Source organism: Ignavibacteriales bacterium, assembly GCA_026390575.1.
Classification (GTDB): Bacteria; Bacteroidota; Ignavibacteria; order UBA10030; family UBA10030; genus Fen-1298.
Genome location: JAPLFR010000008.1, coordinates 288,357 through 346,027 on the forward strand (window position 1 = coordinate 288,357; position 57,671 = coordinate 346,027).

Annotated in this window: 50 protein-coding genes and 3 tRNA genes (1 of these 53 only partly in view); 6 read left to right on the plus strand and 47 right to left on the minus strand. The window is 42.3% G+C overall.

The features are described from left to right. From NTX44_07405 to NTX44_07435, 7 genes are all read right to left on the minus strand, one after another. Positions 1-1,079, minus strand: partial view of a tryptophanase gene (locus NTX44_07405; GenBank protein ID MCX6121433.1) — the 5' portion only. The gene continues 298 nt to the left of window position 1, outside the view; 1,079 of the gene's 1,377 nt are visible here — the first part of the coding sequence; its start codon is at positions 1,077-1,079; its stop codon lies beyond the left edge, outside the window. An 85-nt stretch (positions 1,080-1,164) separates the two neighbouring features. Continuing rightward, positions 1,165-1,689 (minus strand): adenine phosphoribosyltransferase, encoded by a 525-nt coding sequence (locus NTX44_07410; protein MCX6121434.1) that lies wholly within the window; start codon positions 1,687-1,689, stop codon positions 1,165-1,167. Positions 1,690-1,706: 17 nt separating this feature from the next. Beyond that, complete coding sequence (locus NTX44_07415) at positions 1,707-2,450, minus strand: enoyl-CoA hydratase-related protein (GenBank protein MCX6121435.1); 744 nt, start codon at positions 2,448-2,450, stop codon at positions 1,707-1,709. A 152-nt stretch (positions 2,451-2,602) separates the two neighbouring features. Next, entirely contained in the window at positions 2,603-3,064 is a 462-nt protein-coding gene (locus tag NTX44_07420; GenBank protein MCX6121436.1) for an Lrp/AsnC family transcriptional regulator, read from the minus strand. A 410-nt stretch (positions 3,065-3,474) separates the two neighbouring features. Further along, positions 3,475-4,626 carry a hypothetical protein gene (locus tag NTX44_07425; GenBank protein MCX6121437.1) on the minus strand — a complete coding sequence of 384 codons (1,152 nt, stop codon included), beginning with the start codon at positions 4,624-4,626 and terminating at the stop codon, positions 3,475-3,477. 123 nt (positions 4,627-4,749) lie between these two features. Next, positions 4,750-5,394 carry a ribulose-phosphate 3-epimerase gene (gene rpe / locus NTX44_07430; GenBank protein MCX6121438.1) on the minus strand — a complete coding sequence of 215 codons (645 nt, stop codon included), beginning with the start codon at positions 5,392-5,394 and terminating at the stop codon, positions 4,750-4,752. Between the two features lie 4 nt (positions 5,395-5,398). Then, a complete protein-coding gene (locus tag NTX44_07435; GenBank protein ID MCX6121439.1) occupies positions 5,399-6,157 on the minus strand; it encodes a PASTA domain-containing protein in 759 nt (252 codons plus the stop codon). Between the two features lie 668 nt (positions 6,158-6,825). Here NTX44_07435 and cdd point away from each other — a divergent pair. Genes cdd through bshC form a run of 4 tightly spaced genes read left to right on the plus strand, consistent with a single transcriptional unit; the run spans position 6,826 to position 10,376 of the window. After that, a complete protein-coding gene (gene cdd / locus NTX44_07440) occupies positions 6,826-7,245 on the plus strand; it encodes a cytidine deaminase (protein MCX6121440.1) in 420 nt (139 codons plus the stop codon). Between the two features lie 2 nt (positions 7,246-7,247). Further along, the gene (locus NTX44_07445; GenBank protein MCX6121441.1) at positions 7,248-7,823 is read left to right on the plus strand and encodes a thymidine kinase; all 576 of its coding nucleotides are present in this window, start codon (positions 7,248-7,250) and stop codon (positions 7,821-7,823) included. After that, positions 7,780-8,697, plus strand: a complete 918-nt coding sequence (locus tag NTX44_07450; protein MCX6121442.1) for a purine-nucleoside phosphorylase — start codon at positions 7,780-7,782, stop codon at positions 8,695-8,697. The genes NTX44_07445 and NTX44_07450 overlap by 44 nt, the downstream gene beginning before the upstream one ends. A 35-nt stretch (positions 8,698-8,732) precedes the next feature. Beyond that, complete coding sequence (bshC, locus tag NTX44_07455; protein ID MCX6121443.1) at positions 8,733-10,376, plus strand: bacillithiol biosynthesis cysteine-adding enzyme BshC; 1,644 nt, start codon at positions 8,733-8,735, stop codon at positions 10,374-10,376. Between the two features lie 54 nt (positions 10,377-10,430). On the opposite strand, the gene aroA is transcribed toward bshC, so the two are convergent. The 30 genes from aroA to NTX44_07605 form a co-directional block, all read right to left on the minus strand. Then, a complete protein-coding gene (gene aroA / locus NTX44_07460) occupies positions 10,431-11,714 on the minus strand; it encodes a 3-phosphoshikimate 1-carboxyvinyltransferase (protein ID MCX6121444.1) in 1,284 nt (427 codons plus the stop codon). A 71-nt stretch (positions 11,715-11,785) separates the two neighbouring features. Next, positions 11,786-13,960, minus strand: coding sequence for a polyribonucleotide nucleotidyltransferase (gene pnp / locus NTX44_07465; protein MCX6121445.1), 2,175 nt, complete (start codon positions 13,958-13,960; stop codon positions 11,786-11,788). Between the two features lie 67 nt (positions 13,961-14,027). Then, positions 14,028-14,297, minus strand: coding sequence for a 30S ribosomal protein S15 (gene rpsO, locus NTX44_07470; protein ID MCX6121446.1), 270 nt, complete (start codon positions 14,295-14,297; stop codon positions 14,028-14,030). Between the two features lie 37 nt (positions 14,298-14,334). Then, complete coding sequence (locus NTX44_07475; protein ID MCX6121447.1) at positions 14,335-15,282, minus strand: bifunctional riboflavin kinase/FAD synthetase; 948 nt, start codon at positions 15,280-15,282, stop codon at positions 14,335-14,337. Further along, on the minus strand, positions 15,260-15,994 hold the full coding sequence (truB, locus tag NTX44_07480; protein MCX6121448.1) for a tRNA pseudouridine(55) synthase TruB: 735 nt from the start codon (positions 15,992-15,994) through the stop codon (positions 15,260-15,262). The genes NTX44_07475 and truB overlap by 23 nt, the downstream gene beginning before the upstream one ends. Then, positions 15,991-16,371 carry a 30S ribosome-binding factor RbfA gene (gene rbfA, locus NTX44_07485; protein ID MCX6121449.1) on the minus strand — a complete coding sequence of 127 codons (381 nt, stop codon included), beginning with the start codon at positions 16,369-16,371 and terminating at the stop codon, positions 15,991-15,993. Before rbfA ends, truB begins: the two co-directional genes overlap by 4 nt. A gap of 10 nt (positions 16,372-16,381) precedes the next feature. Beyond that, positions 16,382-19,072 (minus strand): translation initiation factor IF-2, encoded by a 2,691-nt coding sequence (infB, locus tag NTX44_07490; protein ID MCX6121450.1) that lies wholly within the window; start codon positions 19,070-19,072, stop codon positions 16,382-16,384. A 37-nt stretch (positions 19,073-19,109) separates the two neighbouring features. Then, positions 19,110-20,507, minus strand: coding sequence for a transcription termination factor NusA (gene nusA / locus NTX44_07495; GenBank protein ID MCX6121451.1), 1,398 nt, complete (start codon positions 20,505-20,507; stop codon positions 19,110-19,112). A 34-nt stretch (positions 20,508-20,541) separates the two neighbouring features. Continuing rightward, positions 20,542-20,994 (minus strand): hypothetical protein, encoded by a 453-nt coding sequence (locus NTX44_07500; protein ID MCX6121452.1) that lies wholly within the window; start codon positions 20,992-20,994, stop codon positions 20,542-20,544. Positions 20,995-21,115: 121 nt separating this feature from the next. Continuing rightward, positions 21,116-21,844, minus strand: a complete 729-nt coding sequence (locus tag NTX44_07505; protein MCX6121453.1) for a TIGR00730 family Rossman fold protein — start codon at positions 21,842-21,844, stop codon at positions 21,116-21,118. An 11-nt stretch (positions 21,845-21,855) separates the two neighbouring features. Then, positions 21,856-22,884 (minus strand): low-specificity L-threonine aldolase, encoded by a 1,029-nt coding sequence (gene ltaE, locus NTX44_07510; protein MCX6121454.1) that lies wholly within the window; start codon positions 22,882-22,884, stop codon positions 21,856-21,858. Between the two features lie 7 nt (positions 22,885-22,891). Continuing rightward, the gene (gene lnt / locus NTX44_07515) at positions 22,892-24,556 is read right to left on the minus strand and encodes an apolipoprotein N-acyltransferase (GenBank protein MCX6121455.1); all 1,665 of its coding nucleotides are present in this window, start codon (positions 24,554-24,556) and stop codon (positions 22,892-22,894) included. Next, positions 24,556-25,146: a phosphatase PAP2 family protein gene (locus NTX44_07520; protein ID MCX6121456.1), complete on the minus strand. Its 591-nt coding sequence runs from the start codon at positions 25,144-25,146 to the stop codon at positions 24,556-24,558. Before NTX44_07520 ends, lnt begins: the two co-directional genes overlap by 1 nt. Positions 25,147-25,160: 14 nt before the next feature. Then, entirely contained in the window at positions 25,161-25,808 is a 648-nt protein-coding gene (locus tag NTX44_07525) for a DedA family protein (protein MCX6121457.1), read from the minus strand. 3 nt (positions 25,809-25,811) lie between these two features. Continuing rightward, complete coding sequence (ispF, locus tag NTX44_07530; GenBank protein MCX6121458.1) at positions 25,812-26,318, minus strand: 2-C-methyl-D-erythritol 2,4-cyclodiphosphate synthase; 507 nt, start codon at positions 26,316-26,318, stop codon at positions 25,812-25,814. A 24-nt stretch (positions 26,319-26,342) separates the two neighbouring features. Next, complete coding sequence (locus NTX44_07535; protein ID MCX6121459.1) at positions 26,343-26,615, minus strand: acylphosphatase; 273 nt, start codon at positions 26,613-26,615, stop codon at positions 26,343-26,345. Between the two features lie 90 nt (positions 26,616-26,705). After that, positions 26,706-26,789 (minus strand) — tRNA-Leu (locus NTX44_07540). 9 nt (positions 26,790-26,798) lie between these two features. Continuing rightward, positions 26,799-26,870, minus strand: a tRNA-Lys gene (locus NTX44_07545). 89 nt (positions 26,871-26,959) lie between these two features. After that, positions 26,960-27,244 carry a hypothetical protein gene (locus NTX44_07550; GenBank protein ID MCX6121460.1) on the minus strand — a complete coding sequence of 95 codons (285 nt, stop codon included), beginning with the start codon at positions 27,242-27,244 and terminating at the stop codon, positions 26,960-26,962. Positions 27,245-27,391: 147 nt separating this feature from the next. Further along, positions 27,392-28,096 (minus strand): ABC transporter ATP-binding protein, encoded by a 705-nt coding sequence (locus NTX44_07555; protein ID MCX6121461.1) that lies wholly within the window; start codon positions 28,094-28,096, stop codon positions 27,392-27,394. Further along, entirely contained in the window at positions 28,087-29,262 is a 1,176-nt protein-coding gene (locus NTX44_07560; GenBank protein MCX6121462.1) for an ABC transporter permease, read from the minus strand. Before NTX44_07560 ends, NTX44_07555 begins: the two co-directional genes overlap by 10 nt. A gap of 50 nt (positions 29,263-29,312) precedes the next feature. Next, positions 29,313-30,554: an ABC transporter permease gene (locus tag NTX44_07565; GenBank protein MCX6121463.1), complete on the minus strand. Its 1,242-nt coding sequence runs from the start codon at positions 30,552-30,554 to the stop codon at positions 29,313-29,315. A gap of 14 nt (positions 30,555-30,568) precedes the next feature. After that, positions 30,569-31,666: a peptide chain release factor 2 gene (prfB, locus tag NTX44_07570; protein MCX6121464.1), complete on the minus strand. Its 1,098-nt coding sequence runs from the start codon at positions 31,664-31,666 to the stop codon at positions 30,569-30,571. An 81-nt stretch (positions 31,667-31,747) separates the two neighbouring features. Further along, a complete protein-coding gene (gene aspS / locus NTX44_07575) occupies positions 31,748-33,514 on the minus strand; it encodes an aspartate--tRNA ligase (protein MCX6121465.1) in 1,767 nt (588 codons plus the stop codon). 92 nt (positions 33,515-33,606) lie between these two features. Beyond that, the gene (gene trxA, locus NTX44_07580) at positions 33,607-33,930 is read right to left on the minus strand and encodes a thioredoxin (GenBank protein ID MCX6121466.1); all 324 of its coding nucleotides are present in this window, start codon (positions 33,928-33,930) and stop codon (positions 33,607-33,609) included. Between the two features lie 18 nt (positions 33,931-33,948). After that, complete coding sequence (gene dnaE / locus NTX44_07585; GenBank protein ID MCX6121467.1) at positions 33,949-37,410, minus strand: DNA polymerase III subunit alpha; 3,462 nt, start codon at positions 37,408-37,410, stop codon at positions 33,949-33,951. 144 nt (positions 37,411-37,554) lie between these two features. Further along, positions 37,555-39,249, minus strand: a complete 1,695-nt coding sequence (locus NTX44_07590) for a proline--tRNA ligase (protein ID MCX6121468.1) — start codon at positions 39,247-39,249, stop codon at positions 37,555-37,557. Between the two features lie 136 nt (positions 39,250-39,385). Next, a tRNA-Arg gene (locus NTX44_07595) sits at positions 39,386-39,459 on the minus strand. Between the two features lie 212 nt (positions 39,460-39,671). Further along, positions 39,672-40,556, minus strand: a complete 885-nt coding sequence (locus NTX44_07600) for an MBL fold metallo-hydrolase (protein ID MCX6121469.1) — start codon at positions 40,554-40,556, stop codon at positions 39,672-39,674. Positions 40,557-40,810: 254 nt separating this feature from the next. Then, positions 40,811-41,107, minus strand: a complete 297-nt coding sequence (locus NTX44_07605; GenBank protein ID MCX6121470.1) for a hypothetical protein — start codon at positions 41,105-41,107, stop codon at positions 40,811-40,813. A 21-nt stretch (positions 41,108-41,128) separates the two neighbouring features. On the opposite strand from NTX44_07605, the gene NTX44_07610 reads away from it, so the two are divergent. After that, the gene (locus NTX44_07610) at positions 41,129-41,344 is read left to right on the plus strand and encodes a hypothetical protein (GenBank protein ID MCX6121471.1); all 216 of its coding nucleotides are present in this window, start codon (positions 41,129-41,131) and stop codon (positions 41,342-41,344) included. Positions 41,345-41,465: 121 nt separating this feature from the next. On the opposite strand, the gene NTX44_07615 is transcribed toward NTX44_07610, so the two are convergent. From NTX44_07615 to NTX44_07655, 9 genes are all read right to left on the minus strand, one after another. Continuing rightward, positions 41,466-42,299 (minus strand): hypothetical protein, encoded by an 834-nt coding sequence (locus NTX44_07615; protein ID MCX6121472.1) that lies wholly within the window; start codon positions 42,297-42,299, stop codon positions 41,466-41,468. A 761-nt stretch (positions 42,300-43,060) separates the two neighbouring features. After that, positions 43,061-43,435, minus strand: coding sequence for a hypothetical protein (locus tag NTX44_07620; protein ID MCX6121473.1), 375 nt, complete (start codon positions 43,433-43,435; stop codon positions 43,061-43,063). A gap of 286 nt (positions 43,436-43,721) precedes the next feature. Next, entirely contained in the window at positions 43,722-44,036 is a 315-nt protein-coding gene (locus NTX44_07625) for a DpnD/PcfM family protein (protein MCX6121474.1), read from the minus strand. Beyond that, positions 44,023-44,805, minus strand: a complete 783-nt coding sequence (locus NTX44_07630) for a hypothetical protein (protein MCX6121475.1) — start codon at positions 44,803-44,805, stop codon at positions 44,023-44,025. Before NTX44_07630 ends, NTX44_07625 begins: the two co-directional genes overlap by 14 nt. A 439-nt stretch (positions 44,806-45,244) precedes the next feature. Further along, positions 45,245-45,670 (minus strand): hypothetical protein, encoded by a 426-nt coding sequence (locus NTX44_07635; protein MCX6121476.1) that lies wholly within the window; start codon positions 45,668-45,670, stop codon positions 45,245-45,247. Between the two features lie 1,201 nt (positions 45,671-46,871). Beyond that, on the minus strand, positions 46,872-48,332 hold the full coding sequence (locus NTX44_07640; GenBank protein ID MCX6121477.1) for a glycoside hydrolase family 30 protein: 1,461 nt from the start codon (positions 48,330-48,332) through the stop codon (positions 46,872-46,874). Between the two features lie 468 nt (positions 48,333-48,800). Continuing rightward, on the minus strand, positions 48,801-50,039 hold the full coding sequence (locus tag NTX44_07645; protein MCX6121478.1) for an MFS transporter: 1,239 nt from the start codon (positions 50,037-50,039) through the stop codon (positions 48,801-48,803). A 374-nt stretch (positions 50,040-50,413) separates the two neighbouring features. Then, positions 50,414-51,277, minus strand: a complete 864-nt coding sequence (locus tag NTX44_07650; protein MCX6121479.1) for an aminotransferase class IV — start codon at positions 51,275-51,277, stop codon at positions 50,414-50,416. Continuing rightward, positions 51,274-54,042: a PAS domain S-box protein gene (locus NTX44_07655; protein ID MCX6121480.1), complete on the minus strand. Its 2,769-nt coding sequence runs from the start codon at positions 54,040-54,042 to the stop codon at positions 51,274-51,276. The genes NTX44_07650 and NTX44_07655 overlap by 4 nt, the downstream gene beginning before the upstream one ends. A gap of 614 nt (positions 54,043-54,656) precedes the next feature. Between NTX44_07655 and NTX44_07660 the strand changes: the two genes are divergently transcribed. Continuing rightward, positions 54,657-57,449, plus strand: coding sequence for a DUF2339 domain-containing protein (locus tag NTX44_07660; GenBank protein ID MCX6121481.1), 2,793 nt, complete (start codon positions 54,657-54,659; stop codon positions 57,447-57,449). Positions 57,450-57,481: 32 nt separating this feature from the next. Here the strand turns inward: NTX44_07660 and NTX44_07665 are convergent, their stop codons facing one another. Beyond that, positions 57,482-57,670, minus strand: coding sequence for a SpoIIE family protein phosphatase (locus tag NTX44_07665; GenBank protein ID MCX6121482.1), 189 nt, complete (start codon positions 57,668-57,670; stop codon positions 57,482-57,484). Position 57,671 lies beyond the last annotated feature (1 nt).

Consider the following 57,671-nt stretch of genomic DNA (forward strand, 5'->3'; position numbering starts at 1 on the left):
TGATGAGGTGGGATGTGCGGTAAGAATTGCTTTGCATCGATATAGATTGCATGTCCGCCCGGCGGTTGAACAATGGGAATTCCAATTGCGGTGAATTTATCGCCAAGGTATTCCACAGAACGGATTCGATAACGAAGGTAATCTTCATCAAGAATTTCATCCAGGCCTTGAGCAATAGCTTCTAGATCCCGTCCGGCCAAGCCGCCGTACGTGGGAAATCCTTCAGTAACAATCAGAAGGTTTCTCGATTTCACAGCGAGCTCATTGTCATTCATTGCCAGAAAACCGCCGATGTTTGCGAGTGCGTCTTTTTTTGCACTCATCGTGCAGCCGTCGGCATAGGAAAACATTTCGCGCGCAATCTCACGAACAGATTTTTTTGAATATCCTTTCTCGCGTAATTTAATGAAGTAGGCATTTTCTGCAAATCGGCAGGCGTCAAGAAACAATGGAATTCCATGTTTCCGAAGTATTTTTTTTGTTTGCCGGATATTTTCCATGGAGACCGGCTGCCCGCCGCCGGAATTATTTGTTACTGTTATCATACAGAGCGGTATGTTCGCCGCTCCCTTTTCCTCAATAAAGTTCTTCAACGCTGCAATGTCCATGTTCCCTTTGAAGTCGGCAATGAGATTTGGATGTTTTCCTGTCTCATTCAGCATATCCACAGCTTCAGCGCCTGAGTATTCCACATTTGCACGAGTCGTATCAAAATGCGTATTGTTCGGGATCCATTTGCCTTGAGCGCCGACAATGGAAAAAAGAATCTTTTCTGCAGCGCGTCCTTGATGTGTTGGAATAATATATGTAAATCCTGTCAGCGCGCGGACAGTTTTCTCAAAGCGGTAAAAACTTTTTGAACCCGCATACGACTCATCGCCATCCATCATACCGGACCATTGCTTTGCACTCATAGCAGAAGTCCCGCTGTCCGTGAGTAAATCGATAAGAACATCTTCCGCCGGAATCAGGAATGGATTATAGTACGCGGTACGTAAAATGTTTTCTCGCTGATGTTCGCTCGTGAACTTGATGGGTTCGATGGATTTGATCTTAAATGGTTCAATAATTGTTTTCATTGTAAGATCCTCTGAAACGTTGTATCAGAAGTGATCAGAAATATAACGCTGGGAATTCCATAGTAGAGAAATGAAAGAGTAAGAATTATTCTTTGTCATATTGGACAAGTGAATAAATATCGTACTCCTTCAGGTTTTTTCGTCCTTGAAGAAAAGAGAGCTCAATCAGAAAAGATATGCCGACAATATTTGCGTGAAGTTTTTCAACAAGTTTAACGGCTGCACACATCGTTCCACCCGTTGCCAGCAAATCATCATGCAATAAAATACGCTCTCCGGGCTGGATTGCATCCACGTGCATTTCGATAACATCGGTACCGTATTCCAATGCATACTGCTCTCTCATTACTTCAGCAGGAAGCTTTCCCTTTTTCCGGATAGGAACAAAGCCCGCACCTAAACTCACTGCTAACGCTGATCCGAGGATAAATCCGCGAGATTCGATGCAGACAACCTTATCGATCTTTGAATGTTCATAGTGTTTCATTAAAAGAGCAACAGCACTCTGCAAGGCATCTGCATCCTTGAGCAGCGTCGTGATATCGCGAAAGACTATACCTTTCTTTGGAAAATCAGGAATGCTGCGGATGGCATCAGAAAGCTGTTTCATGGTTCACCCATAATTAATTACCACTTAATTGGTTTGGAATTGAGAAATGCGTCAATCCCCCGTTTGCAATCGTCTGTCATGCGCGTCAACGCATTGAGATGAGAAGCATAATCCAGCGCATCGCTTGTTTCCATTCCATACACGCGCGCAAGAAGTTCCTTGATCAATCCCATCGAGGAGCCGCTGTTGTTTGTGATCAATTCATTTGCGAGCTGCACACCCGTCTTTTCTAAGTCGATTGCGGGTACAACTTTGCTAATAAGTCCAAGCGTAAGAGATTCTTCTGCATCGATGATGTTCCCTTGTAATACAAGCTCGCGCGCTCGTCCTTCGCCAATCCGCCTTACTAAAAATATCAAGACAATTGCTGGAATAAGACCTATTTTCGTTTCCGTGTATCCAAATTTTGCGGTCTCACGAGCAGCGATAACGAAATCACAGATAGTCGCCAATCCGCATCCTCCGGCAAGTGCCTCTCCTTGAACGAGCGCAATGACTGGTTTTCGCAACGTATAAATCTGCTGAAAGAGCTTCATGAGATCTGTCGAGTCTTGCAGATTCTGATTGAAGTCGTATTTAGAAATACGCTGGAGATAAGAAAATTCCATACCAGAACAGAATGTATCGCCTTCTGCGCGCAATATCACTGCTTTGATAGCGGCGTCCCTTTGCGCTTGCACAAATGCCTGCGTCAGTTCAGAGACCATCTGATCGTCAAGGGCGTTTTGTTTTTCCGGCCAGTTGAGAGAGATCATCCCCACTCGCTTTTCGGTTTTATATGTAATACGATAGAACTCCAACTGTCACCTCGTCTGTGTTGTGAAAGTAGCAAGAAGGGAAATGAAAAGCAATGCTTCAGGTTGAGATGGATAATACATCTCGTGGTCTAGGGGAAATGACGATTTGCAGATAATTATCTTTGAGCAGTGATTTTTATCTTGGTGGTTTCTTTTGGGCTCGAGAGGACAAGACTTGTTGTCGTTTTGGAAACTCCTTGCCACGATTGAATCTTCGATAATAATTTTTCTAAACCTTCAGTATTTTCTGTCCGCACTTTCAATAAATGTGTGCCATTCCCTGTTATTGCATGACACTCCTGGATGTCGTCAGTTTTCATAACATGTTCAAGCACCGTTTGATAGTGTCTCGATGAATCTACTGTCACAACAACAAATGCAGTAATGTCTTTTCCCAGACGCTTGTGGTCCAGTCTTGTGTAATATCCTTGGATGATCCCCTCTTGTTCAAGCTTATGCATTCGCTCACTGACGGCAGGAAGCGAGAGCCCTACCTTCTCTGCTAATTCGTTCCGTTTCGTTCTTCCTTCCACTTGAAGAATATCAAGCAATTCACAATCTATTTTATCGAGCATCATAATCGTTATCCTTCTTTGTTAACGTAATATTCATTGAATACGATACTATATTAACAATTTCAACTTATTCACTAACAAATGTTAAGATTTCTACGACTAAGATGCAAGCACTATATAGGAAATATACTTACTCGGCCGCCGTTATTGTGGAGAATAAAATGAAGGACTAATTTGAATTGACAATATACTATACAGCGTTCGATAAATTCAGTAATGACTATTCCCACTTTTCCAAATTCTTGAATGGATACAAATCAAGTATATGTTCCTACAGTATTCGAGGAAACCGTTTAATGATGCCAATTACAATTCAATAACCCGTAACATACCATCCAGAAAATTTATCAAGAACGGAGTCATCCATTCCATCCAATAGGATGACCCCGTTTAATAAAGTTTTTCCAATATGACTAATATGGTTGTATGATTGGACTACGGCTTAGACCAGGAGCACCACCATTACCAATTTGACCAGCAATACCATTTTGACCATCTGGAACAGCGGATCCTGGAATAGAATTTTGATTATGATTTCCCCATGCTACAATATCTACGACTATATTCATCGGTTGCCCAATTCCTTTGGCACCAGGAGTGCCTGGATTTCCACCTAAGCCGGGATTCCCTCCATTTGAGTTACAATTGATATTCGCACCTGGAGCTAAATAATGATAATAGACAGTAATAGATCCTGCGTTTCCACCATTACTTCCATTTCCGCCACTGCCAGCACTACCACCATTAAACGCAGGTACCGGAATCACAGTTTGATAATTATTAGTTAAATAAAAGCCGTACTCCCAACGGTCAATATATACATTATTGCTAATTACCTGACGTTCGTATCGATAATAATCAGAATTACCACCACTACCGCCATTACCACCATTACCACCGTTGCCACCTCTTCCTCCATAAGTATCTATCTGAATAGAACTCATAATGTAAGTAATAGTTAAAAGTGCATCCGAGCCATTAGTACCATTACTTGTAGCATCATTACCTCTTCCACCATTTGTACCGTTTCTATTATTATTGAATCCAGGAAACTCGCCAGAGTCACCATTCGTTCCGCTTCCACCATCTCCGCCAGGACCCCCATGTGAGCCAGAATCATATGTCTTTTGCAAACTTCCACTCTTAACTAATTTTATGTCTTGCGCTGCAGATGCAGAGGTGTTAATGATGCCATTACCATAAAGAGTATCTGCTTTGATATAAAGTGATTTACTTGATTTTATTTCACCTTTTAACTCGATTGTTGTCGCATTAATTTTTACTATTTCCTCAATAATAAGATTACCTCTTATATAAAGCTTATCAAAATCGTACGTCTTTATTCCTGATGAACTTTTATTAAGAGACGATGGAAGCTTTGTTAAGAAACATGTATTCCCTTCTGGAACTGTAAGAATCTTTCCATCAAATATGATTCCATCAGCTGCCGATATTCCGTTAGTTGCAATGGGATTCTCGGGACCAGTTGGTGTCTGCTCTTTACAAGAGTAAAGCAGACATAGACAAACAATACAACTCCAAAAGAACACCTTTTGGTGTTTCATATAACCTCCTATGTATGGTTAGTGAGAGATGGATTGGTATCTCGATTGCACCTTTCGCCCCTTATTGAGAAGGATAGTCAATTGCAATCACAATAATAAAGTCAATTTATAATCAATAGTCAATCAAATTCGCAGTAGCTGAATCCCTTTTTGAATAGATTCTGCTTTAAACACCGCGGTCCCGGCGACAAGAACATTTGCACCTGCTTCCACAACGGAACGTGCTGTGGTTATATCTATTCCGCCATCGACTTCCAATAAAATATCTTTTTTTGAACGGTTAATCATTTCTCTCGTTTCTTGAATTTTTCTGAGAGACTGTTTGATGAAGTGTTGACCGCCAAATCCCGGCTCAACCGTCATAATGAGGATAAGATCGATTTCATCGATCACTTCCTGAAGCATAGCGATTGGAGTTGATGGATTCAGCGCGACTCCGGCTTTACTGCCGCTTTCTTTTATTGTTTGAATCGTCTGATACAGATGGGGACATGTTTCCTGATGCACGGTGATAATATCTGCTCCCGCAGAACGAAACGCGGCAAGTATTTTTTCCGGTTCTTCGATCATCAAATGTACGTCTAAGGGAAGTTTTGTACATTGCCGCACTGCATCCACAAGTGAGGGACCAAATGTAATATTAGGAACAAAATGTCCGTCCATGACATCAAGATGTATCCAATCAGCTCCACCCTGTTCAGCTTCGGCAATCTGTTTTCCAAGATTACTAAAATTTGCAGCGAGCAATGAAGGCGCAATTTTTATCATCTTATTAATTCCTAATTTTATTGTCGGTGCCAGCCTTTTGAGCAATAATGAGATCTATGGATTGTCCCAATTGCACAAGTTCGCCGGCACGCGGGTTTTGTTCAAGTATCGTGTTAGGAAGGATATCACTATTCATTTGATAGCTCGTGTTCCCAATTCGAAATCCGTTATCGATAAGTATTTTTTCAGCTTCATTGAGAGTCTTTAATGAAACATCTGGCACCGGAAGTTTGTCGGTAGAGCGTCCTTGACTTACAGTGACATTGATGATATTGCCACTTCTAATTTTCGCGCCTGGCAGAATCTCTTGCCGAATAATCGTGTTTGCAAAGATCTCTTCTGATGGTTCAAACGAAATTGTTCCAAGTTTGAGATTGCATTTTTCAAGATTGAAAACTGCCTCACGCACAGATTTGCCTTTCAAATTTGGAACATCAACAAGTTCTTCTCCTCCGCTAATAGTTAAATAAACACCTCTATCTCGTTTTACTTCTGATTCGGCAATTGGATTTTGTAACGTGACTGTCCCGATTTTATACCGTTTATCATTTTTGTATTCCGCTTCTTTAGGATCCAGTCCAGCTTCTTTAATTCGTTGTTTTGCTTCTTCAAGTGGCAATCCAATGACATCAGGAACCTTCGTTGTCTTCCCCTTCTGCACGTAGAAAGGCATCAACACACTGTCAAAAAGGAAGAAAAGAATGAGTCCAATGAGCAGAACAATGCTGAATGGTTTTGCAATTTTCTTTAGTTTCGTTTTCATAGATAAATACTATTAACATTTGAATATAATTATTAATGGATTGAATCACAATGTGATTCCATTGTAGTGTTGGGAACTCACATGCCTGATATTTATTTTTTGAACCAATCCGAAATAAATAAAAGAACTGTGCTTAGGTAGTGGATTATTTTGGATTCCCCTCCGACTTTGCCCGACTGCCATATGACAGTCGCGGTCGCGACTAAAGTCGGATCGATATCTCGCTTTGATTTCCTCATCGAACCGAACTAATCCCGATTGTCGCGGACAATCGGGACGGGAATGACTTGAATATTGTTGCAAGCTAACGCTTGTTTCGTTCTCAGGTCTCCGGCTATCATTCCCAGCCGATGGCATAAAATTGAATCACGCGAAGCGTAATACATTAGTAGGCTTTCAGCCTTTCGGGAATCTAACTTTTGAAGAAGTAACTATGTGAAAATATCCAGCTACTCGCGCTTACCTTGTTTATGAATAACAGGTTAACATGATTTAAGCAAAGCCTATTCTCAATGCAGGAAATGTCCGCGAGCGAGTAGTGGTGCCGTAGTTGGCGCCGCACTTCACTATGAGTTCTATCACCATACGATCCCCATAAATTGCTTCTCAGTCTAATCTTCTATATATTTTTCACACGCAACAGTAAACAATCAGTCATAGCATAATTTATGAAAAGAGAATATAAGGATCTTGTAAAAGCCGCTCAAAAAGCAAAACTGAATGCATATGCTCCTTTTTCCAAATTCAGAGTTGGTGCAGCAGTTCTTGCCATCGATGGTACGGTTTTTTCAGGGTGTAATATCGAAAACAGTTCTTTTGGACTTACGATCTGTGCAGAACGGGTTGCTATTTTTAATGCCATTTCATCACAAGTATCAAAGTTTACTGCACTTGCTCTTGTTTCAGATGATCATGGCTTTACAGCTCCCTGCGGTGCATGTCGGCAGGTTTTATCAGATTTGGCTGGTGATATTGATATTGTCATGATGGACTCCAAAGAACGATTTAAAATATTAAAACTTAGCGCTCTTCTCCCATTTGCATTTACTGGAAAAAACTTGAAACGATCACTTAAACTGAAGAAATAAAAATGGATACGTCTGCATTACATAACGTTCCGCGTAATACCGGTTGGATTGAAGTTGTGTGCGGTTGTATGTTTAGCGGTAAGACTGAAGAACTTATTCGCCGTCTTCGTCGTGCACAAATCGCAAAACAAAAGGTTGTTGTTTTTAAACCAAAAATTGACACTCGATATAGTCAGGAGCACATTGTTTCGCACAGCGAACAATCTTTAAACGCTCAAGTAATTGAAGATGCTATCGAAGTTTTAGCCTTGGCTGGTGATGCACAAGTAGTTGGAATTGATGAAGGACAATTTTTTAAAGCCAATATCGTCGATGTATGTAATCAATTGGCAGATCAGGGAAAGCGAGTCATCGTTGCCGGACTCGATCAAGACTACAAAGGAAATCCTTTTGAACCAATGCCGCAACTCCTTGCTATTGCTGAGTATATCACCAAAACCTTAGCAATTTGCGTAGTATGTGGAAACCCTGCTGATAGGACACAGCGTAAAAGTGAACAGCACGAACGTGTTGTCGTTGGCGCTAAGGATCTTTATGAGGCAAGATGCCGATATTGTCACAAACCACCTAAGGAATGACATCGGAGCACGATCCGTTTACAGTCCATTGAGCGATAAGAACTTGATAAAGAAAAAGAATATTCAGGAAGCCTTTAGGTTCATTCGGAGTGTGACAGATTTTAAACCTCGGCTTGCACTGATTCTTGGATCTGGATTAGGTGGATTTTCTAAAAACATTAGAGTAGTATCCTCAATTTTGGCGTCTGAAATACCAAATTATCCGGTTTCATCTGTACAAGGTCATGCCGGAAAACTTCTTTTCGGTTACCTGCAAAAGGATTCTACTCAATCGATGCCTCTTCTTGTTTTTCAAGGGCGCGTTCATTTCTATGAATCTGGGTCACTTGACCAAGTTGTATTCCCGGTCATCCTTGCACATCAGATAGGCATCAGGAAACTTATTATTACTAATGCGGCTGGCGGTTTGAATAGTTGTTTTTCTGCCGGTGATCTTATGCTTATCCAAGATATCATCAATCTTACCTTTTTACAGCATCATTCAAAGAGCAATGGGCGCAGTTTTTCGACTTACACTCCAAATGTATATTTTGATCAAAAGATGCAGCAAACAGTTCTTCAGTGTGCCGCACAAATTAAAATACCGATGCAACAAGGTACGTACTGTTGGCTGAAAGGTCCGTCCTATGAAACGCCAGCGGAAATTCAGATGCTTAAACTCCTTGGTGTTGATGCTGTTGGTATGTCAACAGTTCCTGAACTATACACTTCCTGCAGTTTAGGAATGAAAACTATCGGCATTTCACTCATCTCGAATTTAGCCGCCGGTATTTCGCAGAACAAACTGTCACATGCAGAAGTCACAGAAACAGCAAACAATGTGAAGGAGCGATTCTCTGAACTCCTGGAAAAGATTATTCTTTCCATTAATTAAAAACTTTTAATGCACTTATTTTTCTTAAAATGCCTATGAATTGCATCCCATTCAATGAACTCCAATCCGGGGAATCAGGGTTTTCCCGTCTTTTTGTCGACTATATCGACAATTATTCGCGTGTGAAAGATTTTTTCATCGGTGATTTCCGTGATAAGAATCTCTGGCAATCACGGCTCAATGCGGTGACACATCGAGAGATAGACCGTTCTTCGGTTGCTCAAGTTCTTCTCAATCAGAATCGAGATTATCATTGCGGCATCAAGACATTAGCAAACATTGATCTTCTTCTGAATGAAAATACAGTTGCCGTTGTTACAGGTCAACAAGTTGGTCTTTTCACAGGACCACTCTATACACTGTATAAAATATTGACCACGTTAAAACTTACCGAGCAACTTTCGCAGCAATATCCTGAATACAACTTTGTCCCGATATTTTGGATTGAGGGCGAAGACCACGATATAGAAGAAGTGAGTTCTTTTTCAATCCTCAATGCATCGAATGAACTTCAGCAGCATCGCTATCCCTCTGAAGAAAAAACAAGTGGGACTAATGTAGGTGCAGTTGGCAGCGTTCATTTGGATGAATCAATAGGAATGCTCTTCAGCAGTCTGCATCAATCATTATTACCGACAGAATATTCGCCAAAAGTCTTTGAGTTATTTGAAACAGCGTACCAAAAAGGAATGACATTCAGTCGCGCATTTATCCATCTCGTCAATGTTTTACTTGAAGATTCCGGGCTGATTTTCTTCGATCCTCACAATCCTGATACAAAGAAAATACTTAAGCCAATCTTTGAACAGGAATTAAATAATATCTCACACACATGTCAGCTTGTTATTACGCAAAGTGAGCTTCTGGAGAAGCAATATCATGCACAGGTAAAACCACGTGCAGTAAATCTTTTTCTATTTCACAATGGAGGAAGGTATGCCATAGAACCTCGCGAGCAGGGCTTCTCCCTGAAGGGAACACGTCGAACTTTTAGTAAAGAAGAAATGCTTGAATTTTTAAACACTGACCCGAATCTTTTTAGTCCAAATGTTATTCTCCGGCCTATCTGTCAGGATTATCTCTTCCCAACTCTTGCATATGTTGCAGGGCCATCTGAAGTTGCCTACTTTGCACAATTTAAGCTGCTCTATGAGAATTTTGACATTCCTGAACCTATCATATATCCTCGGTGCAGTGCAACTGTTGTGGAAGATCGGATCCAAAAAATTATCAATAAATATGGCCTTCAATCGAAGGATTTCTTTACTGATATTGATATTCTCAAGGGACGAATAACCGCAACCATCTCGGATTTCAAGGTCGAAGAATTATTCTCAAATACATTTGGCACAGTGTCCGAAAGTTTAACCAGTTTGAAGGGTGGCTTAGAATCAATAGATCCAACACTTGTTCCGGCAATGGAAAGCACTCTTTCACGGATGCAAGGGGCACTGAACGGTTTAAAAGAAAAGACTCTTGCTGCACAGGTACGTCAGCATGAAATATCACTTCGTCAATTGGACAAAGTGTCACTAAGTCTCTTTCCGAATTCTAACTTGCAAGAACGAGAAATGAATATTGTTTATTTTTTGAATAAATACGGATTGGAATTCTTACGCTGGCTGCGCAGTGAACTTGTTCTCGATAAGTTCATGCATCAGATTATCAACCTTGAATAAAAATGGCGAATCGAATGATTCGCCATTTCGTACTGCCAATGGTTCATTGTATTTTTAAATACGTGGAGAAGAAAGCAGCTTTTGCCAAAATTCCGGAAATGAGATTTCGGCGCATTCGGTATTTTCTATAGTAATGTTTGGAATTATTAGCCCCGCTATTCCGAAAGACATTGCAATTCGATGGTCACCATAACTAGGAATAACGGTTCCTGAATACTGTTTCTTCCCTTCAAAAGCGAATCCATCTTCATATTCTTCCACTTCACAGCCCAACAAACGCAGATTATTCACAATGGCAGAAATTCGATCTGTTTCTTTTGCTCTGAGTTCTCGTGCATCGTGAATGCTAAATGTACCCTCTGCAAATAACGCTGTTACTGCGAGAATTGGAATCTCATCTATAAGGTCAACAACTTCTGCACCCCGCAGATCAAGATTACTTTTCAACTCTGAGTACTGAACAACAAGATCACCAAGAGGTTCACCTTCGATGATTTGTTCGTTTTCAACTTTGATATGACCACCCATTGTTTTGAATACATCTAAAATATGTTTGCGCGTTGGATTGAGTCCAACATTTTGTATGATGAAATTTGATCCTGGTACAATCAATCCTGCGGAAAGAAAAAATGCTGCTGCGGATATGTCTCCAGGAACAAAAAACTTTTTCCCTTCAATTTTCACGTTCGGGTGAACTACAACGACATTGGACCCATTTTTTATTTCTGAATGCAAGCCGAGCATTCGTTCAGTATGATCGCGGGATTTAGAATTTTCAATGATCGTTGTCTGACTATCAGCAAAAAGGCCGGCAAAGAGCACAGCAGACTTCACCTGTGCACTTGGCACAGGCAAGGTATATTGAATTGCATGAAGTTGTTCGACAGGTTCAAGAAACAGCGGAGCAGTATTCTTTTCAGTGCCATGGATATTTGCACCCATTTGTCGAAGTGGATCCATGATACGCTTCATTGGTCGTTGGCAAAGTGAGGAATCCCCAAGAAGTACCGAGTGGAAATTCTGACCTACGAGAATGCCTGAAAGCAAACGCATCGTTGTACCAGAATTACCTGCATCTAAAGGAGTGGATGACTCCTTCAAGCTACGACGTCCTTTTCCATGTATCAAAATACAAGTATCACGTTCCTGAACCTGAACTCCAAGTTGTTTAATACATGAAAGTGTGCTGAGGGGGTCTGCCGCATGCGAACAGGAACTTACTTCCGATACACCGTCTGCAAGAGCGCCTATCATAAGAGCTCTGTGTGAAATGGATTTATCACCAGGAATTTGAAGATTCCCTTTCAATCCATGTATTTGTGGAATAGTAAGATTCATAAAAGAAATCCTCACATCATGTATTCATTGTATGTGATGTGAGGATATGTACTCCTTGCAGAATGAAATGATTAACGACGTGAATGCCGGTCGTCTCTACCTCCACTTCGATGATCTGTCTTTTTCCGCTCACGGGAACGCTTCATTTCCTCACTCGCATTCTCTCCGCCAGGCAGTAATGCTTTATGACTGAGGCTCATTTTTCCATCTGCGTCGATATGCATTAATTTAACTTCAAGCGTATCGCCTACTTTCACAAAGTCATCTACTTTTTCTACACGCTGCACATTGAGCTGAGAGACGTGTACCAATCCTTCTTTCCCTGGTAGAATTTCAACGAATGCACCGAAGTCTGTAATTTTTTTAACCGTTGCCTTATATACTTTATCTATTTCCGGTACATCGGCAAGACCACGAATATAGAGCATCGCCTTATCCGCGGATTCTTTTTCTACTGCTGCAACCGTTACCGTACCGTCATCGTCGACATTGATCTCTGCACCGCTATCTTTGACGAGCTGACGAATATTCTTTCCGCCAGGTCCAATGAGTGCGCCAATCATATCAACTGGAATCTTTATAGTCTGCAAACGCGGTGCATACTGAGATATTTCCGTCCGTGCGGCAGGAAGGCTCTGAGCCATAATATCAAGAATGTGCATTCGTCCTTCTTTCGCTTGAGCAAGCGCTTTCTCAAGAATCTCAAATGAGATACCTTTAATCTTGATATCCATCTGGAATGCAGTAATTCCAACAGTTGTTCCAGCGACTTTGAAATCCATATCGCCAAGATGATCTTCATTTCCCAGAATGTCGCTCAGAATGGCAACTTGATCAGATTCCTTTACGAGTCCCATTGCAATACCGGCGACCGCGCGGCTCATAGGAACACCGGCATCAAAAAGTGCCAGTGTACCCGCACACACCGTTGCCATTGATGATGAACCGTTTGATTCAAGAATATCAGAAACGACACGAACGGTGTATGGAAAATCTGCTTCAACCGGAATCAATCGCTTCAGCGAACGCTCTGCAAGATTTCCATGTCCAATTTCACGCCGTCCTGTAGAACCAAGTCTGCCGACTTCACCAACGGAAAACGGTGGAAAATTATAGTGGAGCATGAAGCGTTTCGTTGTTTCAGGCAGCAACCCTTCCAGAACTTGTTCGTCCATTTTTGTCCCAAGTGTTGCAGATGTAAGACTTTGGGTTTCACCGCGTGTAAAGAGCGCAGAACCATGTGTACGAGGCAGAATCCCAACTTCGCAGGTAATGTTTCGAATGTCCGTCAACCCGCGTCCATCAAGACGTTTGCCATCGTTGAGAATAGTAGACCTCATTGCATCACGTTCGATATCGTGGAGTACTTCGTCTATGACAAGCTCTTTTTCAGGATATTTTTCTGCCAAAGAAGTTTTGACTTCAACATACACTTTATTTGTCGCTTCAGATCGTTCCTCTTTTGCCATCACTGTACGGCTCAATTGTTTCATCTTGGCTTCTGCAAGAATCTTGACGTCTTCTTGCAAACCAGACGGGATTTCCGGAACAATAATTTCTCGTTTCGGCTTATTAATTTCTTTAGCAAGTTCCATTTGAATAGCACAAAGGCTCTTTATTGCCTCATGGCCGACTCGCAGCGCTTCAAGTAAATCATTTTCGGAAGCTTCGATAGATTCACCTTCAACCATGACAATAGAATCATTCGTTCCAGCAACGGTAATATCTAACTCGCTCGACTCTAGTTCCTTGAATGTTGGATTCACAATATACTTTCCACCAATACGGCCTACACGTACTTCTGCGATGGGGCCATCAAATGGGATATCAGATACCATGAGAGCCGCAGATGCCGCACATGCACCAAGAACATCGCCGTCATGTTCCATATCAGAAGAATACACAGTGACAAGAACCTGCGTTTCGTTTGTGTATGTCTTAGGAAACATCGGTCGAATAGGACGATCAATCAAGCGTGACGATAATATTTCTTTTTCTGTAGGACGTCCTTCACGCTTGAAAAAGCCCCCAGGAATTTTTCCTGCTGCCGCTGTTTTTTCACGATATTCGACTTGTAACGGAAAATAATCCTGTCCTTCTTTGGCTTCATAAGAACTCACGACGGTTGCCAGTACCATGGTATCTCCATACCTGACCATGACCGCGCCATGTGCTTGTTTGGCAAACCTGCCGGTTTCCAGCGTGAATGTTTTTCCGTTGACTTGTATTTCCTTTGTGACCTTCATAGGTGCCTGCTTCTTTCTTCTAAAGAACCACGTACTAAAAAAATGCTATCAATTAAACCGTCGTTGTTTACTTACGAATCTCAAGCTCTTGAATAATTTTCCGATATCGTGCAATATCCTTTTTCATTAAATAGTCTAGAAGCCGGCGCCGCTTGCCGACTAATTTCAGCAAACCCAGCCGAGCATGGTGATCTTTTTTAAATGTATCAAGATGCGGGGACAGACTGTTAAGATTCGCCGTGATAAGGGCAATTTGTACTTCAGGAGTACCTGTATCTGAAGAATTTTTGCCGTATTTATTAATTAGTTCTTTCTTTTGCTCGGTTGTAATTGGCATTTTAGCTCCTTGTAAATTTAATTGTACTACAATAGTTCTATACTATACTTTTATATTCAAGCTGTAAAACGCTGCTTAATTCCTTGTCTTTGTGCATCTGTTGAATAAGTTCTTCCGCCGAATTAAATTTGAGTTCATTGCGCAGTCTACGCAAGAAACCGATTTGAATATCAGATCCATAAATATCTTCATCAAAATCGAGAATATGTACTTCAATTGTGCGTCTACCAGTTGATGGAAAGGTTGGACGCACTCCAATACTTGCCATACCAAAATACGTATCCTCCCCGACATCAACCTTCACAAAATAGATTCCGTTGTCAGGGATAAGTTTTTTCTGTGAATCAAGTTCTATATTTGCTGTTGGATAACCGAGAAGACGTCCTCTCCGGTCTCCAGCAACAACAGTCCCGCGCAATGTATAAGGTCTGCCTAACAATTCTGCGGCCTGATCTACCATTCCCCGGTTGAGTTCGTTTCGTATGATAGAACTATTCACCGGTGTACCGTTATGAACGAATGGTTCAATGTTCACAACATCAAATTCAAATTCTTTACCTAATTGTATCAACGACCCAATTGTTCCTTCGCGGTTCCTTCCCCAGTGATGATCATACCCTTCAACAACTACGTTCATTCCTATTCCGCCGATTAAGTATGTGACATAAAAATCACGAAAACTCTGGTTCGAAAATTCTTTATCAAAGGTAATCACAAGAAACCAATCTACGCCTAATTTCTCGCATACCTCTTGACGTTCTCGCAGAGTCGTGAGAAGTTGTATCTTCGTATCTGCCTGTGCAACAACTTCTCGCGGATGCGGCTCAAACGTTACCACGACACTTCTGCCGTTTCTCTTTCTTGCAAGAGCAACGACTTCTTGTATAATCTTTTGATGGGCAAGATGAACACCATCAAAAGTCCCAACCGTTATCACTGAATTTTTATTAAACGGAATCTCTTTAATTTGTCGAGCCAATTTCATGATAGCTCTGATTTGTTATGGAGATTGAATTCCGCCAATCGATCAATTGATCTATTGTCATAGCTTGTACAACACGATGATCACCAATGCGTGTTCGTCTCAGCGCAGTCAACGTTGCACCGCATCCAAGTCGCAGTCCAAATTCATCTATCAAAGAACGAATATAGGTACCTTTTGAGCAAACAATACAAAAATCGACATACTGATCACGAATAGTACTAATTTCAAAACATGAAACATCTATTTCCCGTTCAACGCGTTCTACAGTTTTTCCGGCACGCGCGTATTTATAGAGTGGTTTTCCTCCATATTTCACTGCCGAATACATAGGCGGCAGTTGGAACTGCTTGCCGATAAAACTCTGTGCTGTCTCTTTTATCTGCTTTTCAGTGACAGCAGAAGAATCTTTCCGTTCATGAGCTACTGTTTCTGTATCGAAACTTGGAGTCCGCTCTCCAATTTTACACGTACCCGTATATTCTTTTTCTAATCCAACAAACTGTTCAATACTTTTTGTTTTCTTACCCGTGCAGACAATCATCAAACCTGTTGCATGTGGATCTAATGTTCCTGCGTGCCCCACTTTCCGTACATCGAAGAGCACACGTACTTTTTTAACAACATCGAACGACGTCCAATTTAAGGGCTTATCAAGAAAGAGAACTTCACCTTCAATTGAAAAGTCATGGAATACAACATTCTCTTCATTCATGCATCAGTCGAACTTTTCTCTTCTTCTTTCTTTGAATCATTCTCGTGAATTTTATGAAAAATATTCTCGAGTTTCATTGCCCGGTCCAACGTTTCATCCAAATAAAAGATAATTTCAGGTGTAAAACGTAAGCGCACCGCATGTCCAAGCATTGAACGAATCGACGATTTTTGAGCTTCTAATTTGGCGAAACTTTTTTTCTTCCGCTCTTCGTCCCCAAAAATGCTCACATACACTTTTGCGACCTTAAGGTCTGGACTCATGAGCACTTCTGTCACAGTTAAAAATCCGAAATCGGCCATGCTGAAGTTGCGTTGAAACAATACGCTCAATTCTTCTTTAATGAGCGATCCAACTTTTTCTGATCGAACAGACACATTCTATCCTTTATTCCAATTTACGTTTGGTCTCTACAGTCTTATACGCTTCAATAATATCGCCATTCTTGATGTCGTTGAAATTTTCAAGACTAATACCGCATTCAAATCCTTGTTCGACCTCTTTAACATCGTCTTTAAAACGCTTCAGCGAGGCGATAGTTCCATCAAACACTTCAATGCCATCACGTACGAGACGTACATGATTGTTCCGCATGATTTTACCATCTCTCACATGGCAACCGGCAATCGTTCCGATTTTAGATATTTTGAAGACATCACGGACATCTACTGTTGCAGTCACTTCTTCTGTTACCGTTGGCGCTAACAAACCTTCCAGCGCTTTTCGTACATCGTTAATGGCATCATAAATAATATTATAGATTCTGATATCAACATCTTCGTGCTGTGCAAGCTGGCGTGCTTTGAGATTGGGACGGACATGGAATCCGATAATCACCGCGCTTGAGGCCATAGCAAGCAATACATCTGATTCAGAAATACCACCGACGCCTTTATAAATTACCTGTACTTTGACTTCATCGGTCGAGAGTTTCATCAAAGAATCCGAAAGAGCTTCTGCCGAACCATCCACATCTGCTTTGACAATAACCGGCAGATCGCGTACTTGTCCTTCTTTGATTTGCTGCGATATATCGTCTAATGTGACGCGTCTGTTTTGTCTGAAATCCTGTTCACGCTTCAACTGCTGACGCGTGAGACTAATTTCACGTGCTTGATGTTCGTCTTCAATGCCAATGAGATCATCGCCTGCCTGTGGAATGCCATCGAAACCAACTACCTGGACAGGTTGCGATGGTTTAGCGGCTTCTACTCGTTGACCCCGCTCATTAAACATAGCTCGTACGCGTCCGCTCCAAACACCACAGACGAATGAATCACCAATACGCAAGGTACCTTTTTGCACTAAAATTGTAGCAATGATTCCTTTGCCTTTATCCAACTCAGCTTCCACAACAGTTCCGCGTGCTTCTCTATTTGGATTAGCTCGAAGATTCAACATCTCGGCTTCCAGCAAGATTTTTTCGAGAAGCAAATTGACATTTGTCCCCTTTTTCGCCGAAAGTTCAACTACCTGATGCTTCCCACCATATTCTTCCACCAGAAGTCCTCGTTCCGCTAATTGTTGTTTGATTCGTTCAGGATTAGATTCTGGTTTATCGATTTTGTTAATTGCGACGATGATCGGGACGTTTGCTGCCTGTGCATGACTTATAGCTTCCACGGTTTGCGGCATCACACTATCGTCTGCAGCAACCACGAGCACCACAATATCCGTCACTTGGGCGCCTCTGGCGCGCATTGCAGTGAATGCTTCGTGGCCTGGCGTATCAAGAAATGTGATCTGTTTATCCTCACCAACTGTGACCTCATATGCCCCGATATGCTGTGTGATTCCACCTGCTTCACCGGCAACAACATTTGCACTTCGAATATGATCGAGCAACGATGTTTTACCGTGATCGACATGTCCCATAATCGTGACGACTGGCGCGCGCGGAAGAAGTGTCTCTTCGTCATCTTCGATGTCCGAAAGCGCTTCTGACGAAAACTCTTCCTCAAAGTCCACCTGAAATCCAAACTCGTCAGATACCAGCGTAATGGTGTCTTTATCTAAGCGCTGATTGATAGACACCATAATGCCAAGACCCATAACTTTTTGTATGACTTCAGCCACCGTTACCTGCATGAGATTAGCAAGTTCACCAACAGTAACAAATTCTGTCACTTTAATGCGCATCTTATCATGTTCAATCTGATCAAGCTTTTTCTGTTCTTCTTCTTCGCGCTTTTCTTTTTTCTTCCTGCGTATGGCGGCACGCGCGATGGCTAACTCGTCACCTGGATCAGCCAGAGTCTCACGAATTGCCTTCGCTACTTCATCTTCATTCACTTCAGCGCGACGAACTCGTTTACGTTTTCGCGATTTTGATTCTTCTTCATCCTCCGACTTCCCCGGTGCCGACTTCGTCTTTTTAATTTCATCGCGAACCTTTTTCTTTTTCTTTTTTCTTTTTTCTTCTATCTCCGGTTTCTGAGCACTTCGAGCAGGAGTGAGATCTATTTTCCCCTTGATTGTTAATCCGCGCTGCGAACGCGCAACAGCAGCTTCCAATGGAGTTTGTACTTGCCTTTTTGCCCGCCCTGCAGGTTTTTCTTTGCTTGGAGCTTCTCCCTTCGGTTTCTCAGCTATTGATTTTACTTCAACAACCGGCAATGGAGGTTCAATTGGCTTTTCAGTCATTACAGCTTTTTCTACTTCATGCTGCGGGATTTCCCTAACAGGGATTTTTTCTGCTTCTGTCGTATGCGGTAGAGGAATTTCTTCCACAGCTTTCACTAACGGTTCTTCTAGTATTGGCTGTGGTTCTCCCTTTTTTAAAGGAACTTCTTCTGCAGCTTTCTTTTCTACCTTCTCGGTGATCTCTGCTTTTTCGGGCGATTCTTTCTTCCGTGTAGAACGGAATTCTTGAATCTTGCGCTGATGCCTCTCTGCAACTTCTTTGTCTTTCTTAAAATGGCCCATAATAACTGGCATCATATCCTCAGTCACAGAGGACATGTGGGACTTCACATCAAATCCCTTCTTTTTGAGAAAGTCGATAATCGTCTCGCTTGAAAGGTTTAACTCTTTTGCGAGGTTGAAGATCTTCATTTTTTTAAAACCTTGTTCAGACATTCTGATCTTCTTTCGTTACACACGAAATGAGTGTTATTTACTCGCCTTCCGGCTTAGGTTCTTCTGTCTTTTTAACTGTTGATTCTTCGTGCGTTTTTATATCTGCAGAGATTTCCTCTTTTTCAGATTTTTCTTCTTTTCCTGATCCATCGATCTCTGCAAGCAAGGCATCTGTTTCTTCGTCAACTTCAATTTCTGCTTCTTCAAAACCCTTCTTCAACATTGTAAGAATCTCGTCCACCTTTTCCGGTTCGATACCGAGTGTATTCACCAAATCTTCTTTTGACGTTTGGATAATATCACGCACCGATTTGTAGTTTTCATCAAAGAATTTATGGAAAAGGACATCGCCCAGTTCTTCACGGAATTCCGAAAGATCCATGTCGTATTCTTCTTCCTCTCCGCCTTCTTTTTGCACATTCAACTCATACCCTGTCAATTTAGAGGCCAAGCGAACATTCTGTCCGCCTTTGCCAATCGCGAGAGAAACCTGATCGTTGGCAACATTGATGATTGCCTTCTTATTGTCCTTATCCATTTGAATTTCTTTAAGTTTCGCCGGTGCAAGTGCACGCTGGATAAATACCATGGGATCTTCAGAATAATTAATGACGTCGATATTCTCGTTATTCAATTCTCGAACTATTGCATGGATACGCACACCCTTCATTCCAACGCATGCCCCGACAGCATCAATACGTTCGTCGTGTGAAAGAACTGCCACTTTGGCTCTGTCACCCGGTTCGCGTGCAATCCGTTTAATTTCAATGATTCCGTCGTAGACTTCGGGAATTTCAATTTCAAACAAACGCATAAGGAACGCAGGATCTGTTCTGGATATGACGACAGTCGGATTCCCTGCTCCTTTGCGGACTTCTTTTACAATAGCGCGGATCGTGTCGCCTTTTTTATACCGCTCCTTGTAAATTTGTTCGTTCCTTGGCAGAAGCAATTCATTCTTGTTGTGCATGACAAGAATTTCGCCCTTGCCTTTTCGAATCTGATAAATCTCACCTACAACAATTTCCCCGATAGAGTTCGTATATTCATTAAAGATCGCCTCACGTTCGATTTCTTTGATGCGTTGATTTAAGTTTTGCTTTGCACTAATCACAAGGCGGCGGCCAAAGTCTGCCAATGGAACGATTTCAACAAACTCTTCTCCGGCGACTAAATTATCTCCAGATTTCTTTTGTGCATCCGCAACGGATATCTGTGTGGATGGATCTTCCACCACTTCGACAACTTCTTTTTCAAGGTAGATTTCGATGTCACCTTTGTCCATATTGACGACAACGTCATATTTTACATTTGGTCCGTACTTCTTCTTCACCATCATCCCAAAGATATCTTCCACTATTCCGATAAGGATATCCTTGTCGATGCCTTTTTCGCGAGCCATCTGTGCGAATGATTCAACAATCTCGTGATTCATTTTACCTCCATGCGACAGAGCATCGATCTGTTACTTACCAGGGAAGCTCTTCAATTGATTCAATAATCTCATTAAAAGAAACTTTACAGGTTTCTTCATTTTTGGTGATAAAAGTTAAAAGATCACCTTCTATTCCGCCAAGTTTGGCGATGATTTCTGCAACTCCATCATCAATTCGATACCGTACGTGAAATTGTCTACCTATATTTTTACGATACTGCCTTAACAGTTTAAGCGGCTTCGTTAAATCAGGAGATGACACTTCCAATACATACGAACTCTGGATGGTGTTTTGAAGTTCCAGCGCTTCTCCAATTTTTCGGTTGAGCTCAGTGCATTGACCAATTGTTATACCTGAATCGGTATCCACAAAGAGCTGCAACACCTTTCGCTGCTCACTGTGCACAATATGAAAATCGACAATGAATGCATCAATTGCACTGAGGAAAGGAGTCGCTATTTCTTCAATTTTTTGTTGTAAATCCATTAACTCAGGATTCCAAAAAAAATAGCCCGTCTACCTCGGGCTATCTACATCAACTGTGTATAATATACACAATGACTTTTGAAGAAGCAAGAAAATTTGCTATGTATAGATTCCGGGTAATTTAGAAATTCGTAATCATGACGTTTTTTTTGTAGAAATTCTCGATAATTGTAGCGGCTTCGACCGGATCGTCAGTTACGTGAATCAAATCTATATCTTCAGGAGCGATCATTTTCTCCTGAACAACCGTCGTTTTGATCCAATCAACAAGACCTTTCCAGTAATCTGAACCCATAAGGATAATCGGAAATGCTTTTGTTTTTTTTGTCTGTACAAGTGTAAGCGCTTCAAAGAATTCATCAAACGTACCAAATCCTCCAGGCATGACGATAAATCCATGGGCATACTTAACAAACATTACTTTTCGGACAAAGAAATGCCTAAAAGTTTGCATTCTTCCTCGATCAATATACCTATTCGCGTCTTCTTCATGCGGCAGTTCTATGCAGACACCGACAGAATTTCCTCTTTGCTCTTGTGCCCCTTTATTTGCCGCCTCCATAATGCCGGGACCGCCACCGGTAAGCACGTTGAACCCATGCTTGACAAGTTCTTTCGCCACCAGCACTGCAAGATGGTAGTAACGCGAATCCGGCTCTAATCGAGCAGAACCAAATACAGAAACGAGATTCTTTTGTCGAGCCATCATAGTAAACCCATCGACAAATTCTGCCATAACGCGGAAGATACGCCATACATCATCCTGCGCTGAGAGAAGCCCCTTGAGTTGTTGATCTTGTTGAATGTCGTAATCTGTCCGAGATTGATGATCGAGATTGTTGTTCTCCATACGTTCTCCTTTTAATTACAGAGAAGTGATTGTATCGCTGCCGATGCTTTTTTAATTTGTTCCATACTCACATCAAGATGTGTTACCGCACGCAAAGTAGAGTTACCCATTTCTGAAATAAGAACACCTTGAGCTTTTAACTGAGAGATAAGCTCTTCCGCGTTCTCTGATCTGCCGCTCACAGTGAAGATAAGAATATTTGTTTGCACAGAATTTAAATCAAGCGAAATACCGGGAAGAGTACATAATTCTTTTGCTAACCATTTTGCTTTGTCGTGATCTTCCTTCAAACGCTTAATGTTATGGTCAAGGGCGAATAATGCGCCTGCCGCAAGAATTCCCACCTGGCGCATTCCGCCGCCAAATATTTTTCGATATTTACGTGCGGATTCGATTTTCTCTCGCGTTCCAGTTAAAGCAGAACCAACCGGAGCCCCCAAGCCTTTTGAGAAACACACTGAGACTGTATCAAAAAAGCGGGCATATTCAATGGGAGCAATACCAGTTGCCACAGAGGCATTCCAGAGACGAGCGCCATCAAGATGAAGGGAAAGTTTTCTGTTTCGCGCCACGTCATGGATTTTCTGAATTTCTTCAAGTGGATAAATTGTTCCGCCTGCCTTGTTGTGTGTATTTTCAAGACAGAGCAGTGAAGTCTTCGGATTGTAATACACCGATGAGCGAATTGCTTGAGGCACCTGATCTGCTTTTAAGATACCATGGGTTCCCTTGACGGTACACAACTGTACATTCGAAAGAAATGCAGCTCCAGCCGTTTCGAAGTTAAAGATATGCGATTCGCTTTCGACAATAACTTCATCACCCGGCTGAGTTTGCACTTTGATTGCCAGTTGATTTGCCATCACACCTGATGGCACAAAAAGCGCCGCCTCTTTGCCAAGAAGTTCAGCTACTCTTTCCTGCAATCGATTTACTGTTGGATCTTCACCATACACATCATCGCCAACTTCAGCAGTGAGCATCGCCTCTCTCATTTCATGAGAAGGTTTTGTTACTGTATCGCTTCGCAGATCGATCATGTCCACTTCAGTTCCCTTTTGATTTATTTATTTTTACGATTGCTGAAAATAGCATTAATATTGACATCACAAGACATATTTGAGCTACGACATCTCCGTAGGCAACATAAAATGTTTTTTTTGATAACAAATCAATATCCGCAATAAATTGAGCTTTTGTGTACAAATCTGTTGTTACTTGTCTTTTACCTGTCGGATCAACAACCATGGAAATACCGCCGTTTGCGCACTGAACTACCCAGCGCCGAGTTTCAACTGCTCTTAAAGATGCAAACGAAGCATGCTGATATGCACCAGGCGTATTACCCCACCAGCTATCGTTTGTGATAATGACGAGAAATTCGGCTCCTCGTTTCACAAATTCTCTTACATAATTTGGATAGACCGATTCATAGCAAATCATTCCAGAAAATTTTGTTTGACGGCCATCTTTCAAACGTAATGCGTACACAACAGTATCCTCACCTTTTCCCCAGCTTGAAATTCCTACGTTCCATTTAAGGGGCTCGATGAGAAACCGAAATGATTCTGCGTAGGGAATGCGCTCTGCAAATGGAACCAAGATTGACTTCTTATGAATTTGTCCAATGACGCGGTGAGGCTGAATGAGAACACCAGCGTTGTATGATTCCACATAGAGATTTGACATTCCAATTCTTTCCGCAGTTGCCGGCGCATGTAATGAATCGAAATATTCTGCAGTAGGAAGCCCCGTATAAATAGGAAGGTTCAGTGTATCGGCAAGTGAAAGAAGCTCTGAAAGATAGAGAGAATATCGAGGCAAGAGAATGTGAAATGGAATAGCTGTTTCCGGCCAGATAATCATATCCGGTTTGAGTTTGGAAAGTTGTTGTGTTTCAGTAAAATAATAATTGAGTTGACGAACATATGATTCGAATTTATCACCGAAACTTCCGCCCCATTTGTCCCAGGGATCAAAGTTTGGTTGAAGGATGCCGACAGATATTTTATTATTGACATCTATCGATTCCTTCTTCATAGCATACGTGCCGTAGAGAGCAGAACCAAAATACAGGATGACCAGAACTGATACTAAAAAGAGGATCTTTCTTGATCGAAGCTTCCATGTGCCGCTCGCTTGATTCCATAGTATCAAAAAAGCTATACTATTGAATGTAAAAATGAGAAGTGTCAACCCGTACACAGAGGAATATTCAACTATCTGGATTCGATGAAGATCATATGCCTGGCTATTTCCAAGTGAAAGCCATGGAAACGAATATTCGCCCAGCGAGTGAAGATATTCAAACGAAGTCCAGAACAAGGCAAATGCTATGAGTCCCTGAATAAGTCCAAGCTTTTTCTTAACAAGAAATGCCAGTACAACTATCGGCAGGAAGAATAGCGGATGAATGAAAATAACTGCAGCACCGGCTGTCATCATCCACAGATCTTTACCGACAACAAATCCGCCTGTCCAATATACCGTTATGAGATGGAAAACGAAGAGGAATAAATACGAATACTTTGCAATCTTGTAAAAAGATTCTAATCTGGCGAAAAGGAAAAACAGTGGGATAAATGCAACATACGCCAGTGTATAAAATGGAGACGGCGGAAAAGAGAAACCGAGAAGAATTCCGGAAGCAACTGAAAGCCCTGCACGCGGCAACCATCGGTCTTGAGTTTGATGTAATTCGGAATCAGTCATCAAAAGCTTTCTTCGTACGCTTTGTTATGCCGAACGCTGTACCAAAGTTTTTCTAATGCAATAAAAACGAGAAGCACGCTCCCAGCGCAAAATAATCCGATGATTGCGCCACCGATTATATCAGATGGATAATGAACGCCGACGTACACACGTGAAAAAGCTACAAGTGATGCAATCCCAAAAAACCACCATTGAGCCCGGGGAAAAAAGAAAGCCAATATCAGAGCGGCTGCAAAATTATTGACGGCGTGCGAAGACGGAAATGAGAACCCGCTTCCGCAGCTAACGAGGAGATGAACATTGTGCAGAACGTGGCATGGTCTTGGGCGTTCCAGCCAATACTTGAGCACAGAACTGCTTAATTGGTCACTCACAACAATAGTAACAATGAGAAGCAGGGCCGCGATCTTAACATGACGCCTCCCCCTAATAAGCATCCATAGAAGAATGACGGCTACGAAGACCAATACTAGTCGCAGCTTATTCAAGTCGGTGATGATTGGCATAAGAAAATCGAACACTGAATTGGACAACGAACCATTCACAAAGTGGAACAATTTAATATCGATAAAATTGAGATATTCGAGCACAAGCTTCTCTTGATTTATTTATCCGAAGGTTTTGTAGAAGTTGGATTGCCGGAAGAATTTATTCGATTTTTGTAATAATACCGGCTGACAAATATTATGACAACGACAATCAGAATAATCGTTACCACTTTGCCGTACGTTTCAAGATGGAATACTATTTCTCTCCAATTCATTCCCATTTCTCTCCCGGCAAACAAGAGAATAAAATTCCAAAGCAATGAACTCAGCAACGACAGGATCGTTGTCCGCATAAGCGATAATTCAGACATTCCGGCAAAAAAAGAAACAACGGCTCTTGTGCCGGCCATAAAGCGGTTCGCAATGACAATCCAGTACCCGTAGGCCTTAAACCACGTTTCAACTTGATGCACTTTCTCAAGCGGAATGAACTTGAATTTTCCTGCTTCCAAAATACGAACACCAAACCAATCACCAATTTTGTACATCGTGAGGAAACCTGCGGTACTTCCTGCAGTCGAAAGGACGAGCAGAAGAATAAAATTTACTTTTCCAAGTTCGGGTGCAGCAAGCGATCCAGCAGCGAGCAAAATCACATCGCTTGGTAAAGGCGGAAACACATTCTCCATATACGCAATTGCAGCGGCAACACAATAGACCCAGAGTGGATTCAGTGCTGCAAGGTACGTGACAAATTCTTCCATAGTTTACTTAATTTCTTTTTGCAAAATGGAAGCAATGGCAAAGGCAGCACAGCCTTCTCCCCTGCCAAAAGATCCAAGTCCCTCATGGGTAGTAGCTTTAATGGAAATGAACTGAGGAGAGATCTTGAGTGCCTTTCCAATGCGTTGACGCATCACATCAACGTACTTTGCTATTTTCGGCTTTTCGAGAACGACAGTTGAATCGATGTTGTTAATAGCAAACCCATTTTCCCGAATCAGTATTCCGACTTGTTTAAGGAGCTTGAGACTTGAGATATTGCGATAGAGTGCATTTATATCGGGAAAATGTTTTCCGATATCGCCCAATGCCGCTGCGCCAAGAAGTGCATCACAGATGGCATGAAGCAAAACATCCGCGTCAGAATGTCCTAACAGTCCGATGTTTGAAGGAATACGAACGCCGCCTAAGACGAGCTTTCGTCCTTGTACCAAACGGTGAACATCATAACCTAATCCAAATCGAATCACTTCTTTTGTTTCCTTTGTCACGTATGAGATTATCTCAAATACTCGTTATCGTATTTCGAAACTTTTATACGATTGAGTACAATCGAGCCATTCTATTTTTAAATCTTTTACTTGTGCTACTCGCGGACCAACCTTTACTTCCTTAATAAATTCTTCTATCAATGAGCGATCTCCTTCAATCTCGATTTCAACCTTGCCAGAAAAAATATTTCGCGCATACCCAACTAATCCGAGATTGACCGCCCGATTGAAGACAAAATAGCGATATCCAACACCTTGAACTAATCCACTCACCACGACATGTGCTCGAATTTCCATAGATGCTGCCAAATTACGATGAATGCGTTTGACATGCAATAAAATCAAGTAAAAGAAAAAGGGACAGCTCAATGCCGTCCCTTTTGTAAGTGCCCGGAGCGAGACTTGAACTCGCATGCCCTTTCGGGCGCCACCCCCTCAAGATGGTGTGTCTGCCAGTTCCACCATCCGGGCGAAGAAATGTGAGCGTGGGTGGGCTCGAACCACCGACCCTCTGCTTAAAAGGCAGATGCTCTACCCCTGAGCTACACGCTCGCACATTCCCAATTTTACTCGCACAGCGCAAGCATGTTCTGCTTCACCGAACGATACCAATATACGAAAAGAGGTGTCGAAATTCAATGTCAATTTTCTGAACGCAACTCATTCGGTTGAGCATCAACTTTGGCGGTTGTTCTTTTGCGAAAGAGAATACCAATTGGTATGACGACACAATAGCCAAGCACTAACAAAATGGGTGCAACAACGAGGGGCATCGTGCCATTCCATGGGTCTTGTGCAAGAGCCACATAGCCGAGTATGATACACAGTATCCCTGCGCCAAGAATCTGATAATTTAATTTTGTAAATGGAAGCGCGTCACCGAGTGTTTTCGGTTTCGCAGCTATACGTTTTTCTATTCTCGCCATTTTATTCTCCAAAATAAATCATGAAAAAACCCGACGATACTGAAAACGCCGGGCATGTCTATAAACAATGGTCAGAAGAATCACTGTTGTTTTGGTCTAAAAAGTAATTTAAGGCATTTCTTTTCAATGTCAAGATCCGAAATTTATTTACTGATGCCTAGCGATGTTCAATTTTCCGTCAGAAAGGCGAAGCACACGATGTGCACGTCTCGTAAGGTCAAAATTGTGTGTTGCAACGACAAATGTCATTCCAAATTCTTCTGAGAGATGTACCAGCAAACGATGCAAACTCAGACCGTTCTCTTCATCAAGATTACCCGATGGTTCATCTGCAAGAACAATCTTTGGATTGTTCATAAGTGCGCGGGCGACAGCAACTCTTTGTTGTTCTCCACCGGAAAGTTCATTCGGCTTATGGCGTGCACGATCCGAAAGACCTACCTGTTCCAAAAGTATTTGAGCACGCGGAGTTGCTTCCTTGATTGTTTTTCCGGCTATCAGCGCAGGCATGCATACATTTTCTAATGCAGAAAATTCCGGAAGAAGATGATGGAATTGAAAAATAAAACCAAGCGAACGATTTCTAAATATTGCCAGTTGTTCTTCTGTATGCGCAAATACATTCTGGTCACCAAGTTTTACCATTCCATCCGTGGGACGATCAAGTCCGCCTAAAATGTGCAGCAAGGTACTTTTACCCGAGCCGGACGGACCTACAATCACAACGAATTCCCCATGTCGAATTTCAATATCAACACCTTTCAGAACCTGAAGAGTCTGGTTCTTTCCCATCGGATATTCTTTCCAAATATTCTCTCCGGTAAGAAGAGTTGAGCGGCGTGTCATTCCCATCGTATGGCTTTCACTGGATCAAGACTTGCCGCCCGTTTAGCCGGGAGGCGTGACGCAAGCGAACATAAACCAATTGCAGCGACTGCAATAACCACAATGTCCATGAGATGCACTTCAACCGGCATTGCTGGTATGATATATATTGTTGTATCGAGTGCAACTAAATGATACCGTTCTTGAAGATACACAATAAGTAATCCAATTACCGATCCTGCTATGGTACCGGCGATCCCAACAAAGAGACCTTGAAGTCCAAATATTTTCTTCAGGCTTTCGCTCGAAGCACCCATCGCTTTGAGAATTCCAATATCGCGCCGTTTCTCAATAACGGTCATCGTCAAAGAGCCGAGCAGATTAAAGGAAGCGACTGCAATAATAAGACAGAGCACGATATACGCGCACCACCGTTCGATTTGCATGACGGTGAAAAGTTCGTGGTGCAGATCGTACCACGTGAGATAACGAAAAGCGCTCCCAAACTTCTGCTGCAATTCATTCCTCCAACGATCTGTCTTATCAATTTGATCAAAGCGTATATCTATGCCGTCAATTCGCCCTGCACGATCGAACAGAGATTGAGCATTGGTGAGGTTTGTGAAAGCATAGTAGCCGTCATAATCTTTATTATTTGATTCGTAAATTCCAGCCACTCGAAAACGGCGAATGAGCGGTAATGCAAGCTGCATCGTCGCCAATTCTGCACCTGATGGACTTACGATAGAAATTGTATCACCGATAACAACACCTAATCTATCTGCAAGAACAAGACCAAGGATAATTCCACCGCTTGGTCTTTCATCTATATCAACTGATCCGAGGACAAGTTTTTCTGATAGCCCGGAGACAAGCGGAATTTTACTTGTTTCGAGTCCTCTGATATTGACAACGCGGTTTACATTTCGCGAAACAATAAGCGCCTTTCCACCTACAAACGGTGAATATGCTTTCACATACGGCTGTTGAGAAAGGTATGCGAGCATAGGTCTATACCCAGCCGAATCCAATGGAGCCGTACTTTCGATTCGAAGATGCGGATCAAAATTGATGAGAATGGAAGATACCAAGCTTCCAAAACCGTTAAATACTGAGAGCACAACAACGAGCGCCGCTACACCAATCGTAACGCCTGTGATAGAAATTGCTGAAATAATTGAGACAAATTTCATATTCTTTTTGCTCAGCAAATATCGGCGTGCTATAAAATGTTCGTAGCTCATTATGAAAAGCGAATAAGTTTTATTGGATCCATTTTTGCGGCAAGTTTTGATGGAAGCCACGACGCAAGAAAACTCATGCCAAGCGCGGCTGCACTGACGAGGATAAAATTGATAATAGAAAGCTCAACCGGAACATGCGTCATAAAATAAATTCCCGATGGAAGTGGAAATAATCGATACCGAAGTTCCAACCAACAAAGTACGAGCGCAATACAATTGCCAAGAATTGTTCCAATGATCCCGATAAGAAATCCTTGCTTCAGAAAAACACGAACAATATTCTTGCGCTGCATGCCTATCGCTATGAGTGTTCCGATTTCACGTGACTTCCCAAGTATCATCATCAACAATGTGCCAATAATATTCACAGTGGCAACAATAATAATGAGCGCTAAAATAATCAATACGGGTATGCGCTGAAGATCGACCCACGCAAATAAATTTCTATACTGCTGAAACATTGTCCGGGCATAATATGGATAACCGAGATATTCAGGAATTTGTTGGGCAAGCGACGTAAGACTATCAGTATTAGAAACTAAGATATCAAATCCTGAAACAGTTCTTCCGACTTGGCAGAGACGCTGCGCATTTCTCAAATGGACGTAAATCACACTTCCATCGTAATCTGCCATTCCTGTTTCGTAAATCCCGCTGATCTCAAATTGCATAATCCGCGTTTGGGAAAGTGAGAGCGACGTCCCTCCCAGCGCATACATCAGTACACGATCATTGAGGCGTACATTTAATTTTTCTGCTAACCGCCTTCCTACGATGACTCGCTGAGCACCGGTCTCGCGTTCTTCAAGATCATAGACACCTTCAACAAGTCTTCGTTTTGCTGCTGAAATATCGTTTGTCGGATCAACACCTTTAATCAGAACACCATCTATATCTGACTTCGATCGAATCATTCCTTCACGGGAAAGATACGGCGCCATCTCGAGCACTTCCGGGAAACGTGCAATAACTTTTTGAATGGTCAAATCCGGATCTGGTAATAAATCGTTCTCAAATGCGAACAATTGCATATGAGCGGTAAAACTCACGACATTCTCTTTGATGGTTCTTTCAAATCCACCGAGGATGGCGAGCGTGATATCTAAACTGGCAACGCCAAGCGTGACACCGATAATTGCAATGAACGTAATAAAGGAAACAAATCCTTTATTATGCCTCGAGGTCAAATGCCGAATTGCAATGAAATCTGTTACATCTTTTTTTTTGAACCGTAAACGCACAGGGAACTCGATAATTATGACTTCGTTGAAAATTCCAGAAGATAGCTCTTGATGAATTCATCAATTGCACCATCCATGACAGCTTGCACATCTCCTTTTTCTGTTCCCGTTCGATGATCTTTGACAAGTTGATAGGGCTGAAATGTATATGAACGGATCTGGCTTCCCCATTCAATTCTCTTCTTGGTGCTTTCAATTGCACTTAGCCGCGCTTCTTCTTCTTCACGGCGAATTTGATAGAGGCGGGATTTCAACATTTTCATTGCGCGTTCGCGATTCTGAAATTGCGAGCGTTCCTCCTGGCATGCAACAATAACACCGGAAGGAATATGGGTGATACGCACTGCAGTTTCGACTTTGTTGACATTCTGACCGCCCTTGCCGCCGGAGCGATATGTATCAATTTTCAAATCCGAAGGATTAATTTCGATTGCCACATCGTCTTCAATTTCAGGATAGACAAACACGGAGGAAAATGATGTATGCCTGCGGGCATTTGCATCGAATGGTGAAATGCGCACAAGCCTGTGCACGCCAATCTCTGCCTTTAAATATCCATACGCATACTTACCGATGATTTCAATCGTTGCACTTTTAATGCCTGCGCCCTCGCCTTCCAGCATATCGGCAAGGAATATTTTTAATCCGTGACGCTCGCACCATCGGGAATACATGCGTAAAAGCATTTCCGCCCAATCTTGCGCTTCAGTACCGCCTGCTCCGGAGTGAATTGTCAAAAATGCATTTTTCTCGTCATCCGGACCACTCAGCATATTTTTGAGTTCGAGATTTTCTATACCGATACGAAGCTTTTCAATATCTCGTTTTGCTTCCGTCTCATAACTCGTTTCCTGAGCTTCCTCCGCCATCTCAATCAATGATGCCGTGTCTCGACACAGAACTTCAAGTGCGTTCCAGGCATCAATCCATTCTTTCCTCCCATTGATTTCTTGGATGACTTTCTGTGCAGCGACATTATCATTCCAAAATCCGTCTGTGGTCGTCCGTGCCTGATATTCTTTTAATTCCTGTTCCTTTTTATCGAGGTCAAAGATACCCCCGAAGTGCGTCGATGCGTTTTTGTTGTTCTTCCAACTGTGTTCGTAAATCAAGAAAGCTCAAATTGATGTCTCCTTTTTCATTCTTGCGGACGCAGCGTACACACTACCACGTGAGCCTCACGTCATGCAATTTCATTTTATTCTAATATGCAGTTCATCCAATTGTTTATGATCGACGATCGATGGCGCATCATCCATCAACGACATGCCGCTTGATGTTTTCGGAAAAGCAATCACGTCGCGAATGGATTTACTTCCGGTCATAAGCATGATCATACGATCAAGTCCAAATGCAATTCCACCATGTGGCGGCGCGCCATATTTAAAGGCATCCAGCAAAAATCCGAATTTTAACTTCGCCTCTTCCGGTGTAATACCCATAAGGCCAAACATCTTACTCTGAACTTCCTGGGTGTGGATACGGATACTGCCGCCGGCAATTTCATTCCCGTTCAGAACTAAATCATACGCCCGCGCTCGTGCTTTGCCAGGATTGGTTTCCAGCAGATGAACATCTTCTGGTTTTGGTGCGGTAAACGGATGATGGACAGCGACAAATCGTTTTTCTTCTTCACTGTACTCCAGCAAAGGAAAATCCGTTACCCATAGAAAATTCCATTTTCCCTCTGGAATCAGATTCAACCGTTGTGCCATCTCAAGACGAAGGGTGCCGAGAATCGTTAAAGCTTTTTGCCAGGCACCAGAAATTAAGAGAATGAGATCTCCCGGCTTTGCTTCAAACTTTTTCGCAATAGCATTCGACTCTTCCTGCGTTATAAATTTGCCGGCAGAACATTCTACTTTATCTTCCGTTACTCTCAAATACACCAGTCCACCAGCTCCAAGCGACTTGACGTAATCCGTTAAAATGTCCAATTGACTTCGCGTATACGAAGCAAGATTGGGAACGTTCATCCCTGCAACAATTCCATCCTTCTTTACTGCATCACTGAAAACCCGGAATCCTGATGCTGCGGCTATATCCGAGCAGTCTCGGATTTCTAAACAGAACCGCGTATCAGGTTTGTCACTTCCAAATCGTTCCATTGCTGCTTTATACGTCATTTTGGGAAATGTCGCCGGTACTTCATAATTCAGTATCGTCTTAAAAATATCAGCAATTGCACCTTCAGTGACCTTTTGGATGTCTTCTTCATCAACAAATGACATCTCAACATCGATTTGTGTGAATTCCGGCTGCCTGTCAGCGCGAAGATCTTCATCCCTGAAACATTTCACAATTTGAAAATACCTGTCGAATCCAGACACCATCAAAATTTGTTTATAGGTCTGCGGGGATTGCGGCAACGCGTAGAATTTTCCATGGTGTAACCGGCTCGGGACAAGGAAATCGCGTGCTCCCTCCGGAGTACTCTTCATGAGAATTGGAGTTTCAATTTCTAAAAAACCATTTCTATCAAAATATTTTCTTGTCACTTGATATGTGTTGTGCCGCATAAGTAAATTACTTTGCATCGAAGGCCGGCGTAAATCGAGAAACCTGTATTTTAACCGAAGGTCTTCGTTAATTTCCACATAATCATCCAGAGCAAACGGCGGTGTTTCAGCTTTGTTAAGAATGGAGAGTTCGTTGATATCTACTTCAACTTCTCCGGTCGCTATCTCTGCATTCTCTGTCTCTGTGGGCCGGATATTCACGACACCCGTCACTGAAATAACATATTCCGATCGCAAAGATTTTGCAATTTCATGTGCACCAGCGTGCCGCTCTGGTGAAAAAACAATTTGCGCTTTGCCATATCGATCCCGCAGATCAATAAAAATTAATCCACCAAGATCGCGACGCTTATCTACCCATCCTGTGAGTGTGACAGTTTTCCCGATATGGCTTTTTCTTAATTCGCCGCACGTGACTGTTCTTTTATTGTATGTGCTCAATACTATTCCCTTCTTTCAATCGTTACCTGAAAACAAAAAAGCGAGAATTGCTGATACGCCGCTCTGTTCTCGCTTTTCCTAATTTGCTCAATTCAATTGAGATGTTTTGATAATTTATCAATCAGAGATTTCTTTGGCGCTGCACCGACAATCTGTTCCACTACTTTTCCATCTTTAAAAATAAGAAGCGTTGGAATGCTACGGATACCGTATTGCATTGCAATCTGCTGGTGATTGTCAACGTCCACTTTGCCGATTTTCAATTTGCCTTCATATTCAACTGCAAGCTCGTCCACAATAGGTGCAATCATTTTGCAGGGACCGCACCATACTGCCCAAAAATCAACAAGTACAGGTGTGGTTGCTTTCAACACTTCCTGTTCAAAATTGGTTTCGCTCAATTCTACTGGTTTCATATCTATTGTCCCTTTTTGTTATCCTCTTAAACGCACTGTCTCCTGTCCAAGAAGTTTCTTCACTGCATCCACAAATTGCCTGTGAGGATCAACTGTGTACTTTCGTATTAAATATATCGAATTGTTGTCTAATCCGCTACCTGAGAGATTCAAGAGACACTGACATTTACCTTGATTGTGTTCCATGAGCTTCACTAATTCAAATACATCTTTTTCCTGCATGCTATCGAGATTCACATTGATGAGAACACCTTTTGCATATTTCTTACGTACTTCCTCTATGCCGATGATTTCATTGACGATAACTTTTATCGCTTCCTCATTACCATCGTTCTTCCCTACCATCATGACGATGGAACCTACTTGAAGAAGTTCAGCATATTTTTGAAAAGCATCAGCGAAGACAATGCAGTCTGCTTTGCCTGTAAAATCCTCTATCGTAACAAATGCCATCGTTCTGTTGCGTTTATCTATTTTCTTTTTAATGTCGGAGATGATGCCGCAGACACGGAGCATGGAATTTGGTTTCACAGAATCTGCTTCACCTAATTTTGCTGTTGAGAATGCGTCGATCTCATCACGATATTTCAACAATGGATGACCGGATACATAAAAGCCCAGCACTGCTTTCTCACGCGAAAGTTTCTCTGTTTCAGGCCACTCTGCCACCGTGCGAAACATCGGGCGATTTGTAATTTTCGCCCCGCTCAGATCGAACAAATTCGATTGTCCTTTTTCAATTTGCTCCTGTAGATCCTGGCCATACCCTATTGCAGCTTCTACATTTGCGAATATTTGCGCACGATTGTTATGGAGAGAATCAAATGCTCCTGCTTGGATAAGTCCTTCAATCGTTTTCTTATTTGCTAAACGCAGATCAACGCGAACACAGAAGTCAAAAATATCTTTGAACCGCCCTTTCTCACTCCGCGCTTTCACGATTTGTTCGACAGCACCCGTGCCGACATTTTTAATAGCGCTCAGTCCGAAGCGAATTCCTTTCGGTGTCACAAGAAAGCTTACATCGCTTTCGTTGACGTCAGGAGGCATAACGGCAATTCCAAGCTTGCGGCATTCATCAATGAGTACGACAATCTTATCGGTGTTGTTCATTTCACTCGAAAGAGTTGCTGCCATATACTCCGCTGGATAATGCGCTTTCAGATACGCGGTCTGATACGCGAGCACAGAGTATGCAACACTATGCGATTTATTAAATCCGTAGGAAGCGAACTTTTCAATCAAATCAAATATTTCTGCAGCGGTCTTTTTTTCGATATTTTTTACGACTGCATTTTCAACAAACTCCTTCTTCTGCTTCGCCATCAACTCTTTATCTTTTTTGCCCATTGCACGGCGCAGCAAATCAGCTTGCGCAAGACTTAATCCGCCAATTTCACTCGCAATTTTAATAACCTGCTCTTGATAGACAATGATGCCATAGGTCTCGCGGAGGATCGGTTCAAGCTTCGGATGGAGATACGTGATTTTCTGTTTGCCGTTTTTTCTCTCAATGAAATCTGGAATATTGCCCATCGGCCCGGGGCGGTAGAGGGCATTCATTGCGACAAGATCATGAATAGATGTCGGCTTCAGTTTCCGTAAATAATCCTGCATGCCGGTACTTTCGAACTGGAACAATGCTACGGTTTGCCCGCGAGTAAAGAGCTCCAAAGTTTTTTCATCAGCTTCTGGAATTTTATCTAAATCCAGTTTTACATTGTGTCCTTGCTCTATCATCTGCAGAGCATCATCAATAACGGTCAACGTACGCAAACCAAGAAAATCCATCTTGAGCAGACCGGCATCCTCGAGGTCTTTCATATTGTACTGCGTCATAAAATCCGTCTGCGGTGTCTTGTACATCGGTACATAATCGCTGATGTCTCCCGGTGCAATCACGACGCCAGCCGCATGAGTTGAAAGATTGCGGTTCATCCCCTCAAGAACTTTTGCCGTATCGATCAGAAGTTTTATTTTTTCATCTGAACTTTGATTCACCCACTTAAGATCCGGGATGGTCTTCAGTGCTTCTTCAATCGGAGTCACCTTCCCTTGAACGACTGGAATTTGCTTTGTTATTGAATCAATGACAGATAATTGAATGCCAAGTACTCGTCCTACATCTTTGAGCGCAGCGCGGGCTGACATGGTACCAAATGTCACAATCTGAGCAACGGACTTTTCTCCGTATTTATTCTTCACATAATCAATGACACGTTCGCGCTTATTATCTGCAAAATCGATATCAATATCCGGCATCGAAACGCGATCTGGATTAAGAAATCGTTCAAACAGCAAATCGTATTTGAGAGGATCAATGTCTGTAATACCAAGCGCATACGAGACAATACTTCCGGCAGCACTGCCTCTTCCGGGTCCAACACGCACACCCATTTCGCGTGCCGCAGCAATAAAATCTTGCACGATGAGAAAGTATCCCGCGTATCCCATCTTCTGTATGACATTTATTTCATGAACAACACGCTCTTCGATTTCAGGCGTGATCGTTTCATATCTTTTGGGGAGGCGTTCCCGTACGAGCCGTTCAAAATATTCATCCGGATCAGCAATACCTTCATCCGGCGGAATAGGAAATGCCGGCATATAATTTTTCTTTAATTCTATTTCTAGATTACACTTGTCTGTAATTTCTTCTGTCGAGTGAATTGCTTCAGGAAACTCTTTGAATAATGCTATCATCTCTGCAGAGGATTTGAAATAGAGCTGATCCGTTTTATATCGCAGTGTCTGATAATCAGATACGTTCGTGCTGCTTGCTTCGGGGATATAGAGCATGATATTATGCGGGATGGCATGCTCTTGCAGGATGTAATGACAATCGTTTGTCGCTACAAGTTTAATGCCGAGTTCACGTGCAATTTTTGGCGCGTTAGTGAGAATGGTTTGTTCGTTCTGCAAACCGTGGTTTTGAATTTCAATATAGAAATCCTCGCCAAAAATATCTCGATAGATTGATGCATATTCCAGTGCTTCATGATAGTTGCCGTTCACAAGCTGTTCATTAACAATGCCGGCCTGGCATGCCGATGTTGCAATAATTCCCTCATGGTATTTCGCCAACACTTCTACGTCAATCCGAGGTTTGAAGTAAAATCCTTCTGTATGTCCAATAGTGCAGAGGCGGCTCAAATTCTTGTATCCAGCTGCATCCTTTGCCAGCAGAACGATATGATTGTAAATACCCCGTCCTTCACCCTTATTCATACGGTTTGTATCTACTTTTTTTTTGAATCGGCTTCCTTTGGTAACGATATATGCTTCGCAGCCGATAATAGGCTTTATGCCTGCTTTCTTAGCCCGCTTGTAAAATTCAATCGCTCCAAAAAGAACACCATGATCAGTCAAAGCGACTGCCGGCATGTTATTCGCAACGGCGGCATTGACCAGACTCTGAACAGTTGACGCTCCGTCAAGAAGACTATAATGTGTGTGATTATGGAGATGAACAAACTGCATAGGGCTGTTTCTAACTAAGGGGAAATTCCAAATAATAATCTACAAATCCTAAATAAAACACAAACATCAAAATCAATAATATATATTTCTTAATTGTGAGTTATTTGTCATTTGCTTTTTGAGGTTTGAATTATCTGCTTTTCTCTATTCACGCAATAACTTTTGTATTTCTGGTATGGCATCTTCAAGCTTTACAAGAATCCGTTCACCCGTTCTTCTGCGCTTGATTTCAATCTGACCATTTTTTAATCCCTTATCGCCTACAATGACTTGCAATGGCATACCAAGTAAATCTGCATCTTTGAATTTAAATCCTGGAGTAATGCTTGAGCGATCATCATAGAGTATGTCAACACCAACCTCACTCAATTGATTGTAAATTCGTTCTGATGCTGTTACAACATCTTTGCTATTCATATTCACAGCAATGAGATGAATTTGGTACGGCGCCAGCGCTTTATTCCAGACGATACCGTCTTTGTCATGATTCTGTTCGATATAGCAAGCAACGATACGTTCCATACCGATTCCATAGCTGCCCATAATCACCGGCTGGGCTTTTCCGTTTTCATCAAGGTACGTAATGTTGAGCGTATCCGAATATTTTGTTCCGAGCTTGAAGATATGCCCAAGCTCAATAGCATTGGATATTTTCAACGGTGCAGAGCATTGCGGGCATGGTTCACCTGACTCGATAGAACGTAAATCATAATATCCGTCCACTTTCGTATCACGCGCTAAATCGATATTTGCAATATGATAATCATTCCGATTCGCGCCGCTAATAAGACCATTCATGCCTTCCAGCCGTTTGTCGGTTATAATTCTAAAACCTTTTAAATTAATAGGGCCGATAGAGCCGCCGTCTGCACCGGTCAGTGACAACAATTCCTCTGCGCCCATGGGCGATACATCGCCGCCGCCTAATGCCGCAGTAAGCTTCGATTCATTGAGCTGGTCATTTCCCATCATGAGAATAAGAAGTGGTTTGCCGTTATGCCTATACACAAGCGATTTTGCAAAGCGGGATTGATCGATTTTTAAGAATTCCACGAGTTGATCGATGGTCTTTACGTTGGGCGTATGAAGTTCTTTCAATGGCTCACCGTTCTCAACCCGATTCATTTTAGATATACTGGAAGTCGCTACCTCTAAGTTTGCAGCATATCCGCACTTTGCACAAAGAGCTGTGGTGTCTTCTCCAAATTCCGATTCGATCATGAATTCCTGCGAACCTGTTCCGCCCATCGCACCGCTGGATGCTCCAACAACAAAGAACTTAATACCGCATCGCGTAAATATTTTTTTATACGCTTCGGCATGCGCATCGTAGCTTTTATCCAAATCTTCCCATGAACGATCCAGTGAATACGCATCCTTCATAATAAATTGCCGTCCGCGCAGAACACCGGAACGTGGGCGTGGTTCATTCCTGAATTTTGTTTGTATCTGATACCAAATCTGCGGCAAGTCCTTGTATGATTGAATGTGCATGCTCGCAATATAACCGATAACTTCCTCGTGCGTTGGTGCAAGAACTAAATCCCGTTCTTTAATGCTGAGAATGAAATTCGGTACATTGCGTCTTCCGGATTGAATCCAGAGTGATTCCGGATTTAATGCAGGAAGCAATAATTCCTGTCCACCGATGGCATTCATTTCTTCCCGCACGATATTCATCGCCTTGGTAATTGCCCGTAAGCCAAGCGGCAAATAGGAATAAACACCTGCCGTTAATTGACGCATAAATCCTGCACGCAGCATCAATTGGTGGCTTGGTATAGTTGCGTCGGACGGAACTTCTTTTAATGTGGGAATAAACGCTTTGCTCAGTTTCATATATTCTACTTCAATCTTATCAGTTAATGATTATAAGTTTCGAGTTACGAGTTCTAAGTTTAGAGTAATAAATAAAAGAGATTGTCGATTTATTCCAAGCAAAAATCTTCAATCCCTCAATCTTAAATCGTTATTGTACCCCCGAGAGGATTCGAACCTCCGACAAACGGTTTAGGAAACCGCTGCTCTATCCATCTGAGCTACGGGGGCGATAAATTTTGCCCTATGATATTAAATATACGATAACAGAGGCTGGATAGCAATAATGGCTAGTTGGCACTATTATTCATCAGCATGAGTCTTTTTGTGTCTATGATGAGGCGAGAATTTCGATTTGCACGTCTGACTGAGCGATCTTCAAATAACAAGATATTGAATAGGTAGCGCGAAGATTTAAAGGATCAGTGAAGTGATGAGGCATCTTACGCCAACTGTATTTCCATTCCTTCAGCAGCACCGAAACAATGTATTGAAGACTTTTGTGTTGCAAGTAATTTTTGTGTGTACTTTACCAATGCATCAATTGAGGCATCGTCGTGTGCTGGGTCGTGGTGGTACAGAGCCAACTGCTTCACATTTGCCTTAATCGCAAACTCTACAATCGATTCGATAGGTGAGTGTCCCCAACCTATCTTTGACCTGTATTCTTCCAAAGTGTATTGCCCTTCACTCACGATGAAATCAGCCTCACTGATAAAATCGATGAACTTCTGGTCCAGCTCTGCGCCATACTGCGCAGCAAGCGGATTTTTACGAGGAGCACGATGTGTGTACCGATAAGGTTCGTTATCTGTAGCATAGACGAATGTTTTTTTCCCATCGAATATTTTGTAAGCGAACGTTATCGCGGGATGGTTTAAATAGAACGGAGTTATTTGCAAATCGCCGATACGGAACGGTCCGCGGACTTCCTGCATAACGATCTGTGCGTTTAAGCCGCCTAATGGTACCGGAAAATATTCTGATTCCATCTGGGATTTAAATAATTCGTTAAGACTTTTATAGCGCGCTGGCGGGCCGTACACATTGATCTGAAAGTTTTTGTTGTACGCCGGCATGAAAAAAGGAAATCCTTGAATATGATCCCAATGTGTATGGCTAATGAAGAGATGGAGTGTGACTGGCTCCAATTTAAATTCATTAAGAAGCTGATTGCCAAGGTCCCGGATGCCCGTGCCTGCGTCAAAAATGAGTATATGTTCTCTAACACGCACTTCCACGCAGGAAGTGTTACCGCCGTACTTCACCGTCGATTTACCCGGTGAGGGAATAGATCCCCGTGTTCCCCAAAATTGAATCTTCATCATTATTAACTCATTCGCTCATTCATAGGTTCGATGGCGATTTTAAGAAACTCTTTGATCTAAAAAGTATATACAATATACGAATCAGCACTGGGTTCCATCGCCTTATCTAAGACTGGTTTGTAATATTTTATTCTGCCTTTGTAAGGACGTGTGGTGATACGTCCTTACGGGGATTTTCCTTTATCCACCGAAGTCCTGTTTCCCCAGACGCAGGTGGACTCCACAATCTTTATCTCTTCTTCCTAAACCCGCGATCACCGCTTGCATTCCCGCCAAAATGTAGAATCTCTGCCTGCTCGCCGACCTGCCCGCCGAACAAGTTCTCTGGCAGGCGGGCGCACTTCGTGCATAGGCGAGCTTGCGGAAGGCATGCGATCACCGATCGGATCGTTTTCCTCAATCGTCCGATTTATTAATCGCCTGCGTAGCGTCCGACTCGTAGTCGGACATTCAAGCTCGTTTCCTACTCTTTGTCCAGCTATGAGCTGGACTCCACCCTTTTTTCCCCAACAACTCCGCCAACGCTTGCCCTGAGCTTGTTGAAGGGCCACCCATTTCCCTTCGGAGTTTTTATGCTCCCAAATTGCCATTCATTTGTAGAATCCGATCACCGATCGGATCGTTTTCCTCAATCGTCCGATGTGATCATCGGACTCTACGTTTTTTCCCCAACAACTCCGCCAACGCTTGCCCTGAGCTTGTTGAAGGGCCACCCATTTCAATGTTTTGCTTTTATCGGGACATTGGTTTGTCCGCCATGCTTTGTGGCGGGTACCTATGGCGATTAAATGTTTTTCTTCTCGCTCCCAAGCTCTGCTTGGGAGCGTTGCTTTTAAGATTCTGATCCCCTATACGAAGCAGAGCATCGAAAGATTACGTTCCCAAACAGAGTTTGGGAACGAGGGAAATCTATTTTGTTGTGGATGAATCAGGGACGGCGTTTTTCACCGTTTCATTTCCTAATGTGCCTTGGCCCAATGTGAACATCTGGTAGTATGCATTCATCAACTTTGCCATCATCATGGTACCCGCTGAATTAACAAGTGCATCGTGATCCTCCGATGCGGCAAACACAAACAGCAACGTCACTTTTCCCTTGAACGATTCCGGCAGTGCTATGTCGGAGCCTTCGAATGTTTTGACGCTGAACGAGGGAAGTGGTTTCCCAAGATACGCATAAAATTCCTGCCTCTTGCCGAGCGTGAACAACGCCTTGGGTTTGGCATCCGCTTTTTCTTTTGCCAGGGTCGTTTGGAACGGACTTGTTTCGTCGACGGTGATCGCTTCCTTGCCATCAAGGTTCAACAGAAGTTCTTCCACTAACCGGTTGAAACGGCGCGGATCAAACATGGTCGATTGGCAATGTGCGCGAATGATTCCTTTCCGATCGATGGCCAGTACAGTAAAATTGTTCGAATTAAGTTCCAGCACCGAATCGACGGTGGCAGAAAACGCCCTGCCCGACGCGCTCTTTCCGCCAAACGATATACCGAACGCGCTTTGCGATTTCAGCTTCTTGTACGTCGAGTCGGCGAGTGTCGGGAACAGGAATGTCACATTCATTTTGTCCTTGAAAATCCCGCCGACAACATGTTTGGCTGTGGTGAGGTCTTCTGCCATTCCGATTCCTACGATGTTGAGCTTCGGCAGAGGATTGTTGCTATATCGTTCAACAAGCTGGGCGGTCGCGATGGAACCACCTGTGATCAGGGCGATGAGCGTGATAACGATGATGCGTTGCATGGTAAGCTCCTTTCAATTGGGAACGGCGGCAGCGGATTGGGCTCCCCCCTTCAAACGATCCCGCCGTAATGCGTGGCCGGCGTTACGTCTATTAGTTAAAACTGTTCAATTACAGTTACAACAAAAGTAAACCTGAAATTCGTTATATGCAAGAAAGACAGCAATTCATTCCGTATCCAATTTTCAACATCTTTTGGAGCAATAGTTGAATCTGTCATTTTGTAATCGTTTCCCTAAAACACTTCTTCCGATCACTTCTTTCTCAATGTATTAATTGTGTCCCAATCACCAGTGTTGTTCTTGATATCCTTCTCGCTCCCAAGCTCTGCTTGGGAGCGATGCTTTTAAGATTCTGATTCCCTTATACGAAGCAGAGCTTCGAAAGATTAATTATGATAATATCTGCGTTTTTATAGCATTCGGCTAACGCCGGAATGATTTTATATGCTCAAACAGAGTTTGGGAACGAGGGGAAAATGTACAATCCAGTCACTGACCGGATCGCTCACTTGCAACCGTCCGATGTGATCATCGCCTGCGTAGCGTCCGACTCTTAGTCGGACATTCAAGCTCGTTTCCTACTCTTTGTCCAGCTATGAGCTGGACTCTACGCTTTATTTCCCCAACAACTCCGCCAACGCTTGTGGTGAGCTTGTCGAACCACCACCCATCTCAATATATTGTTTTTCTTTTGTAGAGACGTATAATTCTTGCCCGCCATGTTGTTTGGCGGGATATGTCTCTACGAGGATTACCGTGCCTCATTTTGTTTTCACTAGCAGCGTTTTAATATGCTTGGGAAATCGTCCAAGGCCTTGTTCTTTTTTGATAAGCTCGACCATGGATCTATCTGTGCACGCAAACACAATTGTGTCCGGTTTCTCACTGAGCGACACTGCCCAAAAAGCAACCTCGCGGATTTTCGAAAGCCCTGGATTCTCGACTGTTGTGGTACTTACACTTGTTGAAATAAAACAGACAATCTTTCCATCTTCAGAAACAGCGTCGCATTCAAATTCCCCGCCGGATTGTACGCTTAATTTGCGCTTTGTAAATGCCTGACCATACTTCTTGGAGAGGAATTCGTTCCGTATCCAATTTTCAACTTCTTTTGTCGCTATAGTTGAGTTTGCCATTGCGAAATTATCTATGAGTTGCAATCGAGACTATATTTAATAAATCATTTTGATCTTGTTCGTTACACCATATTCATTTCGTCAAGACTTATTTGAAATAATGTTTTTTGCGATTTTATACAACGATAAGTCCTCATTCTCACTAATTTCAATTACTTCGTTTAGAGGAATATTGTAGGCGATAATAATTTTTTCCAGCTTATGATTAATTGTTGTCATAAAAGGATTTATATTTATGCCCCAGAATGTAATATTATCGTTTTGTACTAGGTAAAAATTGTTTCCATCATTTATCTGTTTCATAATATTCTTTCGCTGAAGTCAAATCTCCGAAAACAATTTTTGCTAACTCTTCAATTGGCAATTCATTTACTTCTTTGGCAAGTTGTAATCTGATAAAAGAAGAAAAAGCAGCAACATCAACATCTAGATGTAACAATGGAACGTCTATTGATGTTTCGATATGGTCAGAATAGTCTAGAACAATCTCTTCATTCTTATATCGACGCGATACAAGATCAACTGCCTCTTCTATCGATTTTGCATTTACATTGATACTACGTTTTAATACTTCTCTCACTTCAACGTTATATGTTTCCATTTCTCAGATTCCTATATTTGCCTTTCGAAACGAATTTAAGTATACCTTTATCTCTCAATATTTGTAACTGCTGACGTATTTTATCTTTTATAAAATTATTGTTTGGAAATTTCTTTTTTAAGTCAGGTTCAAACTTATATAGTTCATCCAAATCAAAATCTGTTTTTCTGAGCTTATCTATACAAGACAATATTTCAAGCGTCCATCCTCTTGCTTCGAAAGAAACATTATTCAAGAAAGTGGTCTGCTTCCATCGTCTTAGTACATCTTTTTGATTTACGACGGTTGAATTTTTTATTATATAAATTCGTCCAAGTATTGGAACATTTTTTATGTTAATATAGCATCCAATCCAGCCTGCTCTTCTTGCGGACATGCTTAAAGGATTTCTCTTTTCTATTATTGAAGGAATAAAGAATTGTTTTGGAATAATAAGTAAAATCACAACGGACAATATTCGTACATCATATGTAAGCAAGAATAAGTTGGGATTAGTAGTTGATGATATTCTTTTTATCATTGACTCATAAGCGCCATCAATAATTTTGTGCCTCAATTCGCCTTTGTTACTTTTCAATTCATATTCTTCTTTACAAGTGTGGCAATAAAAATCAGCAACAGGTCTATTGTTGTTGAACACACATAGTTTACTATTGCCACAATTTGGGCAATAGCTATTAGTACTAATCCAACTTTCAGTCATAACTCTAGCTATTTGAGAGTTGCTTTTATACGATCCTGCTTTTTCAGTATTGAATAATAGGTTCATATCAAATTAATTTAAATGCATATCGCATCCCGTTTGGAGGGGCATTTGTTAAGATTTAAGCAAACCTCGTATCTTGTTCAACCTTCACTTCTTTTCATTTGTGAAATCAACGACTAATAGTCTTCCACAATTGATTTTCTAATTCTTCGTAAGGAGATATAGAACAATACACCTCTAATGTCATGTTGTTCAGTGGTAATACTTGGCTGGATATCGCTGAATGGCCCCAATTTTGGCTCACGTTATTCGGAAGCAATGTAGCCAAAAGGTTTTTTAATCACAAGGCAGGGATTTGTGTATGTCTCTAAATTGAAATATAAAAAAGCCCGAGTGCACTAATAGACACAAGGGCTTATGGAATTATTACGAATCGTTCCAAAAAAGAAGTTAAGGAATCAGGATAAATCGTCTCTTGAAGACGATAATATTGTCCGATGGATTAATCGGTAAATTCAACTATATCCGCACGAATAGTGATCTTAGGCTGCGTATAGACGATCAAATTGAGAGCATCTGAATCGTACCGCACGTTGATGAGTGCAAGCCTCTTTCCTTCAACAGGTCCATATGCAGTCTCGTAGCTTTTCCATAAGTTTTCGAGAGCTTCTTTATACAGCATACCTGATCCGCTGACACGAACGAGTGCGAAAGTGTTGCTGACCATTCCCATGGAGAAAGTTCCGCCTATAAGATATCCCGCCTGGGCTTCTCCAGAAATATTCCGGGCAACTATTTTAAAATTGCTTTTTTGAAGCTGAACATCCGTCACATTGCTTGCCATGAATGCACCTCCGGCTGAACAACCGGAAATCAGCACGCTTATACCTATGAACGCGCACACAAGAATAAAATATTTTGTTGTCATGAATAGACTCTCCTTTGAAGAAATTGTTATGAGATATGAAAAGGACGATGCAAGATGAACATTGCTATTTGTATTGCGCATCGTTGATGTTTTTAAAAAATTGATTTGTAACTTATTCTTTTATACGAGATCGGACAAATGAAGTTGCGTTTTATGTAATAAACCTAAGTTGGGAGGGAGATATACTCCCGACCCCATTGTAGTTCAGGAGTCTCGCCTGCGTTTCACTTCGGCGAGCAAGCCAATTCCTTCACAACCAATGGTAATTTGATAATTTCTGTTCGCCACTATCTTTGAGCGCAAAGGAACCCCTCTGTCCCGATGAATTAAGATTCATCGGGACAACCTCCCCTTGAAAATAAGGGGAGGACAGGCAGCCACGAATTGGTGGCATTGCCAAAAGTCCCGCTGTATGTCTGCCTGCCGTGTAGTTCTTCAGTATTTCGGTAACACGAATTGTATATTTAGATAATATTTTCGATACATAGGTGTTATCTCAAAGTTGATATGAATAAATCGGGTAAGATCCCGATAGAAAACAGCAGGATTCTCATTCCGATTGCATACTTAACATCTCCCACTATGCGGGATCGTTAAGTCTGATCGGAATGGCACTTCAATCGATTTCGCCTGCTCAATAAAAGATTGATATAAGATTTTATATCGACCCTGCCCCATTCGTAGCCTCCGTTATTCGAAAAAGTTCGTGTCCTCTTTCTCCAAGACGCCGGGGATGAGGGATGTTTTTCTTGAAACCACCTCTCCGACCGCTTTCAGCGATCGGAGAGGTAATACAAAATAGGCTTTGTATCGTTACATACTTACCGCTCAGCCGCCGGGAATATTTTAGGGAACCGAAAGATGGTGGTTCCAAATTATATTTTTATTCTTGTATTGGTGAAATTTCTTCAGCGATCAATCTTCGGATAATTATTATATTATTTATTGAATTATTATTAATAATGTCTGATTGTTCAATGGTAATACATGGCTGGATATCGCTGAATTAGCTCAATATCGACTCACGATATTCGGAAGCAATATAGCCAAACCTCTTCATGTTTGCAATGGTCGTAACCTTTAAAACAAAAATCCCCAGCGTATTACTAAACACCGGGGATGAAGAATATTTTATTCCGTGTTATGCTTCGTTTCAATTCTCCTTCAGAAATTCCACAGGTTTAAGCTTCTTTTTTCCGGATTAATAAACAAGCGTTTGAATGGCATGCGGTAAAATATTAATCTTTGCCTCTGAAGAATCTAAAATGAAATTATACGTTATCGGTTTATCACTCACATTCATTATAATAGTTGCCATTGTACCATCTTCATTCATAAACGAAACACTAAGCAGCTGGCTTCTGCTTGAAGCAGTACTTACTCTTTTTGCATTTGGACGAATAAATTTTGAGAAGTGTCCAATGTAATAATATGAGGGGGTATAAATTAATTGGCCTGTTTTAGTGTCGGCATGGATAGGTGCAAAACAAAAATTTCCAACGTGATTTGGGCCTCCATTTTCATCTAAAAGAATGTTCCAATCTGTCCATCCCACCGTGCCAACATTAAAATCGTTTATGATTGACCGCCCATATCTTTCACCATTTGCCCAATCGTAATACTTTTCTGGAGTAAATGACCCATTACATCCTTCGGTAAATAAAATGTTTTTCGATGGATATGCTTCATGTACTTTTGCAATATTGCCATACAGAGGATCACTGCCAGTCCATGTCTCGTACCAATGAAATCCAATACCCCATGCATATTTTGAAGCAACTGAATCGGTAAAAATCGTGCTCGCCCTTTGATTAATTAAATCCCGATTATGATCCCATACAATTATCTTTTTATCGCCTAATCCTTGTTTATTCATAATTGGGCCTAAATAGTTCTTTAAAAAATCTCTCTCTTCTTCTGAGGTATAAATGCACGATTCCCATCGTTGAGTAGCCATAGGCTCATTTTGGATGGTAACACCCCAAACAGGAATTCCTTCTTTTTCGTAAGCTTTAATAAATTTAGTAAAATAATTTGCCCAGGCATTGTAATACTCGGGCAATAATTTACCTCCGTGCAACATATCATTGTTGTCCTTCATAAATGCAGGAGGACTCCAGGGACTGGCAAATATTACAAGTTTGTTACTTGCAGTTTTCATCGCTTGTTTAATGAAAGGAATACGAAATGTTTTATCATGATCGATACTAAATGTTTTTAGGTCTTTATCACCATCCTCAACATAAGAATAAGTTTCGCTGCTAAAATCGCAACTATTGATCTGCGTACGTGCTAGAGTATAGCCTATCCCCTTAGCTTTATCATAATAAGCATCGATAAGTTCTTGTTTTTTGTCATTAGGTAATTTGGCAAATGTCTCGGCACTTGCATCTGTTAATGCTCCTCCGATACCTATGATAGTCTGAAACGTTTTGTGAGGATTCACAAAAACAGAGATATCTGTTTCTAAAGGTTGTATTGCTTTTGTAAAATCAATTGTATCAGTTACAGTTAATCTTTCATTTGTCCCATAAGATGTAGAATGCACGGTTATATTTTTAACCGCAGATGAAAATATTATTTTATCATTTTGTGCTTTTGTATTCTGAGAAAACACAGAACCTGATAAGAACGATAATAAAATTACAAAGTATGTTTTCATATTACCCTTTTATTTTAAATTAATTAATATTTTCGACCTGTCCAAAATAAAGACTCCGGAAAGTGGTATCTTGCAGTTGAAAGACAACAAGAAAAAACCACACACCGGAGCGACATATGTCAATAAAGGGTACGAACATTTTTTCACAGATAGTATCACATATTGATAAAAATGCATTCAGCAGCAGTGTGCGTAAATATTATCTCGGAGCTTGTCCAAAAAGAAAGAAAATGTCACCCCGAACTTGTTTCGGGGTCTAATTTTTTACAAAAAACAGATGCTGAAACGAGTTCAGCATGACAACTCCGGACTTTTTAGACAGCCTCTGTTGTTTCGGAAGCTCTGCTTCCATCATACTTTTCATGCTCTCCCACAAAATGGGACGGCTATTGGTCGCAGACCCTTCGGATTTCGTATTTCCAAGGCGTCCATTTTCATGGATGCTTGAGACCACATCTCCGATCGCTTTCAGCGATCGGAGATGTAAGGCTCAAAGTAATCCAGGTCTTTACCGAAGGTTTCCTCAAGCTGAGACAGCGCAATGAAAGCGATCAGAATTGTAACAGCGCCAATCAGTGCGGCACTGGATACATCACCGAGAGGTGTCTTGAGAATTTTAAAAGCAAGAGTAAGAACAACGGTAAGACCGCGCACAAAATTCGGTGCAGTAACAGCAACGGTGGCGCGCAGATTTGTGCCGAACTGCTCGGCTGCCACAGTCACAAATACCGCCCAATAGCCCGAAGACCAACCGATGAGAAAACAAAAACAATAAAACATAATAAGAGATCTCCCGCCGAGAGTGAAGTAACCAATGGTAAAAACGGCAGTGAGCATCATAAACACGGCGATGATTTTTTTTCTGCTTCTGAACATCTGGCTCAGAAATCCATTTGTGAGATCACCGAATGTGAGGGCAAGATAATAGAGAAGAATTGCCGTCCCGGCCTTTGGAACCTCCGAAAGGCCAAGCGCCAAGCCGATCTCGGGGGAAAACGTGATTAGTATGCCGATTGCATACCAGATCGGCATGGCAACCAGAATCAGGAAAACGTATTTCTTAAATCTTCCGATGTTCGTGAATAAAAGAAGAAAATTTCCGCGTGAGATCGACAATTTGCGCGATTTCTCGAACATCAATGATTCACGCACTCCAAGACGCAGCAGGAGTAGCAATAATCCGAGACCTCCGCCAATGAAATATGCCGTTCGCCAGGGAAATGCATTTCCAACTAATGATGCGGCAACCACACCCAATACACCGACAGCAGCGACGATCATTGTTCCATATCCGCGATTTTCCTTCGACATCAGTTCGGAAACCAAAGTAACTCCGGCGCCTAACTCTCCTGCCAGACCGAACCCGGCGATAAACCTGCACGCTGCGTAGACCGGAACGTTTTGGGCAAATCCATTGAGAAGTGTTGCGAATGAATAGAAAATAATTGATCCAAAAAGAACAGACCGTCGGCCGTGAATATCGCCCAGGATGCCCCACACGATGCCGCCGATGAGCATGCCGAACAGCTGAGCATTCAATAAATCGATACCAACACTCAGGATTTGTTCGCCCGACAAACCGAGTCCGAGCAGGCTCTCGTTGCGGACAATGTTATAGAGAAGCAGATCGTATGCATCGACAAAGAAACCCAGCGCCGCCGCGATAATTGCAAGAACAATGATTGTCCGCTGCGGTTTTATTTCCATCCTCTCATCCTGTCCAATATTTTCATAGTATTAATCACCTCGCTCCACAACTCTTTTACCCGCCGTCTTATAGGCGGAGAGTTTGGGAACGAGAGGAATCGATTTTATTTCGGCTGGCAAAACATTTCAATGTAGAATCCGGTCACCGACCGGATCGTTTGCCCACGAACGTCCGATGTGATCATCGGACTCTACGCTTTCTCTCTTCATATCAGCTAATCTCTTAAGTTGGTTGGGAGTTATACTCCCGATCCTAGGTCGGTTCGGGAGAACATTAAAAGAATTTGTTACCCCGCAAAGCGGGGTATTAATAATAGGCCTTCGGCTCTCACAACTAGGCTCCCTCATAACTTGAACGCTGGTAGGGACGTGAATTACGAACAAACTTTTTTCTCCAAACCGGCATATTGTTCCTTAAGTAATTTGGTCTTTTGCCCGACTTTCCCGCTGCCGATCACCAGGCTGTTAATCCTTATAATTGGAAGCACTTTTTTGTACGTGCTGGTGATGAATGCCTCGTCGGCCGTTCTCAATTCGCTTACGTTCACAGTGCGTTCTTCCACTTTCATGAACTTTTTGGCCAATCCAATGACTTTGCCGCGCACGATGCCCAGTAAGACATCTTCTTTTGGCGTGATTAATCTATCACCTTTCACGATGAAGAAATTCGAGGTGGTGGCCTCGAGCACATTGCCTTCAAATGTATAAAGGATCTCCGCCGCCCCCTCCCGCCGCCGCAGCGGTTGAATATTCACCGCCGTTATGTAATCATTATTTTTTGCCGCAGATATTTCTCTCTGGTGTTCATACGTGATAAGCTTAACGCCTTTGAGATATTCTTTTTCCTTTTGAACAATCCTTTTTTGGGCGAGTATATATAAATTGGCGGAACGCACATCGTAATCCAGGCCTCCCACGAGTTTTCCCCCTGTGAGCACCAGTTTAATGCGTGCAGAGTCGTAGTGATTTTTCCGCAGGAGTTTATAGATCATCGCTTCAATTCTGCGCTTTGAACCCGGTATTGTAAGATGCATGATCCGTGCAGACCGTTCAAATCTCTCATAATGCTCGTCGAAAAATATGATCCTGCCGTTCATCGCCGCGATGGAATCGAAGATTGCATAGCCGCGCAAAATGCCGATGTCCGTAATTGAAATTTTTGCTTCTGCGGTTGGTACTATATTACCGTTGAGGCAGCAATACTCTACTGAGTTATTTGAATTTCTTTTATTCATCATCTATTCAACACTTCCCGTATTTTTTTTGCAAGAAGAATTTGTGTGAAGGGCTTTTGTAAGAATTCTACGCCTTCTTCCAACACTCCACGATGAGCCACAATATCCGCTGGATACCCGGACATAAACAATACTTTTATGGCTGGATACTTCACTTCGATTCTCTCCTTTAATTCTTTGCCGTTCATTCCCGGCATGACAACATCGGTAATCAATAAGTCAATTTTATCTCCGTACTTTTCACAGAGGGCGAGCGCATCGGACGGAGAGTGCGCGCTCAGCACTTTATACCCATACTTTTTAAGAGCAATTTTGGCAAGGTTGAGTAATTCTGCTTCATCTTCAACAATCAGCACTGTTTCTTTTCCAGTCAACGGGATTTTCTGCGGCTGTTCGTTTGAAGTTTCTGCTGCACCTTGATATCTCGGAAAATAAATTTTGAAGGTTGTCCCCTGGTCTGGCTCGCTGTACGCATTGATGAATCCGTTATTCTGTTTGACAATGCCAAAGATGGTGGAAAGTCCCAGACCGGTTCCTTTCCCCTTCGGTTTGGTTGTGAAAAACGGCTCAAAGATGCGGTTGAGGTTTTCTTTATTCATTCCCTTTCCTGTGTCGGAAAATATCAATTGCACATATTCTCCGGCCGGAATTTTCTTCGATCCATATCCGAGCGTTTCTTCAATTCGGACATTGACTGTTTCGATTCTCACAGAACCGGTATTCTCGATGGCATCCCGTGCATTCGTTGCGAGGTTGGTCAGAATTTGAGTAAGCTGTACGGGATCAATTTTAATATCCCATAACCCTTTTTTGGGCACTATGTTCAGAGCGATATCCTCGCCGATCAATCGCCCGAGCATTTTTTGAAGCGGGACCAATTCCTGATTTAAGTTTAACGGCACGGGCGCGATGATCTGTTTTCTGGCAAATGCGAGCAGCTGCCTGGTAAGATCTGCTGATCGTTCTGCAGTACTTATGATCGCTTTGATTTTTTGCTGCGATGGATCCGTCGGCGGCAATTCCTCCTCCAGCATGGATCCATACAAGAGAATAATTTCGATCATATTGTTGAAATCATGCGCCACGCCGCCGGCGAGCTGGCCGATGGCATCCATCTTTTGCGCCTGTAACAATTGCTCCTGCAGATTTCGACGATCTGTCTGATCGTTAAAGACGAGCACCACACCGGTTGTTTCCCCTTTGGATTTTCGTATTGGTGCACCGCTGTCCGCGATAGGACGGCGTGTACCGTCCCGTGCCACCAAGACTGTATGGTTTGCCAATCCTACAATAATTCCTTTTTTCAGCACGGAACCAACAGGATTCACCGCGGGCGCATTCGTCTGTTCATTAAAGATCTTAAATATTTCATCGATATTTTTTCCATATGCATCGGCTTCATCCCATCCGGTCAATAACTCAGCGACATTATTCATTTGCTGAATATTACCGTTCGTATCAGTTGTAATAACGCCATCACCGATGCTATACAGTGTAGTACGGAACCGTTCTTCGCTTTCCCGCACCGCTTCCTCGGCACGTTTGCGCTCGGTGATATCACGCGCAACACCTACCATTGCGATGATCTTCCCACTATCATCTTTCACAGCTGATGTCCAAAGCTCAATCGGAAACTCACTGCCGTCTTTCCGAAGGTTGAAGAGCTCGCCGCTCCAGCTTCCCTTAGACGTTATCGACTGGATTCGACTTCCTATCTCCAATGAAGTTTTTGCCGAACGGAGGATCGAAATCGGCTTGCCAAGCATCTCTTCACGAGTATATCCGTATGTCTTCAGGAATGCTTCGTTTATGAAAATGATCCTGTCTTCAAGATCGGTAATCGAAACACAATCCTGAATCGACGCTATTGTTTGAGCAAGCAATCTAATCTCTTGTTCCGCTTTCTTGCGTGCCGTAATATCCCGAAAACTCCAGACCCGGCCGACCGGAATGCCGTCGACTCTTTGTGCTCGAGAGTAACGCTCGAAGATTCTTCCATCCTTGAATTCCAGCACGTCGAAGCTGTTTTCATCCGGATGGTCATAGAGCTCCCTTACCTTCGAGATGAAGGATTTAGGATCTTTTAATTCTCCCATGACATGGTTTAATACGAGATCGTCATTTCTGCTTGCAACAACATCGGCTGGAATTCTCCACATCTTTGTAAACCGCTTATTGTAGCTTGAAATCTTTCCTGATCTATCAACGACAAGAATTCCGTCAGCCGTGGATTCCAGCGTCGCCTGCAGAAGTGAGACCGACTCCTTCAGTGCCTCTTCCATCATCTTGCGCTCGGTGATGTCACGGCTGATGCCCACCAGACCAATGATCTTCTTTTGTGGATCACGCAAGGGCACCTTGGTCGCCAAAAGCCAACCCGTCTTATTCGACGAAAAAACTGTCGGCTCCTCGCGGTTAATCAATGCTTCGCCCGACCGGATCACGTTTTGGTCATCAGCCAAATAGCGAGACGCAAATTCCGGCGGACGAAAATCAAAATCAGTTTTGCCCCTGACCTCTTCCTGTGATTTGGCGCCAAGAGAGCGTATGTGCGCAAAGTTGTTCAGCAAGAATCGGCTCTTTGTGTCCTTAACGTAGATACGATCCGGCAGACTGTTAATAAGCGTATTCAATAGGTTGTGCTCTGATGCTAGCGCCTCTTCTGTTGGTGTTTTCTTGAGTTCAGGAGACGGGTTTCTTTTAACTTGTCTGCGAAGAGATCTCAACTCACGAATCAAATCTGATTTAGTTCGGTTCTCGTCTTTCATAAAGTTATTCCTTTTAACAAACAGACGTCAACTCTTTTCGGATGCTTATCGTACTGTATGAATAATGATACAGGCTGGTTAAGATTATATAGAAGATCAAATCCTGCAAATCAGAAACATCGCTGTCCGGCATTGTATAATGCCCTTTCGCTAGGATGTTGGCTGGCAAACGATTTCTACACTGCAAAAAATAAAGGCAGGATATTCTCCGCCCCAACGTGCTTCTTGCACTGAGAATAGTAAAATGTAGGCAACAGCAAACCGAAATACAACAAAAATCCCCGCAGGAGGCCTGATACTATCATCCCGCATAGTGGGGTGTCTTTTCAAAATAAAGGACGGCTGACACAGTGCCAGATGCCGGGGATAAGGAAAGTTTTTGCTTGAGATCACCTCTCCGACCGCTTTCAGCGATCGGACAAGTAAGCCCAGTAAATGAATCCACGACTTTGAAGTGGAAGAATACGCAAGTTACTTTCATTGTGATAAAATATTTATTATACTCCACAACAGAAATTCTATCACTATGAAGGTGAATCCTTTTTGATTATCAGGTTCCTGCTTATGACACTGCCGAATATTAATGTCATTCTTAAAACTTGGAGGGAGGAAGCATGGAAATACTAACTATTGCTGTCATCGCTCTCATCATTCTTCTCGCAATCGTATTTGCTCGTATAACAAAGCTTCAAGTAAGAGTTGAGGATCTGGAATGGCGTTCACTAAGATCAGCTAAACTTCTGGAGAGCATCCAGACAAAGGATACTGAACTGGTCAAGGATAAACCGGAGAAATACAGTGATTCCGAACAAGCTGAAGAATCGTCCTCCGCAGCCGGCGTTTTGCCGGATACATTTGCAAAACCAGTATCGAAACCAATTTCGCTTTCCAAATCGGCAGAAACGATACCGTTGGCACCAGCGACAATCTCTTTACCTGCTTCTGATACGCAAGCTAAGGTTGATGAACCCAAATCACGCAGTCGTGAAGAATGGGAATCTTTTATCGGTGGAAAATTACTTAATCGTATCGGTGCACTGGCTCTGATTATCGGATTGGGATTCTTCCTTAAGTATGCCTTCGATAATAATTGGTTATCGGAAACAGTACGTGTGTTGATTGGTGCGACAGTAGGATTTATCTCTCTTGGTCTGGCCTACCGGACACATCAAAAGGGATTTCAGATTTTTTCACAGGGATTGCTAGGTGCCGGTATCGCAATCCTCTATTTATCTGTCTATGCATCCTTCAACTTTTATGCATTGATGCCTCAATGGGCAGCATTTGTGTTGATGTCAGGTGTCACGGCCCTCTCGCTGGCACTGGGGATTTATTATGACTCGCTCGCAATCGGTATGCTCGGTTGGGCAGGCGGATTTCTCACTCCGATTATGCTCAGTACCGGTTCGGCAAACGAGATAGGATTATTCACTTATATCGCTCTGCTGAATGTCGGGCTGCTTGCTATCGTCTTCATGAAAAATAAATGGGGCGTGATCGAACCCCTCACGCTGGCATCAACATGGATTATGTACTTTGCATGGTATTTTAAATTCTATCAGGAATCCGATCTGATTATCACTGTATTTTTCATCTCGGTATTTTGGATCCTCTTTTTCGGATTAGATTTTGCACGCCTTCGGTTCTTGAAGTTCGATACAGTTCCCTTGCAGCACGCTGTTGCCGCTGTCAATACGATCCTGTACTATATTGTATTGTACGGCCTCATCGATTACAAACACCATGAGTGGATGGCAGGAGTGACTGCTGCACTCGCCGGTATATATATCGGAGTATATTGGTGGCTGAAGCTCCGAACAGCAATTCATGAACTCGTCATCATGAGATATGTCCTCACTGCGATCGCCCTTGCTGTACTGGCAACAGCTATTCATTTTGAAGATTTTCAAACGGTCATCGGATGGGCAATAGAAGCTGCAGCACTCTTGTGGATCGGGATCAGATGGAAGAAACAATTTGTTTCATTCAGCGCAATAGCGTTATTTCTTTTCGCAACAGTAAAACTAATTGCTACACATGGGACTTTTGGATTTGACCCGATTGATTCTTTCCAAATATTGTTTAATGAACGATGTCTGGCTTTCGTTATTCTTGCCCTCACAGTCGGGGTCAGTGCTTATCGCATTCCGCGGTTCGAGATAAATACCATCTCTTTAACGAATACTTTTCATTTCGCATGGTGCATCATACTCTTTACGTTGGTGACGGTAGAAACAACTGACTTCTTTCGACTGAAAATTCTTGCGGCAAGCGGCTCCCATGCAGAGTCGTTGAACTTTCTGCGCCCGATTGTCTTTTCTATTGTATGGCTTGTACTCTCTATTCCACTTCTATGGGCTGGATCGCGTCAGAACCTTGAGCCATTGATCGTCTCATCTTTGGGTCTTCTTATTCTCACGTCAGGCACACTCTTTCTCTTAGGATTAGAGTACGCCCCAATTGCAGAATTTATTCCTGTCTTAAACTTCCGGGCAATGGCTTTTGTTTTGGTACTCGTAGGAGTTCTTTTACATTATTGGAGGATGAGGGCGATTCAAAACGTAAAACAATGGATGAAAATTTACACACCATCGTTAGTATATCTCTTTTCGGCTCTCCTCTTCACATTTGTTACCGTGGAGTTGAACGATTACTTCCGACTTCACATGATCGATCAAGCAGAAGATGCCATAGAAATACTGGCCTATTCGCGGCTGATGGCATTTGCTGTCGTTTGGGCAGCACTCTCTCTGCCGATGATCTTGATCGCACAGAAAACTGAACTATCTAAATTTCGTAATTCGGGTTTGTCTATTCTCTTCCTCAGTGTGTGTACTATCATCGTTCGGGGTATCGAGTATTCTCCCATAACTTCTTTCCAAGTAATTTTGAACACCCGCTTTGCCTGTGGATTATTCGTAATTGCGGTATTGTTTATTCAACAGTTTTTACTTGCTTCGCCATCTATGGAAAATATATGGAAAAAAGAGATCCTTCAGGCATTTCAAATCGGGATTATCGTGTTATCCCTTGTCCTGCTTACAGGAGAGACCCGAGATTACTTTGAGCAGCAGATTGTATCAACGCAGGCCAGCAATGAAACTCTTCGTCATCTGAATAATCTTGAGCAACTTTCGTTGTCTGGCGCCTGGCTCCTCTATTCCCTGCTGCTGATTGCTCTGGGATTCTGGCGTTCGCTGCGCAGCATCCGAATCATTGCGTTCGTTCTGTTCGGATTCACCATTCTGAAAATATTCATCTACGATCTATCATACCTTGAAACATTGTATCGCATCTTCTCATTCATTGGACTCGGGTTAATATTACTCGCTGTATCATACGCATACCAGCGTTATAAAGATATCATCTTTGGATCAGGGAATAAAAAAGAAGAGAGTAACACTTAGTCGTACTCCCGGCAGTGTTATACTGTTGAATGTCAGGAAGAAATGAGCGAAGATATGAGATGGATGAATCGTTCTTCGCCGTACAGTTCATTGGCCGAATTACGAGCTTCGCTGAGACCGTCTGTGTAAAGAAACAACTTGTCCCCAGCATCGAGATACATTCGTTGTGTTGAGAATGTTCCGTATGCAAAGAGTCCGAGCGGTAAGAAGGATGACTTCACC

Bases quoted from the DNA above. Each gene is read 5' to 3' on its own strand.
- cdd (MCX6121440.1), top strand. From the start codon at position 6,826: ATGAAAAGAGAATATAAGGATCTTGTAAAAGCCGCTCAAAAAGCAAAA.
- NTX44_07615 (MCX6121472.1), bottom strand. From the start codon at position 42,299: ATGCAACGCATCATCGTTATCACGCTCATCGCCCTGATCACAGGTGGT.
- ltaE (MCX6121454.1), bottom strand. From the start codon at position 22,884: ATGATCGATCTGCGAAGCGATACAGTAACAAAACCTTCTCATGAAATG.
- bshC (MCX6121443.1), top strand. From the start codon at position 8,733: ATGAATTGCATCCCATTCAATGAACTCCAATCCGGGGAATCAGGGTTT.
- NTX44_07420 (MCX6121436.1), bottom strand. From the start codon at position 3,064: ATGATGCTCGATAAAATAGATTGTGAATTGCTTGATATTCTTCAAGTG.
- NTX44_07600 (MCX6121469.1), bottom strand. From the start codon at position 40,556: ATGATGAAGATTCAATTTTGGGGAACACGGGGATCTATTCCCTCACCG.
- NTX44_07410 (MCX6121434.1), bottom strand. From the start codon at position 1,689: ATGAAACAGCTTTCTGATGCCATCCGCAGCATTCCTGATTTTCCAAAG.
- infB (MCX6121450.1), bottom strand. From the start codon at position 19,072: ATGTCTGAACAAGGTTTTAAAAAAATGAAGATCTTCAACCTCGCAAAA.
- NTX44_07645 (MCX6121478.1), bottom strand. From the start codon at position 50,039: ATGGAAATAAAACCGCAGCGGACAATCATTGTTCTTGCAATTATCGCG.
- NTX44_07475 (MCX6121447.1), bottom strand. From the start codon at position 15,282: ATGAAATTGGCTCGACAAATTAAAGAGATTCCGTTTAATAAAAATTCA.
- NTX44_07590 (MCX6121468.1), bottom strand. From the start codon at position 39,249: ATGAAACTGAGCAAAGCGTTTATTCCCACATTAAAAGAAGTTCCGTCC.
- NTX44_07655 (MCX6121480.1), bottom strand. From the start codon at position 54,042: ATGAAAGACGAGAACCGAACTAAATCAGATTTGATTCGTGAGTTGAGA.
- nusA (MCX6121451.1), bottom strand. From the start codon at position 20,507: ATGAATCACGAGATTGTTGAATCATTCGCACAGATGGCTCGCGAAAAA.
- NTX44_07640 (MCX6121477.1), bottom strand. From the start codon at position 48,332: ATGAAAACATACTTTGTAATTTTATTATCGTTCTTATCAGGTTCTGTG.
- rpsO (MCX6121446.1), bottom strand. From the start codon at position 14,297: ATGCCAATTACAACCGAGCAAAAGAAAGAACTAATTAATAAATACGGC.
- NTX44_07425 (MCX6121437.1), bottom strand. From the start codon at position 4,626: ATGAAACACCAAAAGGTGTTCTTTTGGAGTTGTATTGTTTGTCTATGT.
- rpe (MCX6121438.1), bottom strand. From the start codon at position 5,394: ATGATAAAAATTGCGCCTTCATTGCTCGCTGCAAATTTTAGTAATCTT.
- dnaE (MCX6121467.1), bottom strand. From the start codon at position 37,410: ATGCAGTTTGTTCATCTCCATAATCACACACATTATAGTCTTCTTGAC.
- NTX44_07630 (MCX6121475.1), bottom strand. From the start codon at position 44,805: ATGAACCTATTATTCAATACTGAAAAAGCAGGATCGTATAAAAGCAAC.
- NTX44_07450 (MCX6121442.1), top strand. From the start codon at position 7,780: ATGAGGCAAGATGCCGATATTGTCACAAACCACCTAAGGAATGACATC.
- NTX44_07660 (MCX6121481.1), top strand. From the start codon at position 54,657: ATGGAAATACTAACTATTGCTGTCATCGCTCTCATCATTCTTCTCGCA.
- NTX44_07500 (MCX6121452.1), bottom strand. From the start codon at position 20,994: ATGGATTTACAACAAAAAATTGAAGAAATAGCGACTCCTTTCCTCAGT.
- pnp (MCX6121445.1), bottom strand. From the start codon at position 13,960: ATGAAGGTCACAAAGGAAATACAAGTCAACGGAAAAACATTCACGCTG.
- lnt (MCX6121455.1), bottom strand. From the start codon at position 24,556: ATGACTGATTCCGAATTACATCAAACTCAAGACCGATGGTTGCCGCGT.
- truB (MCX6121448.1), bottom strand. From the start codon at position 15,994: ATGAATGAAGAGAATGTTGTATTCCATGACTTTTCAATTGAAGGTGAA.
- NTX44_07620 (MCX6121473.1), bottom strand. From the start codon at position 43,435: ATGGCAAACTCAACTATAGCGACAAAAGAAGTTGAAAATTGGATACGG.
- NTX44_07560 (MCX6121462.1), bottom strand. From the start codon at position 29,262: ATGAAATTTGTCTCAATTATTTCAGCAATTTCTATCACAGGCGTTACG.
- NTX44_07610 (MCX6121471.1), top strand. From the start codon at position 41,129: ATGCTCCCAAATTGCCATTCATTTGTAGAATCCGATCACCGATCGGAT.
- trxA (MCX6121466.1), bottom strand. From the start codon at position 33,930: ATGAAACCAGTAGAATTGAGCGAAACCAATTTTGAACAGGAAGTGTTG.
- NTX44_07650 (MCX6121479.1), bottom strand. From the start codon at position 51,277: ATGATGAATAAAAGAAATTCAAATAACTCAGTAGAGTATTGCTGCCTC.
- NTX44_07555 (MCX6121461.1), bottom strand. From the start codon at position 28,096: ATGGGAATGACACGCCGCTCAACTCTTCTTACCGGAGAGAATATTTGG.
- NTX44_07525 (MCX6121457.1), bottom strand. From the start codon at position 25,808: ATGGAAGAATTTGTCACGTACCTTGCAGCACTGAATCCACTCTGGGTC.
- NTX44_07535 (MCX6121459.1), bottom strand. From the start codon at position 26,615: ATGGAAATTCGAGCACATGTCGTGGTGAGTGGATTAGTTCAAGGTGTT.
- NTX44_07445 (MCX6121441.1), top strand. From the start codon at position 7,248: ATGGATACGTCTGCATTACATAACGTTCCGCGTAATACCGGTTGGATT.
- NTX44_07505 (MCX6121453.1), bottom strand. From the start codon at position 21,844: ATGGAGAACAACAATCTCGATCATCAATCTCGGACAGATTACGACATT.
- NTX44_07435 (MCX6121439.1), bottom strand. From the start codon at position 6,157: ATGAAAACGAAACTAAAGAAAATTGCAAAACCATTCAGCATTGTTCTG.
- aroA (MCX6121444.1), bottom strand. From the start codon at position 11,714: ATGAATCTTACTATTCCACAAATACATGGATTGAAAGGGAATCTTCAA.
- NTX44_07635 (MCX6121476.1), bottom strand. From the start codon at position 45,670: ATGACAACAAAATATTTTATTCTTGTGTGCGCGTTCATAGGTATAAGC.
- NTX44_07625 (MCX6121474.1), bottom strand. From the start codon at position 44,036: ATGGAAACATATAACGTTGAAGTGAGAGAAGTATTAAAACGTAGTATC.
- NTX44_07550 (MCX6121460.1), bottom strand. From the start codon at position 27,244: ATGGCGAGAATAGAAAAACGTATAGCTGCGAAACCGAAAACACTCGGT.